This is a genomic window from Klebsiella sp. LTGPAF-6F (genome assembly GCF_001753185.1).
In the GTDB taxonomy this organism is placed as follows: domain Bacteria; phylum Pseudomonadota; class Gammaproteobacteria; order Enterobacterales; family Enterobacteriaceae; genus Klebsiella; species Klebsiella michiganensis.
In genome coordinates this window covers 4,192,621-4,250,291 of the sequence record NZ_CP017450.1, presented here as the reverse complement: position 1 = coordinate 4,250,291, position 57,671 = coordinate 4,192,621, and the positions used below count along the sequence as shown (strand labels likewise).

At 59.6% G+C, this 57,671-nt stretch carries 50 protein-coding genes and 1 riboswitch (2 of these 51 only partly in view); of the genes, 29 read left to right on the top strand and 21 right to left on the bottom strand.

What is annotated here, in order from left to right:
* The 3 genes in view from BJF97_RS19765 to BJF97_RS19755 are tightly spaced (at most 53 nt apart) and all read left to right on the top strand, a layout consistent with a single transcriptional unit that may run on beyond the window.
* On the top strand, window positions 1–135 hold the end of the coding sequence (locus BJF97_RS19765; RefSeq protein WP_004852614.1) for a sensor histidine kinase. It extends 1,554 nt beyond the left edge of the window; the window shows 135 of its 1,689 coding nt (coding positions 1,555–1,689); its start codon lies off the left edge, out of view; the stop codon is at window positions 133–135.
* A complete protein-coding gene (gene btsR / locus BJF97_RS19760) occupies window positions 129–848 on the top strand; it encodes a two-component system response regulator BtsR (RefSeq protein WP_014230130.1) in 720 nt (239 codons plus the stop codon). The genes BJF97_RS19765 and btsR overlap by 7 nt, the downstream gene beginning before the upstream one ends.
* A gap of 53 nt (window positions 849–901) precedes the next feature.
* Window positions 902–1,369 (top strand): DUF1456 family protein, encoded by a 468-nt coding sequence (locus BJF97_RS19755; protein WP_070082974.1) that lies wholly within the window; start codon window positions 902–904, stop codon window positions 1,367–1,369.
* A gap of 103 nt (window positions 1,370–1,472) precedes the next feature.
* Here the strand turns inward: BJF97_RS19755 and BJF97_RS19750 are convergent, their stop codons facing one another.
* Together BJF97_RS19750 and metG are read right to left on the bottom strand one after the other, a co-directional pair.
* Complete coding sequence (locus tag BJF97_RS19750; RefSeq protein ID WP_014230129.1) at window positions 1,473–1,940, bottom strand: YehR family lipoprotein; 468 nt, start codon at window positions 1,938–1,940, stop codon at window positions 1,473–1,475.
* Window positions 1,941–2,140: 200 nt separating this feature from the next.
* Entirely contained in the window at window positions 2,141–4,174 is a 2,034-nt protein-coding gene (gene metG, locus BJF97_RS19745) for a methionine--tRNA ligase (RefSeq protein WP_032693702.1), read from the bottom strand.
* 151 nt (window positions 4,175–4,325) lie between these two features.
* Here metG and apbC point away from each other — a divergent pair, with 151 nt between their 5' ends.
* A complete protein-coding gene (gene apbC / locus BJF97_RS19740) occupies window positions 4,326–5,435 on the top strand; it encodes an iron-sulfur cluster carrier protein ApbC (RefSeq protein WP_004103811.1) in 1,110 nt (369 codons plus the stop codon).
* A 347-nt stretch (window positions 5,436–5,782) separates the two neighbouring features.
* A complete protein-coding gene (locus tag BJF97_RS19735) occupies window positions 5,783–6,112 on the top strand; it encodes a hypothetical protein (RefSeq protein WP_025107803.1) in 330 nt (109 codons plus the stop codon).
* A 54-nt stretch (window positions 6,113–6,166) separates the two neighbouring features.
* On the opposite strand, the gene BJF97_RS19730 is transcribed toward BJF97_RS19735, so the two are convergent.
* Window positions 6,167–6,484: an RcnB family protein gene (locus BJF97_RS19730; RefSeq protein ID WP_004852605.1), complete on the bottom strand. Its 318-nt coding sequence runs from the start codon at window positions 6,482–6,484 to the stop codon at window positions 6,167–6,169.
* A 169-nt stretch (window positions 6,485–6,653) separates the two neighbouring features.
* On the opposite strand from BJF97_RS19730, the gene BJF97_RS19725 reads away from it, so the two are divergent.
* Window positions 6,654–7,574, top strand: coding sequence for a LysR family transcriptional regulator (locus BJF97_RS19725; protein ID WP_014839036.1), 921 nt, complete (start codon window positions 6,654–6,656; stop codon window positions 7,572–7,574).
* Window positions 7,575–7,853: 279 nt separating this feature from the next.
* Here the strand turns inward: BJF97_RS19725 and BJF97_RS19720 are convergent, their stop codons facing one another.
* On the bottom strand, window positions 7,854–9,197 hold the full coding sequence (locus tag BJF97_RS19720; protein ID WP_032693703.1) for an NCS2 family permease: 1,344 nt from the start codon (window positions 9,195–9,197) through the stop codon (window positions 7,854–7,856).
* Window positions 9,198–9,199: 2 nt separating this feature from the next.
* Window positions 9,200–11,011, bottom strand: a complete 1,812-nt coding sequence (locus tag BJF97_RS19715) for an adenine deaminase (RefSeq protein WP_032693704.1) — start codon at window positions 11,009–11,011, stop codon at window positions 9,200–9,202.
* Window positions 11,012–11,131: 120 nt separating this feature from the next.
* Between BJF97_RS19715 and BJF97_RS19710 the strand changes: the two genes are divergently transcribed.
* Window positions 11,132–12,046, top strand: coding sequence for a LysR family transcriptional regulator (locus tag BJF97_RS19710; RefSeq protein WP_162097205.1), 915 nt, complete (start codon window positions 11,132–11,134; stop codon window positions 12,044–12,046).
* Window positions 12,047–12,099: 53 nt separating this feature from the next.
* On the opposite strand, the gene BJF97_RS19705 is transcribed toward BJF97_RS19710, so the two are convergent.
* On the bottom strand, window positions 12,100–12,522 hold the full coding sequence (locus tag BJF97_RS19705; RefSeq protein WP_014230123.1) for a universal stress protein: 423 nt from the start codon (window positions 12,520–12,522) through the stop codon (window positions 12,100–12,102).
* A 115-nt stretch (window positions 12,523–12,637) separates the two neighbouring features.
* Window positions 12,638–14,614, bottom strand: coding sequence for an alkyl/aryl-sulfatase (locus BJF97_RS19700; protein WP_032693706.1), 1,977 nt, complete (start codon window positions 14,612–14,614; stop codon window positions 12,638–12,640).
* Between the two features lie 232 nt (window positions 14,615–14,846).
* Window positions 14,847–14,943: riboswitch (TPP riboswitch) on the top strand.
* Between the two features lie 34 nt (window positions 14,944–14,977).
* Here BJF97_RS19700 and thiM point away from each other — a divergent pair.
* The 3 genes from thiM to fbaB all read left to right on the top strand — a co-directional run bounded on the left by thiM (window position 14,978) and on the right by fbaB (window position 17,749).
* On the top strand, window positions 14,978–15,751 hold the full coding sequence (thiM, locus tag BJF97_RS19695; protein ID WP_004852591.1) for a hydroxyethylthiazole kinase: 774 nt from the start codon (window positions 14,978–14,980) through the stop codon (window positions 15,749–15,751).
* Window positions 15,748–16,548: a bifunctional hydroxymethylpyrimidine kinase/phosphomethylpyrimidine kinase gene (thiD, locus tag BJF97_RS19690; RefSeq protein WP_004852589.1), complete on the top strand. Its 801-nt coding sequence runs from the start codon at window positions 15,748–15,750 to the stop codon at window positions 16,546–16,548. Before thiM ends, thiD begins: the two co-directional genes overlap by 4 nt.
* A gap of 148 nt (window positions 16,549–16,696) precedes the next feature.
* Window positions 16,697–17,749, top strand: coding sequence for a class I fructose-bisphosphate aldolase (fbaB, locus tag BJF97_RS19685; protein ID WP_004103793.1), 1,053 nt, complete (start codon window positions 16,697–16,699; stop codon window positions 17,747–17,749).
* A 94-nt stretch (window positions 17,750–17,843) separates the two neighbouring features.
* Here fbaB and BJF97_RS19680 read toward each other — a convergent pair whose 3' ends face one another.
* Window positions 17,844–19,451, bottom strand: coding sequence for an FGGY-family carbohydrate kinase (locus BJF97_RS19680; protein ID WP_032693707.1), 1,608 nt, complete (start codon window positions 19,449–19,451; stop codon window positions 17,844–17,846).
* A 30-nt stretch (window positions 19,452–19,481) separates the two neighbouring features.
* A complete protein-coding gene (locus tag BJF97_RS19675) occupies window positions 19,482–20,231 on the bottom strand; it encodes an SDR family oxidoreductase (protein WP_004852583.1) in 750 nt (249 codons plus the stop codon).
* A 258-nt stretch (window positions 20,232–20,489) separates the two neighbouring features.
* Here BJF97_RS19675 and BJF97_RS19670 point away from each other — a divergent pair, with 258 nt between their 5' ends.
* A complete protein-coding gene (locus tag BJF97_RS19670) occupies window positions 20,490–21,491 on the top strand; it encodes a LacI family DNA-binding transcriptional regulator (RefSeq protein ID WP_032693708.1) in 1,002 nt (333 codons plus the stop codon).
* A 14-nt stretch (window positions 21,492–21,505) separates the two neighbouring features.
* Here BJF97_RS19670 and BJF97_RS19665 read toward each other — a convergent pair whose 3' ends face one another.
* Window positions 21,506–22,447, bottom strand: a complete 942-nt coding sequence (locus tag BJF97_RS19665; RefSeq protein WP_014839020.1) for a sugar-binding transcriptional regulator — start codon at window positions 22,445–22,447, stop codon at window positions 21,506–21,508.
* Between the two features lie 206 nt (window positions 22,448–22,653).
* Between BJF97_RS19665 and dalD the strand changes: the two genes are divergently transcribed.
* The 12 genes from dalD to BJF97_RS19605 all read left to right on the top strand — a co-directional run bounded on the left by dalD (window position 22,654) and on the right by BJF97_RS19605 (window position 35,977).
* Window positions 22,654–24,021, top strand: coding sequence for a D-arabinitol 4-dehydrogenase (gene dalD / locus BJF97_RS19660; protein ID WP_032693709.1), 1,368 nt, complete (start codon window positions 22,654–22,656; stop codon window positions 24,019–24,021).
* Window positions 24,022–24,030: 9 nt separating this feature from the next.
* Window positions 24,031–25,494, top strand: coding sequence for a xylulokinase (gene xylB, locus BJF97_RS19655; protein WP_032693710.1), 1,464 nt, complete (start codon window positions 24,031–24,033; stop codon window positions 25,492–25,494).
* Window positions 25,495–25,563: 69 nt separating this feature from the next.
* A complete protein-coding gene (gene dalT / locus BJF97_RS19650; protein ID WP_032693711.1) occupies window positions 25,564–26,841 on the top strand; it encodes a D-arabinitol transporter in 1,278 nt (425 codons plus the stop codon).
* A gap of 48 nt (window positions 26,842–26,889) precedes the next feature.
* A complete protein-coding gene (locus tag BJF97_RS19645) occupies window positions 26,890–27,552 on the top strand; it encodes an HAD family hydrolase (RefSeq protein ID WP_014230111.1) in 663 nt (220 codons plus the stop codon).
* A 299-nt stretch (window positions 27,553–27,851) separates the two neighbouring features.
* Window positions 27,852–29,006 (top strand): mandelate racemase family protein, encoded by a 1,155-nt coding sequence (locus BJF97_RS19640; protein WP_032693712.1) that lies wholly within the window; start codon window positions 27,852–27,854, stop codon window positions 29,004–29,006.
* A gap of 119 nt (window positions 29,007–29,125) precedes the next feature.
* On the top strand, window positions 29,126–30,748 hold the full coding sequence (locus tag BJF97_RS19635) for an ABC transporter substrate-binding protein (protein WP_032693713.1): 1,623 nt from the start codon (window positions 29,126–29,128) through the stop codon (window positions 30,746–30,748).
* A complete protein-coding gene (locus BJF97_RS19630) occupies window positions 30,745–31,782 on the top strand; it encodes an ABC transporter permease (RefSeq protein WP_014839013.1) in 1,038 nt (345 codons plus the stop codon). The genes BJF97_RS19635 and BJF97_RS19630 overlap by 4 nt, the downstream gene beginning before the upstream one ends.
* Window positions 31,779–32,684: an ABC transporter permease gene (locus BJF97_RS19625; RefSeq protein WP_032693714.1), complete on the top strand. Its 906-nt coding sequence runs from the start codon at window positions 31,779–31,781 to the stop codon at window positions 32,682–32,684. The genes BJF97_RS19630 and BJF97_RS19625 overlap by 4 nt, the downstream gene beginning before the upstream one ends.
* Complete coding sequence (locus BJF97_RS19620; RefSeq protein WP_014230106.1) at window positions 32,656–33,519, top strand: ABC transporter ATP-binding protein; 864 nt, start codon at window positions 32,656–32,658, stop codon at window positions 33,517–33,519. Before BJF97_RS19625 ends, BJF97_RS19620 begins: the two co-directional genes overlap by 29 nt.
* A 10-nt stretch (window positions 33,520–33,529) precedes the next feature.
* Window positions 33,530–34,303: an ABC transporter ATP-binding protein gene (locus tag BJF97_RS19615; protein WP_014230105.1), complete on the top strand. Its 774-nt coding sequence runs from the start codon at window positions 33,530–33,532 to the stop codon at window positions 34,301–34,303.
* Between the two features lie 416 nt (window positions 34,304–34,719).
* Window positions 34,720–35,520 carry a winged helix-turn-helix domain-containing protein gene (locus BJF97_RS19610; RefSeq protein WP_032693715.1) on the top strand — a complete coding sequence of 267 codons (801 nt, stop codon included), beginning with the start codon at window positions 34,720–34,722 and terminating at the stop codon, window positions 35,518–35,520.
* A complete protein-coding gene (locus BJF97_RS19605; RefSeq protein ID WP_014230103.1) occupies window positions 35,507–35,977 on the top strand; it encodes a hypothetical protein in 471 nt (156 codons plus the stop codon). Before BJF97_RS19610 ends, BJF97_RS19605 begins: the two co-directional genes overlap by 14 nt.
* On the opposite strand, the gene yegS is transcribed toward BJF97_RS19605, so the two are convergent.
* From yegS to BJF97_RS19565, 8 genes are all read right to left on the bottom strand, one after another.
* The gene (gene yegS, locus BJF97_RS19600) at window positions 35,978–36,871 is read right to left on the bottom strand and encodes a lipid kinase YegS (protein WP_009654032.1); all 894 of its coding nucleotides are present in this window, start codon (window positions 36,869–36,871) and stop codon (window positions 35,978–35,980) included.
* Between the two features lie 244 nt (window positions 36,872–37,115).
* Window positions 37,116–38,477 (bottom strand): prephenate-dependent tRNA uridine(34) hydroxylase TrhP, encoded by a 1,362-nt coding sequence (gene trhP, locus BJF97_RS19595; protein ID WP_016946932.1) that lies wholly within the window; start codon window positions 38,475–38,477, stop codon window positions 37,116–37,118.
* A gap of 318 nt (window positions 38,478–38,795) precedes the next feature.
* Entirely contained in the window at window positions 38,796–39,518 is a 723-nt protein-coding gene (gene baeR, locus BJF97_RS19590; protein ID WP_014230101.1) for a two-component system response regulator BaeR, read from the bottom strand.
* Window positions 39,515–41,050 (bottom strand): two-component system sensor histidine kinase BaeS, encoded by a 1,536-nt coding sequence (baeS, locus tag BJF97_RS19585; RefSeq protein WP_032693716.1) that lies wholly within the window; start codon window positions 41,048–41,050, stop codon window positions 39,515–39,517. The genes baeR and baeS overlap by 4 nt, the downstream gene beginning before the upstream one ends.
* A complete protein-coding gene (locus BJF97_RS19580; protein WP_014230099.1) occupies window positions 41,047–42,462 on the bottom strand; it encodes an MFS transporter in 1,416 nt (471 codons plus the stop codon). Before BJF97_RS19580 ends, baeS begins: the two co-directional genes overlap by 4 nt.
* Before the next feature lies 1 nt (window position 42,463).
* Window positions 42,464–45,541, bottom strand: coding sequence for a multidrug efflux RND transporter permease subunit MdtC (mdtC, locus tag BJF97_RS19575; protein WP_014230098.1), 3,078 nt, complete (start codon window positions 45,539–45,541; stop codon window positions 42,464–42,466).
* Window positions 45,542–48,664 carry an MdtB/MuxB family multidrug efflux RND transporter permease subunit gene (locus BJF97_RS19570; protein WP_032693717.1) on the bottom strand — a complete coding sequence of 1,041 codons (3,123 nt, stop codon included), beginning with the start codon at window positions 48,662–48,664 and terminating at the stop codon, window positions 45,542–45,544. It abuts the gene before it with no gap.
* The gene (locus BJF97_RS19565; protein ID WP_014230096.1) at window positions 48,664–49,917 is read right to left on the bottom strand and encodes an MdtA/MuxA family multidrug efflux RND transporter periplasmic adaptor subunit; all 1,254 of its coding nucleotides are present in this window, start codon (window positions 49,915–49,917) and stop codon (window positions 48,664–48,666) included. The genes BJF97_RS19570 and BJF97_RS19565 overlap by 1 nt, the downstream gene beginning before the upstream one ends.
* A gap of 383 nt (window positions 49,918–50,300) precedes the next feature.
* Between BJF97_RS19565 and BJF97_RS19560 the strand changes: the two genes are divergently transcribed.
* The 4 genes from BJF97_RS19560 to BJF97_RS19545 all read left to right on the top strand — a co-directional run bounded on the left by BJF97_RS19560 (window position 50,301) and on the right by BJF97_RS19545 (window position 53,343).
* Window positions 50,301–51,062, top strand: a complete 762-nt coding sequence (locus BJF97_RS19560) for a dimethylarginine dimethylaminohydrolase family protein (RefSeq protein ID WP_032693718.1) — start codon at window positions 50,301–50,303, stop codon at window positions 51,060–51,062.
* 28 nt (window positions 51,063–51,090) lie between these two features.
* Window positions 51,091–51,864: an ABC transporter substrate-binding protein gene (locus BJF97_RS19555; protein ID WP_032693719.1), complete on the top strand. Its 774-nt coding sequence runs from the start codon at window positions 51,091–51,093 to the stop codon at window positions 51,862–51,864.
* Window positions 51,865–51,928: 64 nt separating this feature from the next.
* Window positions 51,929–52,621, top strand: a complete 693-nt coding sequence (locus tag BJF97_RS19550) for an ABC transporter permease (RefSeq protein ID WP_014230093.1) — start codon at window positions 51,929–51,931, stop codon at window positions 52,619–52,621.
* Entirely contained in the window at window positions 52,618–53,343 is a 726-nt protein-coding gene (locus BJF97_RS19545) for an ABC transporter permease (RefSeq protein ID WP_014230092.1), read from the top strand. The genes BJF97_RS19550 and BJF97_RS19545 overlap by 4 nt, the downstream gene beginning before the upstream one ends.
* Here the strand turns inward: BJF97_RS19545 and BJF97_RS19540 are convergent, their stop codons facing one another.
* Window positions 53,344–53,799: an Lrp/AsnC family transcriptional regulator gene (locus tag BJF97_RS19540; protein ID WP_032693733.1), complete on the bottom strand. Its 456-nt coding sequence runs from the start codon at window positions 53,797–53,799 to the stop codon at window positions 53,344–53,346. It abuts the gene before it with no gap.
* Between the two features lie 14 nt (window positions 53,800–53,813).
* On the opposite strand from BJF97_RS19540, the gene BJF97_RS19535 reads away from it, so the two are divergent.
* Window positions 53,814–54,932, top strand: coding sequence for a succinylglutamate desuccinylase/aspartoacylase family protein (locus tag BJF97_RS19535; protein ID WP_014230090.1), 1,119 nt, complete (start codon window positions 53,814–53,816; stop codon window positions 54,930–54,932).
* 7 nt (window positions 54,933–54,939) lie between these two features.
* Here BJF97_RS19535 and BJF97_RS19530 read toward each other — a convergent pair whose 3' ends face one another.
* Window positions 54,940–55,836, bottom strand: a complete 897-nt coding sequence (locus BJF97_RS19530) for a proline iminopeptidase-family hydrolase (protein ID WP_014230089.1) — start codon at window positions 55,834–55,836, stop codon at window positions 54,940–54,942.
* Between the two features lie 84 nt (window positions 55,837–55,920).
* Window positions 55,921–56,673, bottom strand: a complete 753-nt coding sequence (locus BJF97_RS19525) for a helix-turn-helix transcriptional regulator (RefSeq protein WP_014230088.1) — start codon at window positions 56,671–56,673, stop codon at window positions 55,921–55,923.
* A gap of 202 nt (window positions 56,674–56,875) precedes the next feature.
* Here BJF97_RS19525 and BJF97_RS19520 point away from each other — a divergent pair, with 202 nt between their 5' ends.
* A protein-coding gene (locus BJF97_RS19520; protein WP_032693720.1) for a proline iminopeptidase-family hydrolase crosses the window boundary here: on the top strand, window positions 56,876–57,671 show its 5' portion. 104 nt of this gene lie beyond the right edge of the window; 796 of the gene's 900 nt are visible here — the first part of the coding sequence; it begins with the start codon at window positions 56,876–56,878; its stop codon lies off the right edge, out of view.

The following is a 57,671-nucleotide window of genomic DNA, read 5'->3' as shown; positions in this document are numbered from 1 at the left end:
GGGCTGGGCATGAACCTGGTCGACCGCAGACTGCGGGCGCGCTTTGGCACCGACTGCGGGATCACCGTAACCTGCGAGCCGGAATGTTTTACCCGCGTCACGCTGAGACTGCCTCTGGAGGAAAGCGCATGTTAAAAGTATTAATTGTCGACGACGAGCCGCTGGCGCGTGAAAACCTGCGTATTTTGCTGGAGACCCAGCCTGATATTGAGATCGTTGGCGAATGCGGGAATGCCGTCGAGGCGATTGGCGCGGTGCATAAGCTGCGCCCGGACGTGCTGTTTCTGGATATCCAGATGCCGCGCATCAGCGGTCTGGAGATGGTCGGCATGCTCGATCCGCAGCATCGGCCCTATATCGTCTTCCTTACCGCGTTTGACGAGTACGCGGTGAAGGCCTTTGAAGAGCACGCGTTTGATTATTTACTGAAGCCGATTGAGTCCGCCCGGCTGGAAAAAACGCTGTTTCGCCTGCGCCAGGAGCGCAGCCTGCAGGATATCACCGTGCTCGACGATACCCAGCAGGCGCTAAAGTATATTCCCTGCACCGGACACAGCCGGATCTGGCTGCTGCAGATGGAAGACGTGGCCTTCGTCAGCAGCCGGATGAGCGGGATTTACGTGACCGACCGCGAAGGGAAGGAGGGCTTTACCGAGCTCACCCTGCGCACGCTCGAGAGCCGAACGCCGCTGCTGCGCTGCCATCGTCAGTACCTGGTCAACATGTCCCATCTCAAGGAGATCCGCTTTGAGGAGAACGGCCAGGCGGAGCTGCTGATGCGCGCCGGGCAAACGGTGCCGGTCAGCCGCCGCTACCTGAAGAGCCTGAAAGAGGCGATTGGGCTGTAAAACGGCGGAATCGTGATAGACTTAGCGGCAGATTTTTTCATCATGAAGGCAATATGATCAGTAACGATATTCTCCGTAGCCTGCGCTACACCCTGAAAACCAATAACAGCGGCCTGGTTCGTATTTTTGCCCTGGCGGATGCGCCGGTCAGCGCGGAACAGCTGGTTCCCTGGCTGAAAAAAGAAGACGAAGAGGGGTTTGTGCGCTGCCCGGATATCGTGCTGTCGAATTTCCTCAACGGCCTGATTTACGACAAACGCGGTAAAGATGCGTCGGCGCCGCCGCTGGCGGTCGAACGCCGGGTGAATAATAACATCGTGCTGAAAAAGCTGCGTATTGCCTTCTCCCTGAAGACGGATGATATTCTCGCTATCCTCACCCAGCAGAAATTCCGCGTCTCCATGCCGGAAATCACCGCCATGATGCGCGCCCCGGATCATAAAAACTTCCGCGAATGCGGCGACCAGTTCCTGCGCTACCTTCTGCGCGGACTGACCGAGCGCGAACACGCGAAATCCTGATATGCCTCCCCGGCTTGCGGCGTAAACGCCTGAGCCGGGCTACTGAACGCACGGCTCCGTAGCCCGGCTCAGCGCAGCGCAAGCCGGGAGTAGTCCGCACCAGTCAGGGCTGTTTCACTTCTTTAAAACCCTGCGATTTCAGCAATTTCTCCGACTCGCTCAGCGAAATGAACTTTTGTGAACAGTCGGAAAAACTGGCCCCCGGCAAGTGACACAGCTCGCTGATTTTAGCCTGATTGAAGTCGATGGAGAGGTGTTCCTGCGCGACGTTCTCTTTATAGTCGACGCTGTGGGTAACGCCTTTGATTTTGCTGTAGGCCGCGCCGATAGGGTCGATGACCTTGCGCGCCTGCTCTTCGTTACTTACCCCGAGTGATTGATAGGGGATCGTATTCTCCGCGTCCTGGCGGGTGACGACATCGCCTTTATAGTGATAGATGTAGGTCAGATCAACGCCGTTGATCGTATTGTTAAACGTTTTGACCTCATCTTTGTTGTTATCGCAGCCAACAAGCGCGGCCATCAATAGCGTGGCGCCCAGAGCGGCGGTCATCCTGCGGTTAAATTTCATTATCATTCCTTGTTAATCAATCATCATCTCTAATTGTATACAGCATTGGGCGATGGTGCCGGGCGTATCCTCGGAAGTCGCCGTTTCGCGCCTATGCCAGCGTTTTCTTCTTTCTGCGCCAGCACCCGGCGGGCGATGTCGTCGACAATATCGTGGCGCTCTAAAAAAAAAGCGCTGCCGGAGCAGCGCTTTATACAGCCTTACTTGACCTGCTGGCCCGGCTGAGCGCCGCTGTCCGGGCTGAGCAGGAAGATATCTTTCCCGCCAGGACCTGCGGCCATCACCATGCCTTCAGAGATGCCGAAGCGCATTTTGCGCGGCGCCAGGTTAGCGACCATCACCGTCAGGCGGCCAATCAGCGCCTGCGGATCCGGGTAGGCGGAGCGGATGCCGGAGAAGACGTTACGCTTCTCGCCGCCGAGATCCAGCGTCAGGCGCAGCAGCTTATCGGAACCGTCGACGAACTCGGCGTTTTCAATCAGCGCGATGCGCATATCCACTTTGGCGAAATCGTCAAAGGTGATAGTTTCCTGAATCGGATCGTCCGCCAGCGGACCTGTGACCGGCGCTGACAGCGCTTTCACTTCTTCTTTCGACGCCTCGACCAGCGCCTCAACCTGCTTCATTTCGATGCGGTTATACAGCGCTTTAAAGGCGTTAACCTTGTGACCGAGCAGCGGCTGCTGGATAGCATCCCAGCTCAGTTCGCCGTTGAGGAACGCTTCGGCGCGGGCGGCCAGCTGCGGCAGAACCGGCTTCAGCCAGGTCATCAGCACGCGGAACATATTCAGGCCCATGGTGCAGATGGCCTGCAGATCGGCGTCGCGGCCTTCCTGTTTGGCGACCACCCACGGCGCCTGTTCGTCAACGTAGCGGTTTGCCACGTCGGCCAGCGCCATGATTTCGCGGATGGCTTTCCCGAACTCGCGGCTGTCCCACGCATCGCCAATGCTTGCTGCCGCATCGGTGAAGGTTTTATACAGCTGAGGATCGGCCAGCTCGGCGGACAGCATGCCGTCGAAACGCTTGTTGATGAAACCGGCGTTACGCGAGGCAAGGTTAACCACCTTGTTGACGATATCGGCGTTGACGCGCTGCACGAAGTCTTCCAGGTTCAGGTCGATATCATCGATACGCGACGAGAGCTTGGCGGTGTAGTAGTAGCGCAGGCTGTCGGCGTCAAAATGATTCAGCCAGGTGCTGGCCTTAATAAAGGTACCGCGCGACTTGGACATCTTGGCGCCGTTGACCGTCACGTAGCCGTGAACGAACAGGTTGGTCGGTTTACGGAAGCTGCTGCCTTCCAGCATCGCCGGCCAGAACAGGCTGTGGAAGTAAACGATGTCTTTGCCGATAAAGTGGTACAGCTCGGCAGTAGAGTCTTTCTTCCAGTACTCTTCGAAGCTGGTGGCGTCGCCGCGCTTGTCGCACAGGTTCTTAAAGGAGCCCATGTAACCGATCGGCGCATCCAGCCAGACGTAGAAGTATTTACCCGGCGCGTTCGGGATTTCGAAGCCGAAGTACGGGGCATCGCGGGAGATATCCCACTGCTGCAGGCCGGACTCGAACCACTCCTGCATTTTATTCGCCACCTGCTCCTGCAGCGCGCCGCTGCGGGTCCACGCCTGCAGCATTTCGCTGAACGACGGCAGGTCGAAGAAGAAGTGCTCGGACTCGCGCATCACCGGCGTCGCGCCGGATACCACCGATTTCGGCTCAATAAGCTCGGTCGGGCTGTAGGTCGCGCCGCACACTTCGCAGTTATCGCCGTACTGATCCGGTGATTTACACTTCGGACAGGTGCCTTTCACAAAGCGGTCCGGCAGGAACATGCCTTTTTCCGGATCGTAAAGCTGAGAGATGGTGCGGTTTTTGATAAAACCGTTCTCTTTCAGGCGCGTGTAGATGAGCTCCGACAGCTCGCGGTTTTCATCGCTGTGCGTGGAGTGGTAGTTGTCGTAGCTGATGTCGAAGCCAGCAAAATCGGTCTGATGCTCCTGACTCATTTCGCCAATCATCTGCTCCGGAGTAATTCCGAGCTGCTGCGCTTTCAGCATGATCGGGGTGCCGTGGGCGTCGTCGGCGCAGATGAAGTTGACTTCGTGGCCGCGCATTCGCTGGTAACGGACCCAGACATCAGCCTGGATGTGCTCCAGCATGTGGCCGAGGTGGATTGAGCCGTTTGCGTACGGCAGCGCGCACGTTACCAGAATTTTCTTCGCGACTTGAGTCATAGTGGGCATTACATCTTCTATTGTAAAAAGGGGTTTTGATGTTACCGCAAAGGCAATAATTTGGTAAGCCCAAAGCTTATGGTGGGGGAATTATTCCCTTTAAGGTAAACTTAACGCACAAGATTCAACTCACAATAACAAAGGAGTCGGGATGAGTTCGCAATCCCAGGCCAAATCCCCCGAGCGTCTGCGCGCGATGGTCGCCGGGACCCTGGCTAATTTCCAGCACCCAACCCTGAAACATAACCTCACTACGCTGAAGGCGCTGCATCACGTCGCCTGGCTGGACGAGACCGTGCACATTGAAATTCAGATGCCGTTCGTCTGGAACAGCGCGTTTGAAGCGCTGAAGGAGCAGTGCAGCGCCGAGCTGCTGCGCATTACCGGCGCCAAAGCCATTGACTGGAAGCTGACGCACAGCATCGCCACGCTTCAGCGGGTAAAAAATCAGCCGGGCATCAACGGCGTGAAAAACATTATCGCCATCAGCTCCGGCAAGGGCGGGGTGGGTAAATCGTCGACGGCGGTCAACCTCGCGCTGGCGCTGGCGGCGGAAGGGGCGAAAGTCGGCATTCTGGATGCCGATATTTACGGGCCGTCGATTCCGACCATGCTCGGCGCGGAAGATCAGCGTCCGACTTCGCCGGACGGCACCCATATGGCGCCGATTATGAAATTCGGTCTCGCTACCAACTCCATCGGTTATCTGGTGACCGACGACAACGCCATGGTGTGGCGCGGCCCGATGGCCAGCAAGGCGCTGATGCAGATGCTGCAGGAAACGCTGTGGCCGGATCTCGATTATCTGGTACTGGATATGCCGCCGGGCACCGGTGATATTCAGCTGACGCTGGCGCAAAACATTCCGGTCACCGGCGCGGTCGTCGTCACCACGCCGCAGGATATTGCCCTGATCGACGCCAAAAAAGGCATCGTGATGTTTGAAAAAGTCGAGGTACCGGTGCTGGGTATCGTGGAAAACATGAGCATGCATATCTGCAGCAACTGCGGACACCACGAGCCGATTTTCGGTACCGGCGGCGCGCAGAAGCTGGCGGAGAAATATCATACCCAGCTGCTGGGCCAGCTGCCGCTGCATATCACTCTGCGCGAAGACCTCGACAAAGGGACGCCGACGGTGGTTGCGCGTCCGGAAAGCGAGTTTACCGAGACCTACCGCCAGCTGGCCGACCGCGTCGCGGCGCAGCTGTACTGGCAGGGGGAAGTCATCCCCGGAGAGATAGCCTTCCGCGCGGTCTAATCTCCTCACCCTCCTGAGCCGCCCGGCGCTTTTCGCCGTGCGGTTTTTTAGTTTTTCCGACCCGGTTCTCTACCGAGGAGATAATCACCGCGCGAATAATATTGCTGTTAAATATTATTTATTTTTATTCACATTTAGCGATATTGAGATTAATCAATAAAACATATTGCTAACATTGTTTTCCTCTGGCGGTTGTGCGAGCTTTAATAGCAAAGAAGTACGATTTTAATTCGCCGTGATGAGGTTTAATTTTGGCTTTTTATTTGGCGAAACGTGGATGTTATCAGTAATACGTATATAAAAACGATGGAAGGAAAGTATAGCCGTACACATTTCCGGAGTGCATGATGAATAATATTGCTCTAATCGTTAAGTTACGAGAACTACTGGTTATTTTTATGCATACGCGCTCGCTGCCGGAGAAAGCAGCAGACGCGTTGCGTTATTGCCAGGAGCATCTCCCGATAGCTGAGATTCCGATTGGCGCTTATGGTGAGTACAGTGATATTTTTGAACAGATTGTTTTTTTATCGGATGACAAGAGTCGTACGGCCCCGGATGATTTACTGCGTAGCGGCGGCGATCTGATATTAAGTATTTTAATGCTCTATGAGCAGGTTGCTTCATATATTGCCGTCGAGGAATTTATGCACAAACAGAACCGCTTTAACGAATAGCGCTTTGCCACAAAAAAACGCCAGCGGCAGGGAGAGCGCGCTGGCGTTCAGCTTTTAGCGATGGTAGAAAATCTCGCCATCATAAATTTTGAGGATTTTCCCCTCGGTTTCGGTAATCAGCACGTAGCTTCCGCCCATATAGGTCCAGCGGGTCCCGGCATCCGGCGCAGGCAAATTGCGCTGCTGCCACTGCTTGATGTTGTATTCTGGCGTGAGGTAAAGCGGCGGTACGGTATCGCCGATGTGAAATTGTTTGAAGTCCGCGGTGACCCCATCCAGCTCATATTTCTGTATACCTTCGCCGGTCGCCGCCCACGCGCCGCTGGCGCAGGCCAACAGTACGCCCAGAAGCATCATTTTTGTTTTACGCATAATTTCCCCATTATTATCCTGGACACAAAATCGCAGCCTCGTATGATTCCTGATACGTCAAGGGATTGGCAAGCGTTGGTTTGGTTAAAAGTGTAAGCAAACGGTGATGCAGCGCCGTTTTTCATCGGCGCGCGCCTGTTTTGAGAATAATCCGGGTTGAGGAGTGTGTATGTTCCGGCTGGAAGATCTGGCATTGTTTGTCCGCGCTGCGGCGTTAAGCAGCTTCAGCGATGCGGCGCGAGAGGCCGGGCTGCAGCCCGCGCAGGTGAGCGCGGCGATCAAGCGTCTGGAAACGACGCTGAATATCCGTCTTTTTGCCCGTTCGACGCGGAGTTTACGCCTGACGCCGGAAGGCGAAACCTGGCTGCCCTATGCCACGCAGATGCTTGATACGCTGCACGCGGGGCTGCAAAAAATCAGCACGCCGGATGACGAAGTACGCGGTACGTTACAAATTGCCGTTCCGTCCGACCTGGGGCGCAACTTGCTTCTGCGCGTGTTTCGCGCTTTTCGCCAGCGCCATCCCGCGCTGCGCCTGCGGATACTGTTTTCCGATCATCGGACCGATGTATTTAAAGATCCGGTGGACGTGGCGTTTCGCTACGGCGATAACGACGATGCCTCGTTTATTTCCCTGCCCGTCGCGCCGGAGAACCGCCGGATGCTGGTGGCCTCGCCCGGCTGGATAGCCGAACACGGCGAACCGAAGACGCTGGAAGATTTGGCCCGGCACAATGCGCTGACCTACGTGCTGCGCGGCAGGGCGTTCGATCGCTGGCCGCTGAGCCTGGACGGGAAGGTCCATTACGTGCAGGTTGCCGGCGCTATCGTGAGCGATGATGCGGAGGTGATTCGCCGCCTGGCGGTTGCCGGGGAGGGGATCGCGTTCAAATCTGAACTCGACGTCGGGGATGATATCCGTGAAGGGCGGCTCCAGGTGCTGTTGCCGAAGTATCAGGGCGACGTGGTGCCGCTGAATATGATTTGCCCGCACCGCAAGCAGCTTTCGCCTGCGGTACGGCTGCTGTATGAGGCGGTGAAAGAGGCGTGCGAAGCGGTTCATTCCCGCGCGCCCTCTGCGGGCCGCTAGCGCCGACTCGGGAATGGTGCCGGGGTGATGCATCGGCGTGGCTTGTTCCCGGCTCGCGCTGCGCTTAGCCGGGCTACGGGTTCACAGCAATCTGCGGGCCGGTAGCCCGGACAGGTGCGCCAGCGCCGCCTCCGGGAATGGTGTCGGGGTGAAGTATCAGCGTGGCTTGTTCCCGGCTCGCGCTGCGCTTAGCCGGGCTACGAGCTCACAGCAATCTGCGGGCCGGTAGCCCGGACAGGCGCGCCAGCGCCGCCTCCGGGAGAACGATCGGTGCGAAGCTTAATGCTTCACCAGCGTGGCGAAGTAGTAGACTAGCGGAATCGCAAGGATCCACAGCCCGATGGGGATTTCCCGCCATTTGCCGGCAATCGTTTTAATCACCACATAAAACAGCAGCCCGCCGGCAATCCCGGTCCCGAAGCTATTGGCAATCAGCGTAATCATCACCATCATCAGCACCGGCAGGCCGTCGGTGAAGTTTGCCAGGTCCACTTTGCGCAGGCCGCTGAACATGTTCAGGCCAATGAGGATCAGCGCAGGCGCGGTCGCCTCTTTCGGAATCATCAGCGCCACCGGGGTAAACAGCAGCATCAGGAGGAACATCACCGCCGCCGACAGCGCGGTCAGCCCGGTTTTGCCGCCGGCTTCCGCTGCCGCCGAGGATTCAATCAGCGCGGTCGCCGCCGGAATGCCCAGCCAGGGGCCAACGGCCGCGGCGATCGAGTCAACCATAAACGGGCGATTGATATGCGGCATATTGCCTTCCTCATCCAGCAGACCCGCTTCGCCGCCTACCGCCAGCGTGGTGCCCATCGTGGAAAAGAACTCTGAGGCGAAAAAGACGAACAGGAACGGCAGGAAGGCGATATTCAGCGCGCCCAGCATATCGATTTGCCCCAGCACCGGCGTCAGCGAATGCGGCATATCGATAAAGCTGCCCGGGAGTCTGGTGACGCCCATCGGAATGCCGACCAGGGTGGCAAAGAGAATCGCCCACAGAATTGAGCCGGGGATTTTTCTCGCCTGCAGGGCTATCGCCAGAAACAGCCCGCAGAGCGCCACCAGCGCCCCCGGTGAGAGAAAATCGCCGAGCATCAGGGCGTTGGTTTTGGCGTTAGCCAGCACCAGCCCGGCGTTACGGAAACCCAATACCGCGACAAACAGCCCAATGGAGGCCGTCAGGCCGAGCTTGATCGACTGCGGCACCGAACGGGTCACCACTTCACGCAGGCCGAATTTGGTTAGCAGGAAAAACAGAATCCCCGACCAGCAGGCGATCCCAAGACCAATCTGCCAGCCAATGCCTTCGCTGCCCGCCAGCGTGACGCCGACCAGCACCGAGCCGCCGATGCCCGGCCCGACGATAAACGGCAGGTTGGCATAAAACGCCATCAGCAGCGTGCCGCCGACGAACACCAGAATCGTGCCGGTGGTTGCCGCGCCTTTATCCATCCCGCCAACCGCCAGCAGGCCGGGGATAACCACCAGCAGGTAGGCGGCGGCGAGAAAGCCGGTGATGCCCGCGAGGCATTCGGTGCGCAGCGTGCTGCCGCGGGAATACAAGGCAAAACGGCGCTCCAGCCAGCTTCCTTGCGTGGATGAATGAAGGGTATTGTCGGCCATGCTCAGGCTCCCTGATGATTATTGTTGTGTTCTGTGTGTTCCGGGATTTCCCGGCAGTCTATCAGCGGCTCGACGATCTGGCGGGTGCTGCCGTCGGTCAAACCTAAGTCGGTCAAATGCGGCCCGGCGTTACAGGCAAGACAGGTGCCTTCGATAGCCTTAAATACGCGATAGGGCGGCTCCCAGTCGGCGACCTCCGCGCTCAGGTCGCGAAGCTGGCGGAACTGTCTGGCCAGCTCCGGAGCGGGCAAGTCGGAAAGCATTCCGGCAATCGGCATCGCCACGTGGGCAAGGATTTTTCCCTGCTGAGATAGCGCCATACCGCCGCCGGAGGCGATCAGGCGGTTTGCCGCCAGCGCCATCTCGTCGGCATCGCGGCCGAGCACCACCAGGTTGTGGGAATCGTGGGAGTAGCTGGTGGCGATGGCGCCGCGCAGCTCGCCCCAGCCTTCCAGCAGCGCAATTTGCGGCGTCGCCTGGTGACGACCGTGGCGGTGCTTAACCCAAATCAGGCTAAACCCGTCCGGGATTTGCACCCGGCCATCGCGGACCTGCACCTCAACCTCTCCCCACTGGGTAAAGCGCGCGCCGCGAATATGCCGCAGGCGGGCGACGCCGTGGCGAATCGCGCCGACGCGGAGGATAAAATCGTCAGGGCTGAGCGGCGGCATCTGCAGGGTATCGCGCGGCGGGGTAATACCCGCCGCCGGCGGAATCGACTCAAGCAGGGCGCCCTCGCGGGCAATCAGCTTCCCGGCGACGTACACCTCCCGCGCGTCGAGCTTTTCTAATGAATCAAAAACCACCAGATCGGCGCGGCGTCCGGCGGCAATCAGCCCCAGATCGTTACGCTGCAGGCGGATCGCTGCGTTTAAGGTGGCGAAGCGCAGGACGTCGGTGGCCGGCAGTCCGTGCTCAATCAGCAGGTTGAGCAGGGCGATAATGCCGCCTTTTTCCAGCAGCATATCCGGCGGCACATCGTCGGTGCAGACGGTGATTTGCGAGGAGAGATGCGGCAGCGTTTTCAGCGCGTTAACGATATCCGGCAGCAGGTAAGGGTGCGAGCCGCGAATTTCGATAGTCAGCCCGGCGCGCAGTTTTTCCAGCGCATCATCCGCCGAGGTGAGCTCGTGATCGGAGGTGACCCCGGCGGCAAGGTAGGCCTGCAGATCCGCGCCGCGCAAACCGCGGGCGTGGCCTTCGATCAGCTTGCCGCTGTTGAGACCGGCCTGGATAATCTCCTGCATCCGCTCGCTGCCGTGCAGCACGCCGTGCATATCCATCACTTCGGCGACGCCGCAAACTTCCGGCCAGGCCAGCATGGTTTCCATCTCCGCGCCGGCAAAATCGGCGCCGGACATCTCCAGTCCCGGCGTCGACGGCACGCTGGACGGCGCCGCGACCATCACCTGCAGCGGCAGATGGCGGCTGGCGGCGACGGCGTAGCGCACGCCTTCGACGCCCAGCACGTTGGCCAGCTCGTGCGGATCCCAGAATACCGCCGTGGTGCCCTGAGCCAGCACGATTTCGGCATAGCGTTCAGGCGGCAGGTGGGAGCTTTCAAGGTGGACGTGCGTGTCCATCAGCCCCGGCGACAGGAAATATCCCGCCAGCGAGCGGCGTTCGTGGGCATCGGAGCGGCTGCCGCGCGGGTGCACGCTGGCGATGGTTTCGCCGACGATCCCGACGTCTGCCTCGCGGATCTCTCCGGTGGCCATATCGACAATCTGCGCGTCGGTTAATAAGAGATCGAACGGGGATTCGCCGCGTGCGGCCTGCACGGCGCGGCGGCGGGTTTCAGCACTGCTGGACATAACAACTCCGGCACAAGGATAATGGGGATACTCTAGGGGCAGAGCAAACGTTTGCCCAGATGAATAAATTTATCGCCCGATAACTTCGGGTTATTCTGCATGCTCACCGTTGACGAAAACATGATGACCGAACCCTGGCAGCGGCTGCCCGCGCTCTCTCTCAAGCAGATTCAGTACTTTGTGACCCTGGCCCAGCTGCGTCACTTCACCGACACCGCTAACCGGCTGGCTATCAGCCAGCCGGCGCTAAGCAGCGCGCTGCGGCAAATCGAGACGGTGCTCGGCGGCAAGCTGGTCAACCGTACCGCCTCGGCGGTGACCTTAACCGATCTGGGGGCGGCGATTTTGCCTCACGCCCGGCGGGTGCTGAGCGTGGCGCAGCTGGCGTTTCAGGATATGCAGCAGATAGTCGAGGCCGGCGGCGACGGTACGGTGCGTATCGGGCTGGTGCCCTCGGTGAGCTCGCTGCTGTTTCCGCTGCTGCCGCAAACGCTGGCCCAGGCGTTTCCGCGCCTGAGGGTGGAGTTTCACGATCAGACCAACGACGCCCTGTTTTGCGAGCTGCAGTCGGGAAAGATAGATTTTGCCGTTGGCGCAATAGACAGTTCGTTACCGCCTGAGCTGCAGGTTTATCCTCTGCGCGACGATCCGTTTGTGGCGGTGCTGCACTGCGACGATCCGCTGGCCGGGCAGCCGCATCTGCCGTGGAAGCTGCTCGCGGGGCGCGATATCGCGGTGTTCTCAAAGGGCAATATTCAGCGTCTGGTCGGCGCGCTGGCGGAGAGCCATCGCCTCACGCTGAATACGCGTTATCAGGTTGACTATATTGAAACGCTTTACGGCCTGGTGCGTTCCCGGCTGGCGGTGGCGATTCTGCCTGAGCTTTATACTACCCACCTTCAGGATCCGGCGTTAAAGGTGGCGCAGCTTCAGCAGCCCGCGCTGACGCGAACCGTGGCGCTGATGCGCGGGCCGCAGCCTTTGCCGCCGCTGATTGAGGAATGTTTCGCATTATTGCTAAGTTCGCTGCGCTGACCGGCGCGGGGGGGAGCCCGACGAACGCAGCGCGCCGTCTGCGGGAGAGGCTGTCAGGGAAGATGCTTAATCAGCACGTCGACGGTGAGATGATTAATGTACTCCAGGGAGTGTGAAGCGAGAACGCCCAGCAGCCGGTTGTGGTGACCGGCAATGATCAAATCAATATTCCGCTGCCGCACGCACGCTTCGACATCGGCAAAACGACGCGTGGTCACCAGCGATAGCGTTTGCACCGGTAGGGCGACCGTGGTGGCCAGTTCATTGAGCAGCGCTTTGGCCTGAATCACCTCCCGGGAAACGTCATCATCCAGCAGGCTGTCGGAGACATAATTAAGCGACCGGTAGTCGGTGCTGATATGGGCGATGGTAATACGCATAGCGTTTTCTTCCGCCATTTTCGCGGCGTGCGCCAGCAGCGGAACGCCGTCAAGGCTGCTGTTGATCAGCACCAGAGCATGGTGATAAACGGACATAACGATACCTCGACGCAGGGTGATACCTGCTGATAATTTTGTGCCTGCGGCGAGGGGAAAGCAAATGAAACTCCGGACGGATTAAGTCCCGCAGCTGGCCGCCGCGGGAGCTTATTTACGGCGTCACGATATTGAACCAGAACTCAAATTTATCCATATAGCCCAGCATCTCGTCCAGCTTCGCGCCGTCGCCGGTCACTTTGACTTCACCCTTATCCTCCGCCTGTTTTAGCGTTTCCTCTTTCAGGATGATTTTGTTCAGCGTGGCGCGATCCAGCGCGATGGTAGCGTCGGCGTCTTTGGCTTCGGCATCGGCGGTGTGGTTGAGCACGCCGTTTTCCAGCTCTAGCTTATATTTACCGCCATCGTTACCAAGGTCGATATTGAATACCGCTTTGGCGGTTCCGGCTTTTTCGCCGTTGATATGGACCGCAAGATAGTCGAAAAACATTTCCGGGGTCATGGCCCGCACGGTATCCGGGCTGGCGGTATTCGGCGTCGGCCCTTTCACGACGCCGTTGCGTAGCTCCTGCGCGCCGGTCAGGTAGAAATTACGCCACGGTCCTGATTCCGCCTGATAGCCCAGCTGCTCCAGGGCATCGGCTTCCAGATTGCGCGCCTCCAGATTGCCGGGATCGGCGAAGACAATTTTGCTGACTACCTGAGCTACCCAGCGATAGTTGCCCTGGTTGTAATCTTCTTTGGCTTTCTTGAGGATAGCGTCGGCGCCGCCCATATAATCAACGAACTTCTTCGCCGCTTCTTCCGGCGGCAGCTCGTCCAGCGTAGCCGGGTTGCCGTCGAACCAGCCGAGATAGAGGACGTAGGTAGCCTTCACGTCATGGCTGACGGAGCCGTAGTAGCCGCGGTTGGCCCAGGTATTGGCCAGGCTGTCCGGCAGCTTGAATTTGGCGGCGATCTCATCGCGGGTCAGGCCCTCGTTGGCCATGCGCAGAGTCTGGTCATTAATGTACCGATACAGGTCGCGCTGGCTCTTCAGCAGGTTAACCACGTTCTCATTACCCCAGGTCGGCCAGTGGTGCTGGGCCATGATGATTTCAGCCTTGTCGCCCCAGCGCACAATGGCGGCGTTGATATATTTCGACCACGGTAGCGGTTCACGAATTTTCGCCCCGCGCAGCGAGTAGGTGTTATGCAGGGTATGGGTGACATCTTCGGCGGATTCAATGAGCTTCTTCTCTTCGATATACCACAGCATTTCCGACGGTGCTTCCGAGCCCGGCGCCAGCATAAAATCGTAGGTCAGGCCGTCGATGGTCTCTTTCTGGCCATCTTTCTCGATGATATTGGTGGGAGCGATCAGCGTGACGGTGCCGGCAGAGGTTGTGGTGCCGAGACCTGCACCAACCTGGCCGGTGGCATCCGGTTTGAGCAGGTTGCCGTACATATAGCTGGCGCGACGGCTCATCACGTTACCGGCCATAATATTTTCAGCAACGGCGGCCTCCATAAAACCGGAAGGCGCGTAGATTTTGACTTTGCCGGATTTGACATCGGCTTCATCGACCACGCCGCGCACGCCGCCGTAATGGTCAACGTGGCTGTGGGTGTAGATCACCGCAACGACCGGCTTATTGCCGCGATTTTTGTAATACAGATCCATTCCGACCTTTGCGGTCTCCGCTGATACCAGCGGATCCACAACCGTGATGCCCTCTTTACCTTCAATGATGGTCATATTGGAGAGATCGAGGTTGCGGATCTGGTACACGCCTTCGGTCACTTCAAACAGGCCGCTGATATTGATGAGCTGGGATTGACGCCAGAGGCTGGGGTTGACCGTATCCGGCGCCTTTTCCCCCTCTTTGATAAAGGCGTACTGCTGCGGGTTCCAGATAACGTTGCCCTGTTCACCTTTAATCACTTCCGTAGGAAGCGCGGCAATAAAACCTTTATGCGCGTTGGTAAAGTCGGTGTTGTCGGAGAAGGGGAGCTGTTTATACAGCGCGTCGTTTGCCTGTTTGGTCGCCGCAGCGGCTTCTTTCGGCGACGTTTCGGCCCAGCTGGTCACAGGGAGAGTCGAGATAATTCCTGCCAGAGCCAGACCTTTCATAATCGGTGTTAATTTCATCGGAATCCTCATGGGTTTACGCTGATTCACTCGTTAATTTCGATATGACGTCGGGTTACATCCTGTAACGCCTCCTAAACTATAAACACGTATCTGCAAAAGTGTTTATTTTGTTAATTATTTGATTGCTTATTGTTAATTTTGAATTGCCGCGCGCTTGTATACCTACGCCGGGCCGGCTTGCGTTGTCCCGCGACTTACCGTAACCTGCCCGCTGAGAACGTTTTTATCTCTCAATGACTCGGGGTGCCCCATCACTGATGGGCTGAGAAAAACCCGTACCACCTGATCTGGATAATGCCAGCGTAGGGAAGTCAGAGACCGCAGGGTCGTCGCTTCTTCATCGCCTGGCGGGAGCAAACGATGTCTGACCTGCTGAACCCCGCGCATATTGCCCATCTGCGGCACCTTTTTCACCGCCATTCTCCTCTTGTTCACTGCATGACCAACGACGTGGTGCAGACCTTTACCGCCAACGTCCTGTTAGCGATTGGCGCATCCCCGGCGATGGTTATCGACCCGGACGAAGCCAGCCAGTTTGCCGCCATTGCCGATGCGCTGCTGATTAATGTCGGTACGCTGACCGTCGAACGCGCGGCGGCGATGCGTGCGGCGGCGCGCAGCGCGCAGCAGGCGGGTAAACCATGGGCGCTGGACCCGGTGGCGGTCGGCGCGCTGACCTTACGGACAGAATTTTGCCGGGAGCTGCTGGCGCTGCAGCCTGCCGCCGTTCGCGGTAATGCGTCGGAAATTATGGCCCTGGCCGGAATGAGCGGCGGCGGGCGCGGCGTCGATACGACCGATACCGCCGCCGCAGCGCTGCCCGCGGCCCAGGCGCTGGCCCGCCAGCTGAATACCGTTGTCGCGGTAACCGGCGAGGTCGATTACGTGACCGATGGTCAGCGCACGCGCGCGGTCACCGGCGGCGATCCGCTGATGACCCGGGTAGTCGGCACCGGCTGCGCGCTATCGGCGGTGGTTGCCGCCGCTGCGGCGATGCCCGGCGATCGGCTGGAGAACGTGGCCGCGGCCTGCGGTCTGATGAAGCTTGCGGGGGGAAAAGCGGCGCTGCAGGGCGGCCCCGGCAGCTTTACTCCTGCCTTCCTCGATGCGCTCTATGCGGGAGGCGATCTGTGAAACGAATTAATGCGCTAACCATCGCCGGCACCGACCCGAGCGGCGGCGCGGGGATCCAGGCGGATCTCAAAACCTTCTCGGCGCTGGGCGCTTACGGCTGCTCGGTCATCACCGCGCTGGTGGCGCAAAACACCCGCGGCGTCCAGTCGGTGTACCGGATAGAGCCTGATTTTGTCGCCGCACAGCTCGATTCCGTTTTCAGCGATGTGCGTATCGATACCACCAAAATAGGGATGCTGGCGGAAACCGATATCGTCGAGGCGGTGGCGGAACGGCTGGCGCGTTATCAGATTAAAAATGTGGTGCTCGATACCGTCATGCTGGCGAAAAGCGGCGATCCGCTGCTCTCCGCCTCGGCGGTGGAGACGCTGCGCCAGCGCCTGCTGCCGCAGGTCTCGCTGATCACCCCGAACCTGCCGGAAGCGGCGGCGCTGCTGGATGCGCCGCATGCCAGAACGGAACAGGAGATGCTGGAGCAGGGCAGAGCGCTGCTGGGCATGGGCTGCGGAGCGGTATTAATGAAAGGCGGCCATCTCGATGATGCGGAAAGCCCGGACTGGCTCTTTACCCGCGACGGGGAGCAGCGCTTTACCGCGCCGAGAGTCCAGACCAAAAATACTCACGGTACGGGTTGTACGCTGTCGGCGGCGCTGGCGGCCCTGCGTCCGCGTTACGAGGATTGGGGGCGAACCGTGGCGGAAGCCAAAGGCTGGCTTTCGGCGGCGCTGGCGCAGGCGGATTCGCTGGAAGTGGGGCACGGCATCGGTCCGGTACACCATTTCCACGCCTGGTGGTAAACGGCAAGACAACGTGTCAGCAGACTATGCTGAAAAAATAGGCTCCCGGCTGGAAAATCTGCTGAGTCGGTACCAGGCTTAACCTGCCCAAAATAATTGGGTTGGGAAAACGCATGCCGGTTTCGACCGGCACTTACGGGAGATCGCTATGACTGATATTACGCAGTTGCTTGGCAAAGATGCCGACACGCTTTTACAGCACCGCTGTATGACGATTCCAGCCGACCAGCTCTATTTGCCGGGGGCGGATTACGTCGATCGGGTGATGGTTGATAACAACCGTCCGCCGGCGGTGCTGCGTAATATGCAAACCCTGTATAACACCGGCCGCCTGGCGGGAACCGGCTATCTGTCGATCCTGCCGGTCGACCAGGGCGTAGAGCATTCTGCTGGCGCCTCTTTTGCCGCCAACCCGCTGTACTTTGATCCGAAAAATATCGTCGAACTGGCCATTGAGGCCGGTTGTAACTGCGTGGCCTCCACCTATGGCGTGCTGGCCTCGGTGTCGCGCCGCTATGCGCACCGCATCCCCTTCCTGGTCAAGCTGAACCATAACGAAACGCTGAGCTACCCGACCGAATACGATCAGACGCTGTACGCCAGCGTTGAGCAGGCGTTCAATATGGGGGCCGTGGCGGTCGGGGCGACGATCTATTTCGGTTCCGAACAGTCCCGTCGGCAAATCGAAGAAATCTCCGCTGCGTTTGAGCGCGCGCACGAACTGGGCCTGGTGACCGTGCTGTGGGCCTATCTGCGTAATTCGGCGTTTAAGAAAGATGGCGTCGACTACCACGTTTCCGCTGACTTAACCGGCCAGGCTAACCATCTGGCGGCGACCATCGGCGCGGATATCGTGAAGCAGAAAATGGCGGAAAATAACGGCGGCTATAAAGCGGTGAACTTCGGCTATACCGATGACCGGGTTTACAGCAAGCTCACCAGCGATAATCCGATCGATCTGGTGCGTTACCAGCTGGCGAACTGCTATATGGGCCGCGCCGGGCTGATTAACTCCGGCGGCGCCGCGGGCGGGGAAACCGATCTCTCCGATGCCGTGCGCACCGCGGTTATCAATAAGCGCGCGGGCGGCATGGGGCTGATTCTGGGCCGTAAGGCGTTTAAAAAATCGATGGCCGACGGCGTGAAGCTGATCAATGCCGTGCAGGATGTCTATCTGGACGGCAAAGTCACCATCGCTTAAGCATTCGTGTGGCGGCGCTACGCCTGGCCGGGCTACGGTTTCGTGCGGTCTGGTAGCCCGGGTAGGGCGTTTACGCCGCAGCCCGGGATCTTGCTTACTCGCGAATCAGCCGCGCCGTGTGCTGTAGCGTTTTATACGCTTCATAGCGCCGCTGATGATCGGCGCTATACTGGGCAACGCAGCGGTAGGTTTTATCCACCCGGGTAAACTGCTTCATCGCTTCCGGCAGGGACGGGGCGATCTGGCCGGCCACCGCGCCGAGAATCGCCGAACCTAACAGCACCGGTTCGCTGGATTCGGTACTCACCACGCTCACTCCGCAGGCGTCCGCCAGCAGCTGGCGCACCAGCGGATGCTGCCCGGCTCCGCCGCTGATGACGATATGCTCGCTGTGGATGCCGCACGCCTTCTGGGCGTCAATAATCTGCCGCAGGCCGTAGCCGATGCCGCACAATCCGGCGACGTAGAGCGCCATCAGGTTGTCCAGATCCCGCTCCATCCCCAGCCCGGCGATAATCGCTTTCGCGTGCGGGTCGGCCAGCGGTGCCCGATTACCTAAAAATTCAGGCACCACGTGCAGCCCGGCGGCGAGTTTGACCGCGGCAGAAGGACGCTCCACTTTCGCCAGCACGCTATCGGCAAGATAAACCGGCAGCGGGACGCCGCGCGCCCTGGCCAGCGCCTTAGCCTCGGCGGCGGCGGGATGGAAGCTCAGCAGCTGGTCGATGGCCGCTCCGGCCGCGCTCTGCCCGCCTTCGCTCAGCCAGAACCCCGGCACCATCGCCGAGTAATATGGCCCCCAGACGCCGGGCACGAACACCGCTTCCTGCGTGGTGGTCATGGTGCAGGAGGAGGTGCCGAAGACGTAGGCCATATTGTTGACCGCGCCGTTAAGCACGCCGACGGTGCCGATGCCGCCCGCGTGGGCATCGATCATCCCGACCGCCACCGGAGTACCGACCGGCAGGCCCATCTCCTCTGCCGCCGTGGCGCAAAGGCCGTCGCCGCAGGGGGTTCCCGGATCGACAATCCGCTGGCCGATGCGGACAAAATCTTCATCCGCCAGCTCTTCGAGGCCAATCTGGCGGAAGTAGCTGGTATCCCAGCGTTGTTCATGCGCCAGGTAGGTCCATTTACAGGTCACGGTACAGACCGAGCGGGCTAAATCGCCGGTCGAGCGCCAGGTGAGATAATCGGCGAGGTCGAAGAAGTGGCGCGCCTGCTGATAAATGTGCGGGCGGTTCTCCTTCAGCCAGAGAATTTTCGGCGTTTCCATCTCCGGCGAGATTTTACCGCCGACGTACTGCAGCACCGCGTGGCCCGTGGCGTTGATCTTTTCCGCCTGCCCGGTGGCGCGGTGATCCATCCAGACGATAATGTTGCGCTCCGCATCTTCCGAAGGCCCAACCGCCAGCGGGGCGTCGTTATCGCCAATCACCACCAGCGAGCAGGTGGCATCGAAGCCGATTCCGGCAATCGATGACGGCGCGACCCCGGCGCTGGCCACCGCCGTTTTAATGCAGTAGCACACCGCCAGCCAGATCTCGCGGCTCGACTGTTCGACCACGTTTCCGGCGCTGCGGAACAGGGTAATTTCCCGGGTCGCGTGGGCGAGAAGCTCGCCCCGCAGATTAAACACCCCGGCGCGAACGCTGCCCGAACCGACATCGACGCCAATAATATGTTGCGTATCGCTTTGCATAACATCCTCTCACACAGTCTGGTTGAACGGTCAGAGATCCACGCTGTTCGGCAGGATCACAATGTCGCGCACGGTGACGTTTTTCGAGCGCGTCACCATAAACAGCACCGACTCGGCCACCTCAATCGGCTGCATCAGGCTGCCGTTGGCCAGCGCTTCGTCCATTTTGGCTTTCGGCCAGTCGTCCAGCAGGGCGGTGACCACCGGGCCCGGCAGCACGGCGCCGACGCGTACGCCGTACTGCGAAACCTGGCGGCGGGTAGTATGAACAAACGCCTGGACGGCAAATTTCGACGCGGTATAGATAGGCTCCCAGATCACCGGCACCACCCCCGCGATAGAGCTGGTGAAGATAATGTCCCCGGACTTTTGCGCGATAAGATGCGGCAGGACGCTACGCACGCAGCGGAAGGCGGCGTTGGTATTGAGGTGTAGCACGCGGTCCCAGACGTCCGGATCGCCCTCGGCCACCGGCCCGCCGATGTACGCTCCGGCGTTGGCGTGGAAAATATCGAGACGCCCGGTGAGCTGCAAAATACCCTGCAGAATATTATCGACCTGATCCGCCTGCATCAGGTCAACCTGCAGGGCGAAGGCGTTTTCGCCGAGTTCGGCGACAAGTTTGTTGAGCTTCTCGCCTTCACGGTCGATAAGCACCACTTTTGCGCCAGCGCCCAGCAGGGTCCTGGCGCATTCGAGGCCGATACCGGACGCCGCGCCGGTAATAGCGGCGACTTTACCGCTAAGGGAAGTATTCATAGAGGAGACAGAGTGGTTCATTTTATAATCCTTTACAGAGTCTGGTTGGAACTATCGAACGCGAGGGCATCGCGTTCGACGCTGGAGACGAAAACTTGTTAAGGTATTGAATATGAGCGTCATTTTTTTGATGTCCGCTGGCGTATTCACGCTGAATGCGTTAATACTTCGGGAAGTAAAATGGAAGCTCAATCGATGAAGCTCATGTTGCGCTAGCTTCATCGATTGAGCAAGTGGGGAAATTAACAGCGAAATGATTTTGTGACGCAAGTTGGGAAAATGAAGAAAATCACGATTTACGACCTGGCGGAACTGTCCGGCGTTTCGGCGAGCGCGGTGAGCGCTATCCTCAACGGCAACTGGAAAAAGCGCCGCATCAGCGCGAAGCTTGCCGAAAAGGTGACGCGGATTGCCGAGGAGCAGGGCTATGCGATTAACCGCCAGGCCAGCATGCTGCGCAGCAAAAAATCGCGCGTCATCGGTATGATTATCCCCAAATACGATAACCGCTATTTCGGTTCGGTGGCGGAGCGCTTTGAGGAGATGGCCCGCGAGCGCGGCCTGCTGCCGATTATCACCTGTACGCGCCGGAGGCCAGAGCTGGAGATCGAAGCGGTAAAAGCGATGCTCTCCTGGCAGGTTGACTGGGTGGTGGCCACCGGGGCAACCAATCCGGACAAAATTACCGCCCTGTGCCAGCAGGCAGGCGTGCCCACGGTCAATCTCGACCTGCCGGGCTCTGTCGCCCCGTCGGTGATATCGGATAACTACGGCGGCGCGAAGGCGCTGACCCACAAAATCCTCGCCAACAGCGCTCGCCGTCGGGGAGCGCTGGCGCCGCTGACCTTTATCGGCGGGCGCAGCAGCGACCATAACACCCGCGAGCGTTTACGCGGCTTCCACGATGCGCATCGGGAGCAGGGGCTGGTCGTGCCGCAGGAAAATATCCTGGCGCCCGGCTATTCAAAAGGCAAAGTTGAGGCCTGCCTGCAGGAGCGGTTTGCTACCGCGAAGACCCCATTGCCGGGGCTATTTGTCAACTCGACAATATCGCTGGAAGGGGTGGTGCGTTGGCTGTCGCAGGCGGGACTTACCGGCAGCGCCCAGCCGCCGATGGGCTGCTTTGACTGGGACCCGTTCGTCTATCTGCTGGGGCACGATATCGACATGGTGCAGCAGGACGTGCCGGCGATGCTGGAAGCGGTGTTCAAGATTATTGACGCCGGCGAGGCCGGGCAGCAGCGGATTGAAATCCCGCCGCTGTTGATGAGCAGCCGCTGATCCGGCTGCCGCCGTTAGCGCGTCAGCAGCCAGCGGGCGGTGTGCTCGTCGGTCACCAGGCCGTTGATCCAGCCGCCTTTAAGCGCCGCCAGAATCGCCGGACGTTTGTACTCGCCGCACGCCACCGCGATGCGCGGGCACTGGTTCTGGCGGATATCGTAGCTGGTGATCATTCTGTTGATTTCGCTCTCCACCACGCCGCCTTCGGCATCGATAAAGCGTCCCATGATCTCGCCGATGCCGCCGCGTGCGGTCAGCTCATCCATCTGCGCCTGATTGATAAAGCCATCTTTGAAGATGGGGCTTTGGGTACCTAATGGCCCAATGCCGACAAAAATAACGTCCGCCCGGCGGGCGACGGCGGAAACGCTGCGAAACAGCCGGCTGGTACACCACATGTCGTACTCGTCCTGGGTCTGCGCGTAGCGCGGCGCGGGCCACTGATAGTACTTGGCCTTAATTTTGCTGGTCAGCAGCAGCGGGACGTCATCGTAATAGTTACATTGGCCGTCGGCGTCCATGGCGCTGATCAGGGCGACGCAGCGGGTGTTCAGGCTGTCGAAGTCGATGCGCTGCAGCGCTTTTTTCAGGGTCAGGCCGGAACCCAGGCCGATGATTTTCTCTTTATCATCCTGCAGATAGCGGGCCATCAGCTGATAGCAGCCGAAGGAGACGCTATCCAGGGTACTTTCTTCGTTAAAGGCGGGGACGATATTGCACTCGATAAGCCGGTACTTCTCCTGCAGCAGCTGCGCATAGTCGAGGCAGTTCGCCACCGGGTGGTGCAGGCTAATCGACACAATCCCTTCTTCTTTCGCGGCGGCGATCAGCCGCTGTACCACCGGCCGCGACGTGCCAAGCTGGCTGGCGATCTCGCTCTGATTCTGCCCGGCGATGTAGTACATCCACGCGGCGCGGACCTTTTGATCCAGCCGGATATCATCTTCTTTGCTCATGCTTTCCTGCCCTAAGTGTCGGGCCGCGGCGATAATTTCGCCCGGCGAATACCCGCATTCTCGCCGTGGTCGGGAAAACTGGCAAGCTTTTGCTCTTTTCTGGTCATTTGTAATTTTATTGGGTAATTGTTCTTTTGTGATCCGTGGCTCTTATTTTGGTCAATTGATCATTTACAGTGAGGCCATCAACTCAAGGAGAGCGGAACATGAACAATCAATTCACATGGCTTCACATTGGTCTGGGTTCTTTTCATCGCGCGCATCAGGCGTGGTATCTGCATCGTCTGATCGCTTCCGGAGATAAACGCTGGCACATCGCGGCGGGGAATATCCGCAACGACGCCGAACAGGTGGTTCAGGCGCTGGCGGCGCAGGGCGGGCGCTATGTGCTGGAAACCGTCAGCCCGGAAGGGGAACGTGAATATGAAGAGATCACCTCCATTCAGAAACTGCTGCCGTGGCAGGCCGGGCTGCAGCCGCTGATTAACGAAGGGGCAAACCCGCAGACCAAAGTCATCGCCTTCACCGTGACGGAAGGTGGCTACTACCTGAATACCCGCCATAAGCTGGAAACCAGCAACCCCGATTTGCAGGCCGATCTGGCAGGGGAGTGCAAAACGATTTACGGCACTATCGCGCGGATTCTGGAAAAGCGTATGGCGGATAACGCCGGGCCGCTGACTCTGCTGAACTGCGATAACGTGCGCCATAACGGCGAACGCTTCCACGACGGTATGGTTGAGTTCCTGCAGCTAACCGGCAAGCAGGCGGTGATTGACTGGATGGCCGCCAACACCACCTGTCCGAACACCATGGTCGACCGCATCACCCCGCGCCCGGCGGCGGACCTGCCCGCGCGCATCAAAGCGCAGACCGGCATTGACGATAAAGCGCCGGTGATGGGCGAGACCTTTATCCAGTGGGTGGTGGAAAACAACTTCCGCGATGAACGCCCGAACCTGGAAGCGGTCGGGGTTGAGATGGTGGCGTCGGTGATTCCTTACGAAGAGGCGAAAATTCGCATTCTGAACTCGTCGCACAGCTGCATTGCGTGGGCGGGAACGTTAATTGGCCAGCAGTACATTCATGAAAGCACGCTAACGGATTTCATCTACGCCATTGCCGACCGCTACGTTACGGAAGATGTGATCCCATGCCTCGGCGATAATGGCATTGACCTGCCGGCCTATCGCGACGTGGTGCTCAAACGCTTTACCAACCCATATATCCAGGACACCAACCAGCGCGTCGCCGCCGATGGCTTCTCGAAAATTCCGGCGATGATCGCCCCAACCCTGCAGGAGTGCTACCAGCGCGGCGTTCGCCCGCAAGCCACCGCCATGCTGCCCGCGCTGTTCTTCGTCTTTATGGAGCAGTGGCACAAGGGCACCCTGCCGTATGAGTACCAGGACGGCATCCTCGACGCCGAGGGGGTACATCAGATGTTTGAAGCCAACGATCCGCTGGCCCTGTACGCCCGCGATAAAGCGCTGTTTGGCGAACTGGCCGAAAACGCCGATTTCCTCGCGCTGATGCGCGAAAAAGTGGCGGCCGTTTATACGCTGATTAACTAAGAGGTGGCTATGTATCTGGGTATCGATCTCGGCACATCGGAAGTCAAAGCGCTGGTCATTGATGAGAACAATGAGGTTATCGCCAGCCATAGCGCGCCGCTGAGCATTCAGCGGCGCCATCCGCACTGGTCAGAACAGTCGCCGCAGTCATGGTGGGAGGCGACGGAGTATCTGATGACCACGCTGCGGGAAAAATGCGCCCAGCACTGGCCGGCCATTAAGGCCATTGGCCTTTCCGGGCAGATGCACGGCGCGGTTCTGCTGGATGCCGACGGGGAGGCGATCCGCCCGGCAATCCTGTGGAACGACACCCGCTGCGCCGCGGAGTGCGCGGAGCTGGAGGAGAGGGCGCCGGAGCTGCATCAGGTGGCGGGAAACCTGGCGATGCCCGGCTTTACCGCGCCGAAGCTGCTGTGGGTGCGTCGCCATGAGCCGGAAAACTTTCAGCGCACCGCCACGGTGCTGCTGCCGAAGGATTATCTGCGCTACCGGATGACCGGTAAAAAAGTCTCCGATATGTCCGACGCCGCCGGGACGCTGTGGCTGGACGTGGCGAAGCGCGACTGGTCCGACGCTCTGCTGGATAAATGCGGCCTGGCGCGCAGCCAGATGCCGACCCTGGTCGAAGGCTGTGAGGTTTCCGCCACCCTTGACCCGCAGGTGGCCGAACGCTGGGGGCTGAACGCCTCGGTAGCGGTAGCCGGAGGCGGCGGCGATAACGCGGTCAGCGCCATAGGCGTCGGCGCGGTTTCGCCCGGGGATGCGTTCATTTCGCTTGGCACCTCCGGGGTGCTGTTTGTGGTGACCGACGCCTATCGTCCGGCTCCGCAGTCGGCGGTCCATGCGTTTTGTCACGTGCTGCCGAATCTGTGGCATCAGATGAGCGTGATGCTCAGCGCCGCCAGCTGTTTGCAGTGGTTCTGCCGCCTGACCGGCACTACGGAAGTGGCGCTGCTGGAGGAGATTGCCGAACTTAGCGAAGAGGAGAAGTCCCACGCGCCGTTCTTCTTACCCTATCTCTCCGGCGAACGTACGCCGCACAACGATCCTGACGCGCGCGGCATGTTCTGGGGTATGACCCACTCCAGCCTGCGCGCCCAGCTCGGCTACGCGGTGCTGGAAGGGGTGAGCTTCGGCATCAGCGACGGTCTGCAGGTACTGAAAGAGAGCGGTACGCAGATCGAACAATGTTCGCTGGTTGGCGGCGGCGCCCGTAGCCCGTTCTGGGCGCAGCTGTTGGCCGATATCCTCGATATGCCGGTGGTGACCCACAAAGGCGGTGAGACCGGCGGCGCGCTGGGCGCGGCGCGGCTGGCCTGCCTGGCGGCGGGCAAACCGATTACCGAAGTCTGTGAAAAACCGGAGATCTGGCAGACCTGGCGCGCGGACCCGGTACGCCATCAAACCCTGATGCGGCGCTATGCGCAGTTTAAGGCCCTGTATTTAAACGATCTGAACTATCGGCAGCATTAATTTTTATCACCATAACCGCTCCGGTGAACTGACCGGAGCGGCCTCCTGTACCCTAAAAACGAGGTCATTATGTCCATCAATAATAAACAGTGGCTCGGTTTACCCCTGAACCTGCTCTGGGGATACATCGCCATTGCCGTATTTATGACCGGCGACGGTTTTGAACTGGCATTCCTGTCGCACTACATCAAAGAGCTCGGGTTCTCCCCGGCGCAGGCATCGTTCGCCTTTACCCTCTACGGCCTGGCCGCCGCGCTGTCGGCGTGGATCTCCGGCGTGGTGGCGGAAATCATCACGCCGCTGAAGACCATGATGATTGGCTTCGTGCTGTGGTGCGTGTTCCACGTGCTGTTCCTCGTTTTCGGCCTCGGTCACGCGAACTATGCCCTGATCCTGGTTTTCTACGGCATCCGCGGCTTCGCGTATCCGCTGTTCCTTTACTCGTTTATCGTCGCCATTATCCACAACGTGAAAAGCGATAACGCCAGCTCGGCGATCGGCTGGTTCTGGGCGGTTTACTCGATCGGCATCGGCGTGTTCGGCAGCTATATTCCGAGCTTTACCATCCCGCATATCGGCGAGCTGGGGACATTGTGGCTGGCGCTGGCTTTCTGCGTCACCGGCGGCATCATTGCGCTGGCTTCCCTGCGCCATATTAAAACGCCGCACCATATGCAGAACCTGACTACCCGCGAGAAGTTTGCCGAACTGGGCCGCGCGGCGACGCTGCTCTATACCAACCGCAATATTCTGCTGTCGAGCATGGTGCGAATTATCAACACCCTGTCGCTGTTCGGCTTTGCGGTGATTATGCCGATGATGTTCGTCGATGAGCTGGGCTTTACTACCTCGGAATGGCTGCAGGTGTGGGCGGTCTTCTTCTTCACCACCATTTTTTCGAACGTGCTGTGGGGCATTCTGGGCGAAAAACTGGGCTGGATGAAGGTGGTGCGCTGGTTCGGCTGCATCGGCATGGCGCTCTCCAGCCTGGCGTTTTATTACATTCCGCAGCACTTCGGACATAACTTCGCGATGGCGCTGCTTCCGGCTATCGCTCTGGGGATCTTTGTCGCCGCGTTCGTACCGCTGGCGGCGGTTTTCCCGGCGCTGGAGCCGAAGCACAAAGGCGCGGCCATTTCGGTATATAACCTGTCGGCGGGGATGTCGAACTTTCTCGCGCCGGCCATTGCGGTGATTTTGCTACCGTTCTTCAGCACCATCGGGGTGGTGATCGCCTATACCGCGCTGTACGTGGCGGCTTTTTTCCTCTGTGCATTTATTCGCGTCGAGCAGCCGGGTTTTTCCCACAAGGAAGCGCCGGCCAGCGAGCAGGTGGAGTTCTCTTAAGGTGATGCGGCCGGCATGCCAGGCATGCCGGCCTTAATGAGGTGGATGATGAGTATTCAGGCAGTGATTTTTGACATGGATGGCGTAATTATTGACTCCGAAGCCCTGTGGCGGCAGGCGCAAATCGACGCCCTCGCGCAGTGGGGGGCAACGGCGAGCGTCGAGGAGTGCGAAACCCTGACCAAAGGCAAACGCCTCGACGATATTGCCCGCACCTGGTGCCGCTATTGCCAGCTTGAGCTTGCCCCGCAGCGGCTTGAGGCCGCGATATTGCAGCGTATTACCGGCCTGATCGCCGCCGAAGGCGAGCCGATGCGCGGCGTGCATGAGGCGTTACGCTATTTTCGCCATGCCGGTTATAAAATTGCCCTCGCCACCTCCTCGTCCCGGCAGGTTATCGCCGCCGTGCTGAACAAGCTCTCGCTCTGGCACTATTTTGATGTGATTTGCAGCGCGGACGATGAAGCGCAGGGCAAGCCGCATCCGGCGGTGTATCTGACGACGTTGGATAAGCTGAATCTCGACGCCAGCCGGTGCCTGGTGATCGAAGACAGCTTCAACGGCTTTAGCGCCGCCCGGGCGGCGGGGATTGCCACGATAGTGATTGCCGAAGATAGCCAGCACGCGCGTTTTCAGGGCGCCGCTGGCCGCTATCGGGCGCTGCCTGAACTGCTGGAAGCCCTCACCGCCGAGGCGGAGGCGGTCGAATAACTCACCCTTTCGTGAGCGCAGAAAATCCCGGGATGTACACGGTCGGTTACTCTCTTTTCTGCGCTCACGCCCCCCTTTTTCACCATGCCGATCCGCCTCACATTTCGCTTATCTTTTGTGAAAACAGTCACGCCTTGTTGTGCCAATGCCCAAATTTATTGCCTTGCTTAGCGGTGTTTGTCCGAGGCACTGCTGCGTAATTGTGCTTAGATTAGATATTGAAACATATTTTCAATAATGTGAAACCACTTTGCCGATTTGCTTCTATCGATCGGATTTGGCCGTGATAAGGACCGAGCATGAAAATTGAATCTGTAAATGTCACCGTTTTCCAGTATCCCACGCGTCGGGTTTCCGACAGCGCCGGGCACTCCCATCCGGGGGCTGAAAGCATGGCCAAAATGGCGATGCTGACCATCACCGCCGATGATGGCGCGCAGGGCTTTTCGTTTGCGCCTCCGGAAGTGGTGCGCCCGTTCGTGGTGAATACCTTTTTCCGCAAGGTGCTGGTGGGGCAGGACCCGTTTAACCGCGAGCGTATCTGGCAGGATCTTAACCACTGGCAGCGCGGCAGCGCTCACCAGCTGACCGAGCGCGCGCTGTCGTTTATTGAACAGGCGCTGTGGGACCTGATAGGCCGCAGCCTTAAGATGCCGGTTTACAAGCTGCTCGGCGGCTATCGCGATACCGTCCCGGCCTATGGCAGCACGATGTGCGGCGACGATCTGCCGGGCGGTCTGTCGACCCCGGAGGAGTATGCCGCCTTTGCCGAAAAGCTGGTCGCCCGCGGCTACAAGGCCATCAAGCTGCACACCTGGATGCCGCCAATCTCTTTTGCGCCCAATCCCAAAATGGACATTAAAGCCTGCGCGGCGGTGCGCGAAGCGGTGGGGCCGGATATTGACCTGATGATTGACGGCTATCACTGGTACAGCCGCGCCGAGGCGCTGTGGATCGGCAAAGAGCTGGAAAAACTCAACTTCGCCTGGTTTGAAGAGCCGATGGAGGAGGATTCGATGTCCTCCTACGCGTGGCTGGCGGAAAACCTGTCGATCCCCATCGTCGGGCCGGAGAGCTTCGGCGGCAAGCACCGCATGCGCGCCGAATGGGTGAAAGCCGGAGCCTGCGACATTCTGCGCGCCGGCGCTAACGGCGTGGGCGGTATTACCCCGACCATGAAGGTCGCGGCGCTGGCGGAATCTTTCGGCATGGATTGCGAAGTCCACGGCAACGGCGCGGCAAGCCTGGCGGTGGTCGGGGCGATCCGCAACTGCCGCTGGTACGAGCGCGGCCTGCTGCATCCGTTCCTCGACTACGATGAACCGGCGGCTTATCTCAACAGCCTTGTCGACCCCATGGATGACCAGGGCTTTGTGCATCTGTCACAACGTCCGGGCCTCGGCGAAGACATTAATTTTGCGTATATCGAAGCCAATACCGTTAGCCACGACTGATTCAAAAAAATAAATGCCCGATGGCGCTGCGCTTATCGGGTCTGCGGCCCGGTAGACCGGATAAGGCGAAAATGCCGTCATCCGGCAACATGTACCCTACAGTACAGGCAAACAGAGATATGAAAAAAACCTCCCGACTGGCAGCGTGCTTGCTCGCGCTCGCCGTGTCGATGGGGAGCGGGGCGGCGATGGCGAAAACGCCGCCCGACCAGCTCATCATCGGTATGAATATGAATAACCTGCTCACCCTGGACCCGGCGGCGATGACCGGTAATGAAGTGGTGGGGATCGTGGTCAACCTCTACGACTCGCTGGTGGAGCTTGACCCTGAGCAGCTCACCAACGTTAAGCCCGCGCTGGCGAAATCCTGGGATATCAGCCCCGACGGCAAAACCCTGACCTTTCATCTGCGCGACGACGTGAAATTTCACTCCGGCAATCCGCTGACCGCCGCCGACGTGGTGTGGTCGATGCGGCGCATCCTGCACCTCAACCTGGCGCAGGCCTCGGTATGGAAATCCTACGGTTTCAGTCAGAAAAACATCGACAGCCAGGTCAGCGCGCCGGACCGCTTCACGGTGCAAATCGAGTTACCCAAAGATAACGATCCGCAGCTGGTGATTTACTCGCTGGCGGCGCTGGGCAACCTCGGGGTGCTCGACAGCAAAACGGTGCAAAGCCACCAGCAGGATAACGACTGGGGTAACCGCTGGCTGACCACCCATGAAGCCGGCTCCGGGCCGTTCACGCTGGAAACCTGGCAGGCGAAAGATGTGCTGCGCATGAAGCGCAATCCTGACTACTGGCGCGGCGAGGCGAAAATGAGCCGCGTGGTGCTGCGCCATTTCCAGGAGTCGCAAACCCTGCGCCTGATGATCGAAAAAGGCGACCTCGATATTGCCAACAATATGGCGGTTTCCGACATCAACGCCCTGCGCAGCGACCCCCAGCTGACCGTCGACGCGGTGCAGCGCGGCACCATGTACTACGTGGCGATGAGCATGAAAGAGGTGCACTTCGCCCATCCGAAAGTGCGCGAAGCGGTGCGCTATCTGATTGACTACCAGGGCATCAATAAAGCGCTGATGCCGGGCTACGGGGTGCTGCACCAGCGGCCGATTAAGGCGGGCATGCCGTCAACGCTGCCCGACCCGGGCTATAAGCTGGACGTGGCGCGGGCGAAAAAGCTGCTGGCGGAAGCAGGCTATCCCAACGGCTTTGATACCACGCTGCGGGTCCTCTCCGATCAGCCGTTCCTGAACATTGCAATCGCCGTGCAGTCGACGCTGATGCAGGCGGGGATTAACGCCAAAATTATCACCGGCACCGGTAACCAGATCTACGGCGCGATGCGCGAGCGTAAATTTGACCTGCTGGTAGGACGCGGCGGCAGCGGAATGGAGCCGCACCCGCACTCCAGCCTGCGCGCGCTGGTCTATAACCCGGATAACAGCGATGAGGCGCGCCTGACCAACTTCCAGGGCTGGCGCACCGGCTTTTACGACCCGCAGCTCAACGCGATGATTGACCGCGCACTGCTGGAACGCGATCCGCAAAAACAGGTGGCCGACTATCAGGCCATCCAGACGCGCTACGACCAGCTGGTCCCGGCCCTTATTCCGCTTTCGCAGATGGTCGATTCCGTGGTGGTGCGCAATGAGGTGCGGCAGTATCAGCCGCACCCCTCCGCCACCACTTTTCTGCGTGACGTCGATAAAGTCCGCGAAGGAGAAAAAGGATGAGTATCGCAATCCTTGCGCCCGGCTCACGCGGCCGGCGCTTATCAAAACGGCTGCTGCAGGTGGTGATTACGCTGTTCGGCCTGCTGTTGTTGACCTTCACTATTGGCCGCGTCATGCCCATCGACCCGGTGCTGGCGATTGTTGGTCCGGACGCTGACCAGAGTACCTACCAGCAGGTTTACCATCAGCTGGGGTTTGATAAATCGCTGACCACCCAGTTTGGCATCTATTTCGTCAACCTGCTGCACGGCGATCTGGGCAACGCGCTGCTGACCGGGAAACCGGTGGTGGACGACATTATCCGCGTCTTCCCGGCCACCATGGAGCTGGCGACGATGGCGATTCTCGTCGGCGCGGGCCTCGGTATTCCGCTGGGCGTGCTGGCGGCGGCGCGGCGCAATAGCGTCGCCGATTATGTCGTGCGCATTATCAGCCTGGCGGGCTACTCGACGCCGATTTTCTGGGTCGGGATGATGGGGCTTTTAGTCTTCTACGCCTGGCTCGGCTGGGTGGGCGGCGCTGGGCGGGTAGACCTCGGTCTGGACGGTATGGTGCCGCGCCGCACGGGGCTGATGACCGTTGATGCGCTGCTGGCGGGCAACGGTCAGGTCTTCTGGAACGCAATTAATCACCTGATTCTGCCCGCCTCGCTGCTCGGCTTTCACTCGCTGGCCTACATCAGCCGCATGACCCGCAGCTTTATGCTGGCCCAGCTGTCGCAGGAGTTCATTATTACCGCGCGGGTGAAGGGGCTGACCGAGCGTCAGGTCATCTGGAACCACGCGTTTCGCAATATCCTCGTACAGCTGCTGACGGTGGTGGCGCTGGCCTACGGCGCGCTGCTGGAAGGCGCGGTGCTGATTGAAACCGTCTTCTCGTGGCCGGGTTTCGGCTCCTACCTCACCGGTAGCCTGCTGCTGGGCGATATGAATGCGGTAATGGGCTGCGTGCTGCTGGTGGGGGCGATCTTCGTGATGCTCAACCTGCTCTCCGACATGCTGTATCAATTCTTTGACCCGAGGACAAAATCATGACCGTTTCTCTGGATTCGCCGCTTTCGGGCGGCACGGGCGAAGGCCGTCAGCGGCTGCAACGCGCGGCGGCGCGGGCCGTCGGGTTTATCGGCAAAATGGCGCGCAACCCGCTAACGGCCATCGGCGGCGGAATTATCTTTCTGCTGCTGGTGGTGGCGATTTTCGCGCCGCTGATTGCGCCGTATAACCCGCTGGTACAGGACCTCAACAGCGCGCTGGTCGCGCCGAACGCGCAGCACTGGTTCGGCACCGATGAGTTTGGCCGGGATATCTTTAGCCGCCTGGTGTACGGCTCGCGCATCACGCTCTATATCGTGCTGCTGGTCTCGGTGACCGTCGGTCCGCTCGGGCTGCTGCTCGGCGTTTGCGCCGGCTATTTTGGCGGTAAGGTCGATATGGTGCTGATGCGCGTCACCGATATTTTCATCTCCTTCCCGAGTCTGGTCCTGGCGCTGGCGTTTGTCGCCGCCTTAGGTCCGGGGCTGGAGCACGTGGTTATCGCCATCACGCTCACCGCCTGGCCGCCGATAGCCCGCCTGGCGCGCGCCGAAACGCTCTCTCTGCGCCAGGCCGATTTTATCTCCGCCGTACGTCTGCAGGGCGCATCATCGGCCCGCGTCCTCTGGCGCCATATCGTGCCGCTGTGTCTGCCCTCGGTCATTATCCGTATCACCATGAATATGGCCGGGATCATTCTGACCGCGGCCGGTCTGGGCTTTCTCGGGCTCGGCGCGCAGCCGCCGGAGCCGGAGTGGGGGGCGATGATCTCCAGCGGGCGCACTTACATGATGGAGTGCTGGTGGGTGGTTACGATTCCGGGGCTGGCGATTATGATCAACAGCTTAGCGTTTAACTTCTTAGGAGATGGCCTACGTGACATCCTCGATCCCCGCAGCGAATAATGCTCCGCTGCTCGACGTGCGCGATCTGTGCGTCGACTTTGTTAACGGCAGCGCGGTGACCCATGCCGTGCGCGGCGTCTCCTTCCAGCTGGGGCGCGAAAAGCTGGCCATTGTCGGCGAGTCCGGTTCAGGTAAATCCACCGTTGGGCGCGCCCTGCTGCAGCTGCATCCGAAAAAGGCCCGCGTCAGCGCCAGCCGGATGCAGTTTGCCAACCTCGATCTGCTGCATCTTACTGAAGCGCAGATGCGCGGCGTGCGCGGCAAACGTATCTCCATGATTATGCAGGACCCGAAATATTCGCTTAATCCGGTGGTCTGCGTCGGTAAGCAAATCGCCGAGGCCTGGCTGACCCATCATCCGGGACGCAAAGATGAGGCGAAGGCAAAGGCGCTGGAGATGCTGGAGGTGGTGCGTATTCGCCAGCCGGAGCGCGTTTATCAGCTTTATCCACATGAAATATCCGGCGGACAGGGGCAGCGCATCATGATCGCCATGATGCTGATTACCGACCCGGAATTGATCATTGCCGATGAGCCGACCTCCGCGCTGGACGTGTCGGTGCGCCTGCAGGTGCTGGGCCTGCTGGATGATCTGGTTCAGTCGCGCGGGCTGGGGCTGATTTTTATTAGCCACGACATCAACCTGGTGCGCAGCTTTTGCGACCGCGTGCTGGTGATGTACGCCGGACGGGTGGTGGAGTCTATTGCCGCCTGCGACCTCGATAACGCCCGTCATCCCTATACTCAGGGGCTGATTAACTCGCTGCCGGATATGCAGCATCGTCGCCCGATACTGCCGGTGCTGCAGCGCCAGGCCAGCTGGTTAACGGAATAAGGAGTGGATGATGATTGAAGTTCAACGTCTCAACCTCGCGTTTGGCGAAGGGGAGAAGCGTAACCAGGTGCTGTACGACGTTAATTTCCACGTTAAGCCCGGCGAGATCTACGGTCTGGTGGGGGAGTCCGGCTCCGGCAAAACCACGGTGCTGAAGTGCCTGGCGGGGCTGTTTACCCACTGGCAGGGGGAGTTAACTATTGACGGGCAGCGCTTAGGGCATGAGATTAGCCGCGAGCGCTGCCGTCAGGTGCAGATGGTATTTCAGGACCCGTACGGATCGCTGCATCCCCGTCACACCATTGGCGATATCCTTGAAGAGCCGCTGCAGATTCATCGCATTCACGATCGCGACCGGCGGATTCATGCGCTGCTGGACAAAGTGGGCCTCAATCGTGCGTTTCGCGAACGCTATCCGCATCAGCTTTCCGGTGGCCAGCGGCAGCGCGTGGCGATTGCCAGAGCGCTGATCCTTGAGCCGCAGGTGCTGCTGCTGGATGAGCCGACGTCGGCGCTGGATGTGTCGGTGCAGGCCGAGATCCTCAACCTGCTGGCAGAATTGCAGCAGGAGGCTAAACTCACTTACCTGATGGTGACCCACGATTTGGGCGTCATTGCCCATTTATGCCAGAAGGTGGCGGTAATGCAGTACGGGAAAATCCTTGAAACCCTGACGGTCGATGCGCTGGTTAACGGCGAGGCGCAAACGGCCTATACGCAGATGCTGGTTAACGCCAGCCGGCAATATACGCGCGAAATGGCGCGCGAGGTGGCGGCATACTAAGCGATATGGCGCATTGTCTCGCGGACAATGCGCCCTGTTTTTGGATAAAACTTTGAAATGATATGTATTAATAGTTATAAATATCGTCTATTAATGTAAAAGTGGTGTTTAGATCTAAAATGAAAGTATCTGTTGTATGAATGAAAATATATGGAATCATAACTTGTGTTTATTATTAATTTTGAAATAAATAACCAGATTTTCTTCAAATCTCAAAATATTCCATGCTGTAAATTCATTTAAACCTTGTTAATTGCAAGGAAAAACTGCGTATTACGCCTCCAGATCCGCTGAGTAATAGAGTAAACTCGCCTGCGAATAATCTTAAGTTATCAGCTGCGTCATAAAGGATTACCGTATTTAGAGTAGGGTACCCATGCCGCTTATCCACTTGATTACTATTCTCAGGGAACAGGATGGAAAAAACATATACGATTAATGGAATAATTACATTTATTCCTCAACGTGGTGCTCTAATACTCATTGCTGACGAGACGAAAACGGTTTCATTAAATATGCCGGCCAGCCGTTGTTTATTGCTGCTTATTCAGCAGGATGGCAAAACCGTTGCCCGCGAAACCTTTTTCGAGGAAGTGTGGATAAAGCATGGCTCCCAGGTAACCAGCAACGGTTTCTACCAGAATATTTCTCTGCTGCGCCGGGCATTTAAAGAGCTGGGCATGGAGGGCGATATTATTATTACGCTGCCGAGGGTTGGCGTCAGGCTGGATGCGACAATATCGGTGACGGAGTCCCAGCCGTGCGAGATGGAGAAGGCGCCGGAGCCACAGGTGCCCCTGGATGGGCCCGTGCACGAGGAGGTCGCGGCTGCGAGTGTGCCTGAAAAAAAGCGGTTAAGGCCGCGATGCTCTCTGTTATGGGGGCTTGCGGCGCTGCTGAGCTGTCTGGTCGGCGGTTTTGTTGCGTGGCAAACAGAATTCGACTCTTATTTGCAAACTTATTCGCCCATAATTGCTAAATTTTCGCAACAATGTCATTTTTTTGCCAATAATGATGTGGTTGATCACGTTCGTCATGTCAATTTTATCAAGCGCAGCAAATTTGAATGTGAAGAATATTCGTGGGTTTATTTGACGCTTTATCCCGGGCAAGCGCGGGTGTCGGTGATTCGCTGCCGTCAGCCATTTAGTCAATGGCGTGATAATCAATGCCTCACCAAATATTACATTAAGGAGGTAGCCAATGCGCCCGCGTGAAATTAAATGGTTAATCGCTATCGTATTTATCGGGGTGCTTAGCGGAATAATGATCAAATCCTGGCAATACTGGCAGCGCAATCATTTCCAGTGCAGCGGCGAGATGCGGCTAATTAACGCAGGCTACCAGGGCGATATTTCCTTACGCTACGTATTTGATAGCAGTCGCGGGCTGGCGATGGTCCGGGGGGAAATTACGCCGCCGCAGGGCGCTGCGTTTACCATTAATCAGAACATCTGGTTTAGCTTTACCCGCGACGGCCAGCACTACTTCCTGCGTTCGGAAACCGTCTCAGCCAGCATCGGCGAGACCGAGCAGGAGGAGCATGTAAAGCGTATCCTGCCAGCGTTTTTCCTCCAGCCGCAGGTACCGTTTTACCTTAACATCCAGCGGCTCAACGAACGTACCCGGCTGCTGTATACCAGCCGGGCGCCGTCTTTGCTTTGCGAAACCTGATTAACGTAGCAGCGGGCAGTCCGGCGGCAGTCGGCAGCGAAGCGCGGCCGGTAACAGCTCCATACGGAAGGTTTTGCCGGTTAGCGGTTCACCATCGAGATTAAACGTCATCTCGTGGGGTGCGGTGATCTCGAACCACGATGAGACGCCGTCGATAATATTCGGCGAGGTTTCCGGATTGGCCAGGGTGCTGAACAGCGCGGGGATTAGCTCTTCGCCGGTGAAAATGCGCAGATGCAGCAGGCCGTCGTTGATTAACGCTTCCGGGCATAGCTGCTGGCCGCCGCCGGCCTGGCGCCCGTTGCCGATGCCGATGACCAGCGCGTCGCCATGCCAGTGAAAGTTCTCGCCGCGGATTTCGCAGCGGTCCGGCTTAAGCGTATCCATGCGCATCAGGCCGTGGATTAAATAAGAGACGCCGCCCAGCGCGGCCTTGAGCTTCTCCGGGGTTTCGGTCGTGATTCGGGTGCCGAAACCGCCGGTGGCCATATTAATAAAACCGGTCTTATCGTTAACCCGTGCAACATCTATCGCCACATCGCGGCCAACGATGGCCAGCTTCAGGGCGCTGGCCAGATCCTGGGGGATGCCGACGCTGGTGGCGAAGTCGTTCGCCGTGCCCAGCGGTAAAATCCCCAGCGCCAGATTGCCGTCGCGCTCCACCAGCGCCGTCGCCACCTCATTGATGGTGCCATCGCCGCCGCCGGCAATCACCGTTTCGACATTCAGCGTCAGGGCTTCATCGATAAACCGAACGGCATCGCCCTTTTCCCAGGTGACGCGGACGTGAATATCGATACCTTCGTCGCGTAACAGTTTAACCGCCTCTCGCAGGGACGGTTCATTGGCGCCTTTACCATTCAGAATCAGTAAGCTGGCTGGAAACGTGGACATTATCAGGGGACCTTTGTTGCTCAATGATGCATAAAGTGTACCGCATGCGGAAAGGGAAGGCCGGGAGAGAGATAAAAAAATAAGCCCGCGTAAGGGAGATTACGCAGGCTAAGGAGGTGGTTCCTGGTACAGCTAGCATTTATGGGTTATGTTTTTCAGCGAAATGGATGATATCTGCTTTGAACGAACCGGTATGTGATCCGTTTCTAATATCTTTACATCGTGAAAAAATAACCCAAATTAACTAGTTACTGTGCGGGTTTCGGGTCGTCTGACCAGTAAAATTACGCATCAGCAGCGCATACTGCAGCGCCATATCTTCCGGAACAGGCAACCATACTGTGTGGCCATCGCCCGGCGCGACCGGCATGCGTTCGCCTTTGCCGTTTTCCATATGCTCGAGGGTAAAGTTAACGTTGCCCTGCGGGGTCATCAGCTCAAGGCTGTCGCCGACGGAAAATTTGTTTTTCACCGCCACCGCCGCCAGCTGGCCGTTGCGCTCGCCGGTAAATTCGCCGACAAACTGCTGGCGTTCGGAAACAGAGTAGCCGTGCTCGTAGTTCTGGTAGTCATCGTGCGTGTGGCGACGCAGGAAGCCTTCGGTATAGCCACGGTGTGCGAGGTTTTCCAGGGTATCCAGCAGGGAGATATCGAACGGTTTGCCAGCGGCAGCATCGTCAATGGCCTTGCGGTAGACCTGAGCGGTACGGGCGCAATAGTAATGTGATTTGGTGCGACCTTCGATTTTCAGCGAGTGGACGCCCATCTGGGTCAGGCGCTCAACGTGGGCAATCGCGCGCAGATCCTTCGAGTTCATGATGTAGGTGCCGTGTTCGTCTTCGAAAGCGGTCATGTATTCGCCCGGACGTTTGGCCTCTTCAATCATAAACACCTGGTCAGTCGGCGCGCCGATGCCCAGCGTCGGCTCGACGTTCTGCACCGGGATCGGTTCGTGCTTATGCACGATATTACCGACGTCGTCTTCTTTACCTTCCTGCACGTTATACTCCCAGCGGCAGGCGTTAGTGCAGGTCCCCTGGTTTGGGTCGCGTTTGTTGATATAGCCAGAGAGCAGGCAGCGGCCGGAGTAGGCCATGCACAGCGCGCCGTGAACGAAAATTTCGATCTCCATTTCCGGCACCTGGCTGCGAATTTCGGCGATTTCATCCAGCGACAGCTCGCGGGAGAGAATAACGCGGGTGAGCCCCATTTGCTGCCAGAACTTGACCGTCGCCCAGTTGACGGCGTTGGCCTGTACCGACAGGTGAATATCCATATGCGGGAAATTTTCGCGCACCAGCATGATCAACCCCGGGTCGGACATGATCAGCGCGTCCGGTCCCATTTCCACCACCGGCTTCAGATCGCGAATAAACGTTTTCAGCTTGGCGTTATGCGGGGCAATGTTGACCACCACATAGAATTTTTTACCCAGCGCGTGGGCTTCGTTGATGCCGAGCTGCAGATTTTCGTGATTGAATTCGTTATTACGCACGCGCAGGGAGTAGCGCGGTTGGCCCGCGTAAACGGCATCTGCGCCATAAGCGAAAGCGTAACGCATATTTTTCAGCGTTCCCGCCGGGGAAAGGAGTTCCGGTTTAAACATGATTTTCTCGTTCTGATGACAGGTCAGATTCGCCGCACCCGGTACGGCGAGTTGGGGAGTGCCCCCACATTAAGGGCGGGCATTGTAGCGCCCTGGGGGAGGGGAGTAAATATCAGTCGGGTATCTTTGGCGATAAGCGGACGGCAAATCAGTTCCGGGTATGCATCAAGCGGCCGCTATCTGCCGGTTTCAGCCGCTGCTTTTTCCCCGGAGGCGGCGCTTGACGCGCCTGTCCGGGCTACCCCGCCCGCAGACGGCGGTGAGCCAGTAGCCCGGCTAAGCGCAGCGCGAGCCGGGGAAAAGTCGGGCAGGGGCTAACTATGCCAGCCGGCAGGCGTCGGCTTCCCAGCGGTACCCTACGCCGTAAACGGCGCGGATAAACGACTGCTCGGCGTCCAGCGACTCCAGCTTACGCCGCAGGTTTTTGATATGGCTATCGATCGTTCGGTCGGTCACCACGCGGTAATCATCGTACAGGTGATTCAGCAGCTGTTCGCGCGAGAAGACTTTACCCGGTTCCTGGGAGAGGGTTTTCAGCAGGCGGAACTCGGCGGGCGTGAGGTCCAGCAGCTTGTCGCGCCAGGAAGCCTGAAAACGACCTTCGTCGACAATCAGCGGGCTTTCCGCATCCAGCGCCTGCAGATCGCGCTGCGGTTTGCAGCGGCGAAGAATGGTCTTCACGCGGGCCACCACCTCACGCGGGCTGTAGGGCTTACAGATATAGTCATCGGCGCCGATTTCTAACCCCAGCAGGCGGTCGATCTCCTCGATTTTGGCGGTGACCATCACCACCGGAACCTCAGAGAAACGGCGGATTTCCCGGCACAGGGTCAGGCCGTCGGTACCGGGCAGCATCAGATCCAGCAGGATCAGATGCGGCGGCGTCTGGCGAACGTACGGGAGAACCCGATCGCCGTGATTAATCAGCGTCGGCGCATAGCCCGCCGCCTGAAGATAATCGATCAGCAGCTGACCCAGCTTGGGCTCATCTTCCACGATAAGAATGCGTGGCGTGTTTTCATCAACAGGTAATTCAGTCATACGTCTCTCGATAAATTACGTTCCAGAGGTAGTTCTACTTTAATGCTAACCCCGCCCAAAGGCGAATGGCCGGCACGCAAACTGCCGCCGTGGGCCGCGACAATGTTAAGGCAAATCGCCAGCCCTAAACCAGAGCCGCCGCTGGCACGATTGCGCGACCCCTCAGTACGATAAAAACGCTCAACCAACCGCTCCAGCTGTTCATCGGTGACGCCGGGGGCGCTATCGGCAAAATCGAGAACCAGCATATCCCCGCTCTGGCTGGCGCTAATCTGCAGGCCGCCGCCGCTATCGGTATAGCGCAGGCTGTTTTCCAGCAGGTTATTAAACAGCTGCATCAGGCGATCCCGGTCGCCGAAAATCGTTGCGCTTTCCGGCAGCGAAACGCCGATCGACAGCCCGCGGCTGGCGAAGCGCTCGCGAAACGCGCCGGCGGCGACCTCCAGCAGATTGATGATATCCACCGAGGTTTTCTGGTAGGAGAGGGCGCCTTCATCGGACATCGACAGCTGGTGTAAGTCATCGACCAGTTTGGTGAGGGTGGCGACTTCCGCCTGCAGGGAGGCGATGGAGTCCGGGGTAAATTTGCGGATCCCATCCTGAATCGCCTCCAGCTCGCCGCGCAGCACCGCCAGCGGCGTGCGCAGCTCGTGGGAAATATCGGCCATCAGGTCCCGGCGCATCTGCTGGTTGCGTTCCAGAGTGCTGGCCAGCTGGTTAAAATCTTTGGCCAGACGCCCCAGCTCATCGCTGCTGGTGGCGGCGACGCGGGTGGAGAAATCGCCGGCCGCCAGACGGTGCGTCCCCTCAACCAGGCGTTTAACCGGCGCGAGCAGGCCGCGCGCCAGCGGGAAGGTGGCCAGCGCCGCCAGCAGCGTGGCGAGGGCGACAATCAGCCAGCTGGTACGTTTCTGCTGGCGGTCAAAGTTGATATCGGTGTTGCGCGTCAGGCGTTCAACCGGCGAGGCAATGACCGCGCCAACCTCAACGCCGTCGACCATAATACTGCGCCGGGTACCGTCCTTCGGCACGCGTTCGCGCGGGCCCACCAGTACGCGTCCTTTTTGATCGACCACCCAGAACATGGTGCGCCAGCCGTGCGGAGGCATATCGGGGCCGGGACCGCGGTCGCCACGATCGCCGCGTGGACCGTCGAGCGGCCGGTCCGGCGCGGCGTCCGGCGGCATCTCTTCCGGGCCGGGGCCACCGTGCGGCTCATCCATCGGACCGTGGCCCATACCGCGGCCCGGCGGCGAGCGGTCATCGTTGTCGCGTTCAAAGGTTTTCAGCAGCTGGAAAATAAAGCGGTCGTTGTTGCGCAGGAACGTCCAGCTGCCGTGCTGGGCATACTGCTCGCTCAGGGCATCGCCGAGCATGGTCAGGCGCTGTTCGTTGCCGCGCTTGATATAGTCAATAAAGCCGCGTTCAAAGCTGATACGCACCGCCCAGTGCATACTGATCAGCAGCACGATGCAGGTGGCGAGGATCGCGATAAACAGCTTGCCGGTAATGCCGGGACGCCAGAACTTCAAGACTCACTCCTTTTACGGCGACGAATCACGGTATTGGTCGTGGTGTCATCCGGTACGCGGGAAAAAAGCAGCGCCGGCAGCGCGATAATCACCGCCATGCTTAAGTAGGTATAGAGAAAGACCTGATGAGCGATCGCCGCATCGGCGCTGATATGCTGCTGGCCGTAGAGACCGAGCAGCATCCCGGCGATAGTGACGCCGATACTCATCGACAGCTGCATGACCATCGACAGCAAGCTGTTGCCGCTGCTGGCCAGATCGTCGGGCAGATCTTTCAGGGTCAGCGTATTCATTGAAGAAAAGCGGCTGGAGTTAATCATCCCCTGCAGGAACAGCACCACCGGCAGCAGCCAGTACCAGCCCGCGAGCGCAACGGCCATAAACAGCAGGCTGACCAGCGCGAGGCCAATCGTCGAGGTCACCAGTACCCGGCGATAGCCGAAGCGGTTGACCACCTGGACCACAATGCGCTTCATCCCCATGCTGCCGAGCACCATCGGGATCATCATCAGCCCGGCGTGGAACGGCGTAAAGCCGAGGCCGATCTGTAAAAACACCGGCGTCATAAACGGCAGCATGCCGCTGCCGATACGCCCGGCGAAGCTGCCGCCAAGGCCGAGAGAAAAGGTGCGGTTGGTAAACAGCTTCAGGCTAAACAGCGCGTTACGGTTGCCGCGCGCGTGCCACAGATAGCACAGCATTGACGCCGCGCCGATAGCCACCAGCGCCGTCAGCCACAGGGGGGAGAGCCCGAGCCCTTTTTTACCGTCGAGCGCCAGGGTCAGCGTCGCCATGCCGGCGGCCAGCAGAATAAAGCCGAAGATATCAAAGCGCCGGGTTTGCAGGGTGTAGTTGGGCATCAGGCACAGCGTGGCGATGGCGCCGACGATGCCGACCGGAATGTTGATCAGGAAGATCCAGTGCCAGGAGGCGTACTCCACCAGCATCCCGCCGAGCGCCGGGCCGAGCAGCGGACCCACCTGGCCGGGCAGGGTGACGAAGGTCATCGCCGCCATGTATTGACTGCGCGGGACGATTTTCATCACCGTCAGGCGGCCAACCGGCACCATCATCGCGCCGCCGACGCCCTGCAGCACGCGGGCGAGTATCAGCTGATCGAGCGTGGCGGCCTGCGCGCAGAACAGGGAGCCGGCGGTAAACAGCACGATGGCGCTAAAAAAGATATTCCGCACCCCGACCCGGTCCGCCAGCCAGCCGCTGGCGGGCAGCATCACCGCCACCGTCAGCACATAGGAGACAATAACCATATGCATATGCAGCGGGCTCTCCCCGAGGCTCTGCGCCATGGAGGGGAGGGCGGTGTTAACGATAGTGGTATCCAGCGCCTGCATAAAAAAGCCGAAGGCCACTATCCACAGCTGCCAGCGCACGCTGGAGGGAAGATCTGTCATGTTATTCGCTTACCGGTTGAGGGACTTTTCGCGAAAAACGCAGCCGCAGACGGTCGAAGAACAGATAGACCACCGGCGTGGTGTACAGGGTCAACAGCTGACTCATCACCAGGCCGCCGACAATGGTAATCCCCAGCGGCTGGCGCAGCTCGGAGCCGTCGCCGCCGGAGATAACCAGCGGCAGCGCGCCGAACAGCGCCGCCAGGGTGGTCATCATTATCGGCCGGAAGCGCAGCAGACAGGCCTGGAAGATCGCCTCTTCCGGCGGCAGGTTGCCGTTGCGCTGCGCCTCAAGGGCGAAATCGACCATCATGATGGCGTTTTTCTTCACGATGCCAATTAATAGCATAATCCCGATAAGCGCGATTAGGCTGAACGGGGCATCGAAAAGCTCCAGCGCCAGCAGCGCGCCGACGCCGGCGGACGGAATGGTCGACAGAATGGTCAGCGGATGAACGTAGCTCTCATAGAGGATCCCCAGCACGATATAGACCGTGGCGATGGCCGCCAGAATCAGGATCACCTGCGAGTTCATGGTCTCCTGGAACACCTGCGCGGTCCCGGCGAAGGACCCCCGGACGCTGGACGGCACGCCAATCTGGGTCATCGCCCGGTTTATGGCGTCGCTGGCTTCCGACAGCGACTTGCCGGTAGGCAGGTTAAAGGAGATGGTCGACGCCGCCGACAGCCCCTGGTGGTTCACCGACAGCGGCGCGTTAGCCGGCTGCCATTTGGCGAAATAGGAGAGCGGAATCGGCTTGTCTTCGCTGTTGATTACAAACATCTTATCGAGGGCGCTGACGTCTTGGGTGTAGACCGGGTCGACCTGCATCACCACTTTATACTGGTTCAGCGGCTGGTAGATGGTTGAGATCTGCCGCTGACCGAAGGCGTTGTTCAGCAGATTGTTGGCGTCCTGCACGCTGATGCCGAGCCGCGACATGGTATCGCGATCGTAGATCAGATCCATCTCCGCGCCGTTATTCTGGCTGTCGGAGTTGACGTCCGCCAGCTCCGGCAGCGCCGCCAGCGTTTTGCGGATTTTCGGCTCCCATTCCCGCAGCGCCGCAAGGTCGTCCGACAGCAGCGTGTACTGGTAGCTGGCGTTGGCCTGACGGCCGCCGACGCGGATATCCTGTACCGCCATCAGGAACAGGTTGGCCCCCGGCTCTTTGGCCAGCTTCTTCCGCAGCCGATCGATAATCTGCTGCGCCGTTTCATGGCGCTCATCGCGCGACTTGAGGGTGATAAACATCATTCCGCTGTTGACCCGCGAGCCGCCGGTAAAACCGGTGACGTTGTCCACCGCCGGATCTTCACGAATGATCTTCATAAAGTCCTCCAGCTTGCCGCGCATCGCCTGGAACGAGATGCTCTGGTCTGCCTGGATACCGCCCATCAGCACCCCGGTGTCCTGCTCCGGAAAGAAGGTTTTGGGAATTGAGATATAGAGCCAGACGCTCAGCGCGATGGTGCCAAGCAGCACCAGTCCGGTTAAGCGGCTGTGCTTCAGCACCCACTTCAGCGATTTGCCGTATCCGCCCTGAATCGCCACCAGCAGGCGGCCAACCCCGCGCTTGCGCGTCGGCTCGTGGGGCTTGCCGCTTTTCAGCAGCCAGCCGCACATCATCGGCGTCAGGGTCAGAGAGACCGCCAGCGAAATGCCAATCGCCACCGACAGGGTAACGGCGAATTCGCGCAGCAGCCTTCCCGGCAGGCCGCCCATCAGCAGCAGCGGCAGGAACACCGCCACCAGCGACAGGCTCATCGACAGCACGGTAAAACCGACTTCCCGGCTCCCCTGCAGCGCCGCCTGCAGCGGCTTCATGCCGGCTTCCAGATGGCGGGAAATATTTTCCAGCACCACGATGGCGTCATCGACCACGAAGCCGGTAGCGATGGTCAGCGCCATCAGCGACAGGTTGTTAAGGCTGAAGCCGCACAGGTACATGGCGGCAAAGGTGCCGATCAGCGAAACCGGAACCGCCACCGCCGGGATCAGCGTCGCTCGCCCCGAGCGGAGGAAGAGGAAGACCACGAGGATCACCAGCGCCACCGAGATGACCAGCGTTTGCTCCACTTCCTCCAGCGAGGCGCGGATGGTCGGCGAGCGGTCCTGGGCGATTTGCAGATCGACAGAGGCCGGGATGGTGCGCTGCAGCTCCGGCAGGCGGGCGCGAATGCTGTCCACCGTCTCGATGATATTGGCTTCCGGCAGCTTGCGGATCATCAGCAAAATCGCCGGTTTGGCGTTAGTCATCCCGGCGTTGCGCACGTCCTGCACCGAATCGGTGACGTTGGCGACGTCGCCGAGGCGCACCGCCGCGCCGTTGTTATAGTGCACGATCAGCGGCTGGTATTCGGCGGCGGTCTTCAGCTCGTCGTTGGTCGCCACCTGCCAGCGGTGGGTGGCATCTTCCAGCGCCCCCTGCGGTTTACGTACGTTGGCGTTGCTGATGGCGGTGCGCACCGCGTCCAGCGATACGCCCTGGTTAAACAGCGCCTGCGGGTTGAGGTCGACGCGCACCGCGGGCAGCGAACTGCCGCCGACGTCCACGTCGCCGACGCCGTCAATCTGGGCAATGGTCTGCGCCAGCTGGGTAGAGGCGAAGTCGTACAGTTCACCCTGGGACCAGGTATCCGAGGTGAGGGTGAGGATCATGATCGGCGCGTCTGACGGGTTGGCTTTGCGGTAGGTCGGACGGCTCGGCATGCCGCTCGGCAGCAGGCTTTGCGCGGCGTTAATCGCCGCCTGCACGTCGCGGGCCGCGCCGTTGATATCGCGGTCAAAGTTGAACTCAAGAATGATTCGCGTACTGCCGAGCGAGCTGGAGGAGGTCATCTCATTGACCCCGGCAATCCGCCCCAAAGAGCGCTCCAGCGGCGTCGCCACCGAAGAGGCCATGGTCTCCGGCGACGCGCCGGGCAGCGAGGCGCTGACCATGATGACCGGGAAATCCACCTGCGGCAGCGGCGCCACCGGCAGCAGGCGGAAACCGAGGATACCGCACAGGGTGATGGCGAGCGAAATCAGAATCGTCGCCACCGGACGGTAAATGAAGAGGGCGAAAAACTTCACCTACGCCTCCTCCTCACGCCGCGGGAACCGGCTCTTCATATACAGCGACAGCCGGTCGAACAGCAGATAGATAACCGGAGTCGTGAACAGCGTCAGCACCTGGCTGAGCATCAGACCGCCGACCATGCCAATCCCCAGCGGACGCCGCAGCTCCGCGCCGACGCCGGTACTGAGCATCAGCGGCAGTGCGCCCAGCAGGGCGGCGAGGGTGGTCATCAGGATCGGGCGGAAGCGCAGCAGGCAGGCCTGGTAGATCGCCTCGAGCGGCGGCATGCCCTGCTCGCGTTCGGCGGCCAGCGCGAAGTCGATCATCATGATGGCGTTTTTCTTGACGATGCCGATCAGCAGAATGATGCCGATAATCGCGATAACGTCCAGTTCGCTCCCCGCCAGCCATAGCGCCAGCAGCGCGCCGACGCCCGCCGTCGGCAGGGTGGAGAGAATCGTTATCGGATGAATAAAGCTTTCATACAGTACCCCGAGGACGATATACATCGCCACCACCGCGGCAACCACCAGCCAGACGGTGCTGCCGAGCGCCGACTGGAAGGCCAGCGAGCTGCCCTGGAACTGGGTACGGATATCGCTCGGGAATTCCAGCGCCTGCTCGGCGCTAAGAATCGCTTCGACCGCATCGCCCAGCGAATAGTTGTCCGGCACGTTAAACGAGATGGTGGTAACCGGGAACTGATCGAGATGGTTTATGGATAGCGGGGCAAAGCGCTCCTCGACGCTGGCGATGGATTTCAGCGGCACAATCCCGCCGTCGCTGCTGGTCAGGCGAATATTATCCAGCGCCGCCAGCCCCGGCGTGGCCTGGGTATCATGCTCCAGCACCACGCGGTACTGATTCGCCTGGGTATAAATGGTGGAGATTAAGCGCTGACCGAAGGCGTTATACAGCGCGTTATCCACGTCCGCCATGCTGATGCCGAGACGGCTGGCGCTATCGCGGTCAACGTTGATATACGCCGCCAGGCCCTTATCCTGCCAGTCGCTGCTGACGTCGGAGAGCTGCGGCAGCGCCTGCAGCCGGGCCAGCAGCTGCGGGACCCAGTTGCTGAGCGCGTCCAGCGAGTTGGCCTGCAGGGTGAACTGATACTGGGTGCGGCTGACGGTGGTGTCAATGGTCAGATCCTGCGTCGGCTGGAGGTAAAGCTCAATGCCGGGGATGCCGCTCACCGCGTTCTGCAGGCGGGCGATCACCGTCTGCACGCGATCGTCGCGCTCGTCCAGCGGCTTAAGGTTGATTTGCAGGCGGGCGCTGTTGAGCGCCGGGTTGGTACCGTCGACGCCGACGTAGGAGGTCAGGCTTTCCACCGCCGGATCGTTGAGTATCGCTGCCGACACCTGCTGCTGGCGCTCGGCCATGTTGGCGAACGACGCCGACTGCGGCGCCTGCAGCGTCCCCTGGATAATGCCGTTGTCCTGAATCGGGAAGAAGCCCTTCGGAATAAACACCCACAGCATAATCGACAGCACCAGCGTACCGAGGGCCACGCTCAGGGTCAGCCACGGATGATTCAGCACCCGGCTCAGCCAGCGGCCATAGACGGCGATCACCCGCTCAAAGAAACGCTCGCTGGCGCGCGAGAAGCGGTTCTGCTTGCGCAGCGACTCGTGGCTCAGCATGCGGGCGCACATCATCGGCGTCAGGGTCAGCGACACCACCGCGGAAATCAGGATCGCCACCGCCAGGGTAATGGCGAACTCGCGGAACAGACGGCCCACGATATCGCCCATAAACAGCAGCGGGATCAGCACCGCAATCAGCGAGAAGGTCAGCGAGATAATGGTAAAGCCAATCTCTCCGGCCCCTTTCAGGGCGGCGGCCAGCGGCTTTTCGCCTTTCTCGATATAGCGCGAGATGTTTTCAATCACCACGATGGCGTCATCGACCACAAAGCCGGTGGCGATGGTCAGGGCCATCAGCGTCAGGTTGTTAATCGAAAAATCGAGAAACACCATCACCGCAAAGGTGCCGACCAGCGATAGCGGTACGGCGATGCCGGGAATAATCGTCGCCGGGACGTTGCGCAGAAAGACGTAGATAATCATCACCACCAGGGCGATGGCCAGCATCAGCTCGAACTGGGTGTCGCTGACCGAGGCGCGGATATTGGTGGTGCGGTCGGAAAGCACCTGCACTTTAACCGATTTCGGCAGGCTTTCGGTGAGCTGCGGCAGCATCTGGCGGATGCTGTCGGCGGTCGAGATAATGTTGGCCCCCGGCTGGCGCTGAACGTTCATGACGATCGCCCGCTGATTGTTCGCCCATGCCCCAAGCCAGCTGTTTTCCGCGCCCTGTTCCACGGTGGCGACGTCGCCGAGGCGAATCGGCGCGCCGTTCTGATAAGCGATAATCAGCCGGCGGTAATCTTCCGCCGACTGCATCTGATCGTTGGCGGAGAGGGTCACCGCCCGCGACGGGCCGTCAAGGCTCCCCTTCGCCGAGTTGACGTTGGCGCTGGTTATCGCGGTGCGCACCGTTTCGCTGGTCAGCCCGAGGGCGGCGATGGCCTGGGCGTTGAGCTTGACGCGTACCGCCGGGCGCTGGCCGCCCGCGAGGGTGACCAGCCCGACGCCGGAAACCTGGGAGATTTTCTGCGCCACGCGGGTCTCCACCATATCCTCGACCTGGGTCATCGGCACGGCGGAAGAGGTGACCGCGAGGGTCATAATCGGCGGATCGGCGGGGTTCACCTTACTGTAGACCGGCGGGTTAGGCAGGTCCGAAGGCAGCAGGTTGGTGGCGGCGTTGATGGCCGCCTGCACTTCCTGCTCCGCGACGTCCAGCGGCAGCGTGAGCTGGAACTGGAGCGTCACCACCGACGCGCCGCCGGAGCTCTGGGAGGACATCTGCTTGAGGCCGGACATCTGGCCAAACTGGCGCTCCAGCGGGGCGGTCACCGACGAGGTCATCACGTCCGGGCTGGCGCCGGGATAGAGGGTTACCACCTGAATCGTCGGGTAGTCCACTTCCGGCAGCGCCGAAACCGGCAGGAAACGATAGCCGATAATCCCGGCCAGCATAATGGCCACCATTAACAGCGTCGTGGCGACCGGGCGCATGATAAACAGACGGGAAGGGCCACCCGTGCTGCTCGGCGGTAACACTTGCATCAGGAGCGCGCTCCTTTTTTACCGTACTCGCGGCTGGTGGCTTTTTCCGGCTCGGCGGCGGTAGCCGCATCGTGGGCTTCCACCACCTCAACCTTCGCGCCTTCGGTCAGACGGTCGATACCGTCGGTTACGACGCGATCGCCGGCGGAAAGCCCGGCGTTGATCACCACTTTCAGGCTGTCCTGAATACCCGGCGTGACGGTGTGCTTGCTGACCTTGTTCTCATCGTTCAGTACCCAGACGAAATGGCCTTCGTTACCCATTTGCAGCGCGGCGGTTGGGATCACCACCGCGTTCTGCTCGGTATCGACCAGCATACGGGCGTTGACGAATTGATTGGGGAACAGGGCGTCATCAAGGTTTGTAAAGCGCGCTTTCAGCTTGATGGTGCCGGTGGTGGCGTCAATCTGGTTATCGAGGCTCAGCAGTGAGCCTTCGCTGATTTTCTGTTTATTGGTGCGGTCCCAGGCTTCGACAGCCAGCTTTTTTCCCGCCTTCTGCGCCTGTACCACCGTGGCGATTTGGTTTTCCGGCAGCGTAAAGACCACGTCGATCGGGTGGGTTTGCGTCAGCACCACAATCCCGGTGGTGTCGCCGCTGGCGATCTGGTTGCCGATATCCACCTGTTTTAAGCCGACCCGGCCGTCGATTGGCGCGGTGATGCGGCTCCAGTCCAGCTGCAGCTGGGCGCTGGCGACGGCGGCTTCGTCCGCTTTGATCGTACCCTGGGTTTCGCTGACCAGCGACTGCTGGGTGTCCAGCTCCTGCCGGGAAACCAGATTGGTTTTGACCAGCTGCTGGTAGCGCGCCAGATCGCGACGGGCGTTGGCGAGGGTCGCCCGATCTTTGGCCAGCTGGCCTTCGGCCTGGGCGAGGGCGACTTTAAACTGGCTGGGGTCGATTTCCGCGAGCAGATCGCCCGCTTTGACCTGCTGGCCTTCGGTAAAGTGGATGGCCAGCAGCTGGCCGTCGACGCGGCTGCGGACGGTGACGGTATTCGCCGCCGTCACGGTGCCGAGGCCGGAAAGGTAGCGGGGTACCGCTTCGCTGGTGGCGGTGGCCGCCTGTACCGGCGCGAGGGCGGCGCCAAAACGACCGGGGCGTCCGCCTCCGGGCCCCTGCTGACGCGCGCCTGATGCCGTCGGCGCGCCGCTGTTTGCCGCTTCGCGACCCTGCCAGAACCAGTACGCGGCGCCCGCGACGATCGCGACCACCAGCACCGCAGCCCAACGGCTTTTATTGCTACCTTTCATTAATTTGCTATCTCATCCTGAAACGTTTCACGGAATGATACTAGTTTAGCCAGCGAACGCTGCTTAAAAATGGAGGAATTATGAAAAGACTGTCCAGATATGTCTGTAAAAAATGCTTTTCGCAGAGCCGGTTACGGTGAATAGTTAGGCGTAAAATTCGCTTAACGATTTTGCTTAGCCGGGCGATGAACCCGGTTAGTGATTGCCCGTCATCCGCTGTTTCTTAAGGGTCACAGCGGAATACGTCGAAACTGAACTGATATACAGCGTGAATAAGCGGCCCCGGAAAGTGATTCAGCCTGATTGGCGGCGGCATCTGTTTGATAATCAAATTCACTCACGATTTTGCCTTAAGCAATGCGACCACTACCAGAGGGTTCTTTATGCATTTTACCCAAGCTATCGCCCGTCTCCCGGCCGCCACCTGCGGCGCAGGACAAACTACCGCCCGGCTGGGCGCGCCGGATATCGCCGCCACCACCCGCCAGTTTCTCGCCTATGTGGAAACCCTGCTGCAGCTTGGCCTGAAGGTCACCGTACTGCCCGCGGCGGCGGATTATCCTGATGCGCACTTTGTTGAAGATACCGCGGTGGTGATGCCGGAACTGGCGGTGATCACCCATCCGGGCGCGCCGAGCCGTCAGGGCGAGGTCGATACCATTGCGCCGGTGCTGGCGGGGTTCCGTCCGCTGGCGCGGATGAGCGAGCGCGGGCATATGGACGGCGGCGACGTGCTGTTAGTGGATAAGCAGTTTTTTATCGGCCTGACGGCGCGCACCGATGAGCAGGGGATCCGCGAGTTTGCCGCCGCCGTTGAGCCGCACGGCTATCAGGTCGCGGCGATTGAAGTGAGCGCCGGTCTGCATCTGAAATCGATCGTCAACTATGTGGGCCGCAATACGCTGCTGCTGACGGAAGGCTACGTTAGCCATCCGGCGTTTAGCGGCTTCAACAGCATCGTGATCCCGGAAGAGGAGGCCTACGCCGGAAATACGCTGTGGATCAACGATACCTTAATTACGCCGCAGGGCTACCCCTATACCCTGGGCGAAATCAGCAAGCTGGGAATGCCTATCGTGCAGCTCGACACCAGCGAATTTAAGAAAATGGATGGCGGCCTGACCTGCCTCTCACTGCGTTTTTAATCACCGCGCCAACACCGGGGAGATCGAAATGAAAATACGCCTTGCCGCACTACTGGCCTGCATGGCGCTCAGCACGCCGCTGGCCGCCCAGCAGTTTGACACCATCAGCTTTGGCGTCGATGGCGGCTATCCGCCGTTTGACGTGCTGGCGCCCAGCGGTGAAATTACCGGCTTTGATATTGATATCGCCAATGCGTTGTGCACCCAGCTAAAAGCCAAATGCGTTTTCGTGAAGCAGCCGTTCGAAAGCATGATCGCCGCCCTCAACGCGCATAAGTTCGATGCCATTATCGCTTCGCTCAATATTACCGATGAGCGTAAAAAGGAAGTGGATTTCACCGACCGCTACTACCGCAGCGCGGCGCAGCTGGTGGCGCGCAAAGGCAGCCCGCTGCTGCCTGACGTCGCCAGCCTGAAAGGCAAAACCGTCGGCGTCCAGACCGGCTCCACCCATGAAGCGTTTGCGAAGGCCAACTGGGCCAATCATGGCGTGAAAATTGTCGGTTACGCTAACCAGGATAACGTCTACCTCGACCTGCTCTCCGGGCGCATCGACGCCGCGTTGCAGGATAATATCCAGGCGGCGACCGGCTTTATTGATACCCCGCGCGGGCAGAAATTCGCCTTTGCCGGTCCGGTTATCCAGGACGGCGGCATCTCTTCCGACGTGGGGATTGCGGTGAATAAAGACAACCCGGCGCTGCGCGATGCGCTGAACGGCGCCATTAAGGCAATCCGCGCCGACGGCACCTACGACGCGATCCAGAAAAAATACTTTAGCTTTGATATTTATGGCAAATAAGTCGTGAAGATGCGGGCGCGGGCGATGGCCTGCGCCCCTTTACGACCTCCGCGGAAGGCTGAATATGGTCGCAGACTATTTACCCCTGTTGTTACGCGGCGCGGCGCTTTCGCTGTGCGTGATGCTCTCTTCATTACTGGTCGCTCTGCTGCTGGGGCTGATTAACTCGCTGGTTAAGCTCTTTGGCCCGCCGTGGCTGCGCCTGTTTTCCACCGCCTACACCACGCTGGTGCGCGGTATCCCGGAGCTGGTGATTATGCTGCTGCTGTTTTTCGGCGGCGAGATGCTGGTGAACCTGCTGCTGGGGCTGGTGGGGCTCGGGCCGGTGCGGTTCAATACCTTTATCTCCGGCGTGCTGGCGATCGGCTTTGTTTTCGGCGCCTATTACACCGAGACCTTTCGCGGCGCCTTTCTGACCGTCGATCGCGGGCAAACCGAAGCCGCGCAGGCCTACGGGATGCGGCCGTGGACGGTGTTCCGCCGGGTGATGCTGCCGCAGATGCTGAGCTTCGCTATCCCGGGCATCAACAACAACTGGCTGGGGCTGATGAAAGCATCGGCGCTGGTGTCGATCCTGGGCCTTGAGGATATGGTATGGCTGGCCGAACAGGCCGGGCGCGCCACGCAAAAGCCGTTCCTCTTCTATTTTCTGGTCTCGCTGATTTACATGGTGATTACCGCGCTCTCCAGCTGGCTGTTCAGCCGCCTGGCGAAGCGTTACGCGCTGCGCTCTTCCACGGCGGGGACGGCCTTATGAATCTGCAAACCTTTCTCGATGCGATCCCGAGCTTTTTGTGGAGCGACGGCAACGGCGCCGCCAGCGGGCTGGCGGTCACGGCGGAGCTGTTTTTGCTCTCTATCGTTCCCGGGATGGCGCTGGCGATAGCGATGGCGGTGGGGCAGGTGTATGGACCGCGCGCGCTGGCGCTGCCCATCCGTGGTTTTACGTATTTTTTCCGCAGCACGCCGCTCTATCTCCAGCTGATGCTGATTTACTACGGCCTGTCGCAGTTCGATATCGTGCAGACGGGCTGGATGAACGACCAGCCGTTCTGGCTGCTGTTCCGCGATGCGACCTTCTGCGCCACGCTGGCGCTGGTCCTCAACACTGCCGCGTACGTCGCGGAGCTGCTGGCGGGGATGATGGTGACCTTTCCGCGCCAGGAGTGGGTCGCCGGGGAGGCCTACGGGATGGGGAAATGGCAGATTATTCGTCGTCTGGTGCTGCCCGCGACGCTCAGACGCGGGATCCCGGCGCTGAATAATGAAATGGTCTTTTTACTTCATGCCACGTCGCTGGCCAGCACCGTCACCCTGCTGGATATTACCGGCGTGGCCCGCGCGTTCTACGCCATGACCTATTCGCCGTTTATTCCGTTTCTGATGGCCGCGGCGCTGTATCTGCTCTGCACCTTTATGCTGATTTTCGCCTTTTCCCGCGCCGAGCGGCGCTGGCTGGCGTTTATCCGGCGCGGCTAGTCAGGAGCGCTTAATGGCCTGCAGTTCGGTCAGGGTGACGATTTTATCGACGTGAAACTTTTTACTGGTCAGCCAGCTATCCGCCAGCTGGCAGTAGTGCGCCATGCTGCGGCAGCCGATGCGTACCAGAAAGTCGAAGCTGCCGCTGACCAGCCAGCAGTCCAGCACTTCGGGCGTCTGGCGCATCTCCTGTTCAAATATCGGCTGCGAGCGCCCGTGGTCGGCCAGCGCGATTTGCGCCTGTACCACAAACGCGTGCTCCGGCTCGGGCAGTTCTACAATGGCGCTGTAGCCGCGAATAATGCCGTCGCGCTCGAGGCCGCGCACCCGCTCCAGGCATGGACGGGCGGTGAGGTTTACCTGCTCCGAGAGCTTCTGATAAGAAATGCGGCCATCCCGGCGCAGAATTTCAAGGATCTTATGATCGATACGGTCAAGCCGGGCTTTCTTTTCCACAACCAGGACGTCCAATGAAAATTAAACACTATACATTACCTGAACATGCACTCGGTGGGCAGCGGCAATTAAGCCATTTTCATTTCGGCGCGCCCGGCACGGGAGAGAAGGTCTATCTGCAGGCGGGGCTGCACGCCGATGAAATCCCGGGCATGCTGGTTCTGCATTATCTTAAAAGATTACTCAGCCAGGCGGAACGGCGCGGCGAACTGCGCGGCGAAATCATTCTTGTGCCGGTAGCCAACCCGCCGGGGCTGGCCCAGGTGCTGCTCAGCAGCGGTATTGGCCGTTTCGATCTGGCGAGCGGGCGCAATTTTAACCGCGATTTTCCCGATCTGGCGGCGCTGGCGCAGGCCGGTTTACCGGCGGATTTGCCCGGTACGCGCCCCGAGTATCTGCAGCGGGTGCGCGCGGCGATGCGGGAGGCGCTGGCGGCGCTTCCCGCCGTGAGCGAGGCGCAGGCCCTGCGCCACCATCTGCTGAGCCTCGCCTGCGATGCCGATCTGGTGCTCGATCTGCACTGCGATGACCAGGCGATTTTGCACCTCTACGCCGACCCGGCCTGGCAACGCGAGGCGAAAGTTCTGGCGGCTTTCCTCGGTATTGGCGCCGTGCTGCTGTCGCAGGAGAGCGGGGGCAACTCGTTTGATGAAGCCTGCGGCCTGCCGTGGCAGCGTCTTTGCGCGAGGAATCCGTCGTGGCGCCAGCAGCAGCCCGGCTGCATGGCGGTGACCGTCGAGCTGCGCGGCCAGCAGGAGGTGAATCACGCCACCGCCTGCGACGACGCCGAACGCATTTACCGTTACCTGCAGTACCGCGGCGTGCTGGCGGGCGCCAGGCCCGAGGTTCCGCAGCAGGAAACGGTGATGCTGCCGTTTGCCGCCGGGGAGATTGTCACCGCGCCGGCGACCGGCATCCTGGTGCAGCTAAAACAGCCCGGCGAGTGGGTCAGCGCCGACGATGTCGTCGCGGAAATCATCGATCCGCTGACCGATATGGTCAAAGCGGTGCGGCCGACATCGGGCGGCCTGATTTATGCCAGCCGTCGGGCGCCGTTTGTCACTTTAGGGGCTGAAGTGATGAAAATCGCCGGCGAGCGGCCCTTCAGCGGCGGAGGCGGACTGGCGCTGTAAGCGGCTTTTATGGTATCGCCCGGCCTAAAAAGTCGTTCACCGTCTTCATGCACAGCTCGCGCTCTTCGACGTGCGGCATATGGCTCGAGGCTTCAAAAATGACCCACTCGGCGCCGGAGATATGGTCCATAAAGGGCTGTACCACTTCCGGCGTGGCTTCATCGTAGCGCCCGGAAAGCAGCAGAACCGGAACCGTAATGCGCGCGAGGCGGTCGATAATCGTCCACGCTTTCATGCTGCCGATAACGTGGAATTCGGTGGGGCCATTCATGGCGTGATAAACCGTCGGGTCGGCATCCATGGCGTCGAAGGTGCGCCGCACTTCCGCCGGCCAGGGATCGAGCCGACAGACGTGGCGTTGATAAAATACTGCGCTTGCCGCCTTATATTCCGCGCTGTCCAGCGTTCCTGCTGCCTCATGGTCCAGCAGCGTCTGCTGGACGTCGGCGGGCAGCTGCGCCCGCAGCTTTGCCGCACCCTGCAGCCACAGCGCCATCGATGCCGGGGAGTTGGCGATAATCAGCGCCTTTAACCCCTTTGGCTGCGTCACGGCGTGCTCCGCGCCGAGCATACCTCCCCAAGATTGGCCGAGCAGGGCGTAATTATCGGCAATATTGAGATGCAGCAGCAGGTTAGCCAGTTCGTCAAGAAACAGCGCCGGTTGCCAGAAGTCGGCGGGCTGCTGCGGTAAATGGGTTGAACGCCCGTTGCCTAACTGATCGTAGTGGATCACCGCTCGCCCGCTGAGGGCGATATCGCGGAACGCATCGACGTAATCATGCGTGCACCCCGGCCCGCCGTGGGCGACGACCAGCGGCGTGAGTCCGCTATCGATATCGCCGCAAACGCGAAACCAGGTTTGATAGTGTCGAAACGGGGCGTAACCTTCGCGGATGGTATACATGAATCATCTTTACCCTGCTAAGTGGACCGGCTTTCAGGGTAAAGGCTGGCAACCGCGGCTGAACACTAGCAAAAATGCTAGTTCTTAGCTGTCGAGCAGACGGTAGTGCAGGGCGCGGACCACCGCCTGCACGCGGTTGCTGGCGCCCAGCTTTTTGGCCGCGGTATTGAGATGCAGCGTCACCGTCGCCACCGAGCGATGCAGCTTGCGGGCGATCTCTTTGGCGGTAAGCCCCTCGGCGGACCACGCCAGGCATTCGCGCTCGCGGTTGCTCAGCTTGACGTGATGGCAGGTGAGCATAGTGCTGTCGAACAGCGGGAAGGCGGACTCCTGAAACTGCCAGGCGAGCAGCATCAGCTGCGCCAGGGTGGCGCTGATTTCCCGCTCCTGACGCTGGCCGGTATGGATGCCGGTGAGGGTCACGAATCCCCCGTTGGGGAGATGCAGGGGAACCGTCGCGCCGCAGGGCATATTGTGTTCGCGCATATAGTCGGTGACCGCGGTGGGATGATTGTCCAGCCTCCCGCGCAGCATGCTGCTGTCCGGCCGTTGATAGGACCAGACAAAAGGCGCGCAGCTCTCGAGCGCGCAGTGCTGTACCGGATCCACCTGGTAATATCCGCGCTCGCACCATAGCTGGCGCATATCTTCCGGCACGTTGAACGTTTTCAGCAGCGAGGGCGTAATCAGTTCTCCTTCCAGAGAACGCGGAACCGGCGTGTAATCGTAAATCACCGCCTCAAATCCCAACCTCCGGGTGTGCTGAAAAAGCCCGCTGAATGCGTCATCCAGGCTGGCCGCCCGCGCGCTGCCGGGGTGGTCAAACTCCAGTCGCATATAACCCCCTTCACCTAAAACGAGACCTGCGACGGGCACGATTTGTGCAAATCCGTCAGTAGCTGGCCCAAAGATATGCAATTCCGGTGCCGTCCCGGCGCAGCGCAAAACTAGTATTTTTGCTAACTGTTCAGCGTCCGGGGTTGCCGTTAGCGTTAAGACAGACCCCAACCCTCTTACCATCGACGATGAGGAATAGACCATGTGGAGCGAAATAGCGCCCGACCGGTGCCATAACATTGCGGTGGAAGGCTATAACGTTGTGGCCTATCAGTTTGGCGACGGCGATGAGACCGTTCTCTGCCTCAACGGCGGACCGGGGCTGCCCTGCGACTATCTGCGCGAAGCCCACGCCTGCCTGAAACAGCACGGCTATCGGGTGATCGCCTTTGACCAGTTGGGGACCGGAAAGTCCGACCGGCCGGATGACGCCAGCCTGTGGACGATGGCGCGCTATGTGCGTGAAGTGGAGACCGTCCGCCGGACTTTGGGCCTTGGTCAGGTGCATCTGCTTGGTCACTCATGGGGCGGATGGCTGGCGATTGAAGTGGCATTGCACCATCCTGGCGCAATTCGCTCGCTGATTCTGGAAAACACCGTCGCCGATATGCCGCATCTGGTGCAGGAGCTGAACCGTCTGCGCGGGGCGCTGGGGCCAGAAACCGTCGCGATGATGCAGCGCTACGAAGCGCTCGGCTGGCTAGACCATCCGGCCTATCAGGCGGCGATTACGCTGCTGAATTACCGTCACGTGTGCCGCCTTGACGTCTGGCCAGAGCCGGTTATCCGCTCGCTTGGGGACTGGAATATGGGCCCGTATATCACCATGCAGGGGCCGAACGAATTCCTCTATACCGGTAATTTAAAAAACTGGAACCGCAGCGCTGAGCTGGCGTCAATCCGCGTGCCCTGTTTGATCACCAGCGGCCAGCACGATGAACTGACGCCCGCCTGCGCCCTGAAAATGAAGCAGGGGCTGGCGAACGCTGAAATAGCCA

Excerpts from the sequence above, each read along its gene's own strand:
- btsR (WP_014230130.1), top strand. The coding sequence starts at position 129 with ATGTTAAAAGTATTAATTGTCGACGACGAGCCGCTGGCGCGTGAAAAC.
- BJF97_RS19755 (WP_070082974.1), top strand. The coding sequence starts at position 902 with ATGATCAGTAACGATATTCTCCGTAGCCTGCGCTACACCCTGAAAACC.
- BJF97_RS19750 (WP_014230129.1), bottom strand. The coding sequence starts at position 1,940 with ATGAAATTTAACCGCAGGATGACCGCCGCTCTGGGCGCCACGCTATTG.
- metG (WP_032693702.1), bottom strand. The coding sequence starts at position 4,174 with ATGACTCAAGTCGCGAAGAAAATTCTGGTAACGTGCGCGCTGCCGTAC.
- apbC (WP_004103811.1), top strand. The coding sequence starts at position 4,326 with ATGAGTTCGCAATCCCAGGCCAAATCCCCCGAGCGTCTGCGCGCGATG.
- BJF97_RS19735 (WP_025107803.1), top strand. The coding sequence starts at position 5,783 with ATGAATAATATTGCTCTAATCGTTAAGTTACGAGAACTACTGGTTATT.
- BJF97_RS19730 (WP_004852605.1), bottom strand. The coding sequence starts at position 6,484 with ATGCGTAAAACAAAAATGATGCTTCTGGGCGTACTGTTGGCCTGCGCC.
- BJF97_RS19725 (WP_014839036.1), top strand. The coding sequence starts at position 6,654 with ATGTTCCGGCTGGAAGATCTGGCATTGTTTGTCCGCGCTGCGGCGTTA.
- BJF97_RS19720 (WP_032693703.1), bottom strand. The coding sequence starts at position 9,197 with ATGGCCGACAATACCCTTCATTCATCCACGCAAGGAAGCTGGCTGGAG.
- BJF97_RS19715 (WP_032693704.1), bottom strand. The coding sequence starts at position 11,011 with ATGTCCAGCAGTGCTGAAACCCGCCGCCGCGCCGTGCAGGCCGCACGC.
- BJF97_RS19710 (WP_162097205.1), top strand. The coding sequence starts at position 11,132 with ATGATGACCGAACCCTGGCAGCGGCTGCCCGCGCTCTCTCTCAAGCAG.
- BJF97_RS19705 (WP_014230123.1), bottom strand. The coding sequence starts at position 12,522 with ATGTCCGTTTATCACCATGCTCTGGTGCTGATCAACAGCAGCCTTGAC.
- BJF97_RS19700 (WP_032693706.1), bottom strand. The coding sequence starts at position 14,614 with ATGAAATTAACACCGATTATGAAAGGTCTGGCTCTGGCAGGAATTATC.
- thiM (WP_004852591.1), top strand. The coding sequence starts at position 14,978 with ATGTCTGACCTGCTGAACCCCGCGCATATTGCCCATCTGCGGCACCTT.
- fbaB (WP_004103793.1), top strand. The coding sequence starts at position 16,697 with ATGACTGATATTACGCAGTTGCTTGGCAAAGATGCCGACACGCTTTTA.
- BJF97_RS19680 (WP_032693707.1), bottom strand. The coding sequence starts at position 19,451 with ATGCAAAGCGATACGCAACATATTATTGGCGTCGATGTCGGTTCGGGC.
- BJF97_RS19675 (WP_004852583.1), bottom strand. The coding sequence starts at position 20,231 with ATGAACCACTCTGTCTCCTCTATGAATACTTCCCTTAGCGGTAAAGTC.
- BJF97_RS19670 (WP_032693708.1), top strand. The coding sequence starts at position 20,490 with ATGAAGAAAATCACGATTTACGACCTGGCGGAACTGTCCGGCGTTTCG.
- BJF97_RS19665 (WP_014839020.1), bottom strand. The coding sequence starts at position 22,447 with ATGAGCAAAGAAGATGATATCCGGCTGGATCAAAAGGTCCGCGCCGCG.
- dalD (WP_032693709.1), top strand. The coding sequence starts at position 22,654 with ATGAACAATCAATTCACATGGCTTCACATTGGTCTGGGTTCTTTTCAT.
- xylB (WP_032693710.1), top strand. The coding sequence starts at position 24,031 with ATGTATCTGGGTATCGATCTCGGCACATCGGAAGTCAAAGCGCTGGTC.
- dalT (WP_032693711.1), top strand. The coding sequence starts at position 25,564 with ATGTCCATCAATAATAAACAGTGGCTCGGTTTACCCCTGAACCTGCTC.
- BJF97_RS19645 (WP_014230111.1), top strand. The coding sequence starts at position 26,890 with ATGAGTATTCAGGCAGTGATTTTTGACATGGATGGCGTAATTATTGAC.
- BJF97_RS19640 (WP_032693712.1), top strand. The coding sequence starts at position 27,852 with ATGAAAATTGAATCTGTAAATGTCACCGTTTTCCAGTATCCCACGCGT.
- BJF97_RS19635 (WP_032693713.1), top strand. The coding sequence starts at position 29,126 with ATGAAAAAAACCTCCCGACTGGCAGCGTGCTTGCTCGCGCTCGCCGTG.
- BJF97_RS19630 (WP_014839013.1), top strand. The coding sequence starts at position 30,745 with ATGAGTATCGCAATCCTTGCGCCCGGCTCACGCGGCCGGCGCTTATCA.
- BJF97_RS19625 (WP_032693714.1), top strand. The coding sequence starts at position 31,779 with ATGACCGTTTCTCTGGATTCGCCGCTTTCGGGCGGCACGGGCGAAGGC.
- BJF97_RS19615 (WP_014230105.1), top strand. The coding sequence starts at position 33,530 with ATGATTGAAGTTCAACGTCTCAACCTCGCGTTTGGCGAAGGGGAGAAG.
- BJF97_RS19610 (WP_032693715.1), top strand. The coding sequence starts at position 34,720 with ATGGAAAAAACATATACGATTAATGGAATAATTACATTTATTCCTCAA.
- BJF97_RS19605 (WP_014230103.1), top strand. The coding sequence starts at position 35,507 with ATGCGCCCGCGTGAAATTAAATGGTTAATCGCTATCGTATTTATCGGG.
- yegS (WP_009654032.1), bottom strand. The coding sequence starts at position 36,871 with ATGTCCACGTTTCCAGCCAGCTTACTGATTCTGAATGGTAAAGGCGCC.
- trhP (WP_016946932.1), bottom strand. The coding sequence starts at position 38,477 with ATGTTTAAACCGGAACTCCTTTCCCCGGCGGGAACGCTGAAAAATATG.
- baeR (WP_014230101.1), bottom strand. The coding sequence starts at position 39,518 with ATGACTGAATTACCTGTTGATGAAAACACGCCACGCATTCTTATCGTG.
- BJF97_RS19580 (WP_014230099.1), bottom strand. The coding sequence starts at position 42,462 with ATGACAGATCTTCCCTCCAGCGTGCGCTGGCAGCTGTGGATAGTGGCC.
- BJF97_RS19570 (WP_032693717.1), bottom strand. The coding sequence starts at position 48,664 with ATGCAAGTGTTACCGCCGAGCAGCACGGGTGGCCCTTCCCGTCTGTTT.
- BJF97_RS19565 (WP_014230096.1), bottom strand. The coding sequence starts at position 49,917 with ATGAAAGGTAGCAATAAAAGCCGTTGGGCTGCGGTGCTGGTGGTCGCG.
- BJF97_RS19560 (WP_032693718.1), top strand. The coding sequence starts at position 50,301 with ATGCATTTTACCCAAGCTATCGCCCGTCTCCCGGCCGCCACCTGCGGC.
- BJF97_RS19555 (WP_032693719.1), top strand. The coding sequence starts at position 51,091 with ATGAAAATACGCCTTGCCGCACTACTGGCCTGCATGGCGCTCAGCACG.
- BJF97_RS19550 (WP_014230093.1), top strand. The coding sequence starts at position 51,929 with ATGGTCGCAGACTATTTACCCCTGTTGTTACGCGGCGCGGCGCTTTCG.
- BJF97_RS19545 (WP_014230092.1), top strand. The coding sequence starts at position 52,618 with ATGAATCTGCAAACCTTTCTCGATGCGATCCCGAGCTTTTTGTGGAGC.
- BJF97_RS19535 (WP_014230090.1), top strand. The coding sequence starts at position 53,814 with ATGAAAATTAAACACTATACATTACCTGAACATGCACTCGGTGGGCAG.
- BJF97_RS19530 (WP_014230089.1), bottom strand. The coding sequence starts at position 55,836 with ATGTATACCATCCGCGAAGGTTACGCCCCGTTTCGACACTATCAAACC.
- BJF97_RS19525 (WP_014230088.1), bottom strand. The coding sequence starts at position 56,673 with ATGCGACTGGAGTTTGACCACCCCGGCAGCGCGCGGGCGGCCAGCCTG.